Source organism: Williamsia herbipolensis (assembly GCF_000964005.1).
GTDB classification, from domain to species: Bacteria; Actinomycetota; Actinomycetes; order Mycobacteriales; family Mycobacteriaceae; genus Williamsia_A; species Williamsia_A herbipolensis.
Window position 1 is genome coordinate 288358 of sequence record NZ_JXYP01000021.1, and the last position, 57671, is coordinate 346028.

The 57671-nt window shown below is 69.1% G+C and carries 53 protein-coding genes and 2 tRNA genes (2 of these 55 only partly in view); 14 read left to right on the top strand and 41 right to left on the bottom strand.

All coding sequences use genetic code 11. From position 1 onward, the window contains the following. From TU34_RS12560 to TU34_RS12600, 9 genes are all read right to left on the bottom strand, one after another. Positions 1–859 carry the 5' portion of a glycosyltransferase gene (locus TU34_RS12560; RefSeq protein ID WP_045823158.1) on the bottom strand. It extends 248 nt beyond the left edge of the window, so the window shows 859 of its 1107 coding nt (coding positions 1–859); it begins with the start codon at positions 857–859; its stop codon lies beyond the left edge, outside the window. After that, entirely contained in the window at positions 856–2127 is a 1272-nt protein-coding gene (locus tag TU34_RS12565; RefSeq protein ID WP_065973589.1) for a lipopolysaccharide biosynthesis protein, read from the bottom strand. The genes TU34_RS12560 and TU34_RS12565 overlap by 4 nt, the downstream gene beginning before the upstream one ends. Further along, positions 2124–3254, bottom strand: a complete 1131-nt coding sequence (locus TU34_RS12570; protein ID WP_045823159.1) for a glycosyltransferase family protein — start codon at positions 3252–3254, stop codon at positions 2124–2126. Before TU34_RS12570 ends, TU34_RS12565 begins: the two co-directional genes overlap by 4 nt. Positions 3255–3274: 20 nt before the next feature. Then, positions 3275–3931 carry an acyltransferase gene (locus tag TU34_RS12575; protein WP_045823160.1) on the bottom strand — a complete coding sequence of 219 codons (657 nt, stop codon included), beginning with the start codon at positions 3929–3931 and terminating at the stop codon, positions 3275–3277. Between the two features lie 78 nt (positions 3932–4009). Beyond that, a complete protein-coding gene (locus TU34_RS12580; RefSeq protein WP_238981272.1) occupies positions 4010–5065 on the bottom strand; it encodes a GDP-mannose 4,6-dehydratase in 1056 nt (351 codons plus the stop codon). Then, complete coding sequence (locus tag TU34_RS12585) at positions 5004–6020, bottom strand: GDP-mannose 4,6-dehydratase (RefSeq protein ID WP_045823161.1); 1017 nt, start codon at positions 6018–6020, stop codon at positions 5004–5006. The genes TU34_RS12580 and TU34_RS12585 overlap by 62 nt, the downstream gene beginning before the upstream one ends. Further along, complete coding sequence (locus tag TU34_RS12590) at positions 6017–7225, bottom strand: glycosyltransferase (protein ID WP_238981273.1); 1209 nt, start codon at positions 7223–7225, stop codon at positions 6017–6019. Before TU34_RS12590 ends, TU34_RS12585 begins: the two co-directional genes overlap by 4 nt. A gap of 390 nt (positions 7226–7615) precedes the next feature. Beyond that, positions 7616–7689 (bottom strand) — tRNA-Ile (locus TU34_RS12595). 19 nt (positions 7690–7708) lie between these two features. Then, a tRNA-Asn gene (locus tag TU34_RS12600) sits at positions 7709–7781 on the bottom strand. A gap of 328 nt (positions 7782–8109) precedes the next feature. Here TU34_RS12600 and TU34_RS12605 point away from each other — a divergent pair. Next, complete coding sequence (locus tag TU34_RS12605; RefSeq protein WP_045823162.1) at positions 8110–8352, top strand: hypothetical protein; 243 nt, start codon at positions 8110–8112, stop codon at positions 8350–8352. 1 nt (position 8353) lies between these two features. Here the strand turns inward: TU34_RS12605 and dnaG are convergent, their stop codons facing one another. The 5 genes from dnaG to TU34_RS12630 all read right to left on the bottom strand — a co-directional run bounded on the left by dnaG (position 8354) and on the right by TU34_RS12630 (position 14887). Next, positions 8354–10270, bottom strand: coding sequence for a DNA primase (gene dnaG / locus TU34_RS12610; protein ID WP_045823337.1), 1917 nt, complete (start codon positions 10268–10270; stop codon positions 8354–8356). Continuing rightward, the gene (locus TU34_RS12615) at positions 10251–11594 is read right to left on the bottom strand and encodes an MFS transporter (RefSeq protein ID WP_052688898.1); all 1344 of its coding nucleotides are present in this window, start codon (positions 11592–11594) and stop codon (positions 10251–10253) included. The genes dnaG and TU34_RS12615 overlap by 20 nt, the downstream gene beginning before the upstream one ends. Further along, complete coding sequence (locus tag TU34_RS12620) at positions 11587–12864, bottom strand: deoxyguanosinetriphosphate triphosphohydrolase (RefSeq protein ID WP_045823163.1); 1278 nt, start codon at positions 12862–12864, stop codon at positions 11587–11589. Before TU34_RS12620 ends, TU34_RS12615 begins: the two co-directional genes overlap by 8 nt. A 3-nt stretch (positions 12865–12867) precedes the next feature. Continuing rightward, positions 12868–13359 carry a cold-shock protein gene (locus TU34_RS24090; RefSeq protein WP_238981274.1) on the bottom strand — a complete coding sequence of 164 codons (492 nt, stop codon included), beginning with the start codon at positions 13357–13359 and terminating at the stop codon, positions 12868–12870. Positions 13360–13501: 142 nt separating this feature from the next. Beyond that, positions 13502–14887 (bottom strand): glycine--tRNA ligase, encoded by a 1386-nt coding sequence (locus TU34_RS12630; protein WP_082080218.1) that lies wholly within the window; start codon positions 14885–14887, stop codon positions 13502–13504. A 159-nt stretch (positions 14888–15046) separates the two neighbouring features. Between TU34_RS12630 and TU34_RS12635 the strand changes: the two genes are divergently transcribed. Continuing rightward, positions 15047–15379, top strand: coding sequence for an ArsR/SmtB family transcription factor (locus tag TU34_RS12635; RefSeq protein ID WP_045823166.1), 333 nt, complete (start codon positions 15047–15049; stop codon positions 15377–15379). After that, the gene (locus TU34_RS12640) at positions 15376–15807 is read left to right on the top strand and encodes a Fur family transcriptional regulator (RefSeq protein ID WP_045823167.1); all 432 of its coding nucleotides are present in this window, start codon (positions 15376–15378) and stop codon (positions 15805–15807) included. The genes TU34_RS12635 and TU34_RS12640 overlap by 4 nt, the downstream gene beginning before the upstream one ends. 15 nt (positions 15808–15822) lie before the next feature. Here TU34_RS12640 and TU34_RS12645 read toward each other — a convergent pair whose 3' ends face one another. From TU34_RS12645 to hrcA, 12 genes are all read right to left on the bottom strand, one after another. Beyond that, on the bottom strand, positions 15823–16242 hold the full coding sequence (locus TU34_RS12645) for a hypothetical protein (RefSeq protein ID WP_238981275.1): 420 nt from the start codon (positions 16240–16242) through the stop codon (positions 15823–15825). Next, a complete protein-coding gene (locus TU34_RS12650; protein WP_045823168.1) occupies positions 16239–17066 on the bottom strand; it encodes an isoprenyl transferase in 828 nt (275 codons plus the stop codon). Before TU34_RS12650 ends, TU34_RS12645 begins: the two co-directional genes overlap by 4 nt. Next, the gene (gene recO, locus TU34_RS12655; protein WP_045823169.1) at positions 17032–17826 is read right to left on the bottom strand and encodes a DNA repair protein RecO; all 795 of its coding nucleotides are present in this window, start codon (positions 17824–17826) and stop codon (positions 17032–17034) included. Before recO ends, TU34_RS12650 begins: the two co-directional genes overlap by 35 nt. A 4-nt stretch (positions 17827–17830) precedes the next feature. Next, positions 17831–19294, bottom strand: a complete 1464-nt coding sequence (locus TU34_RS12660; RefSeq protein WP_065973591.1) for a YhgE/Pip domain-containing protein — start codon at positions 19292–19294, stop codon at positions 17831–17833. Positions 19295–19298: 4 nt separating this feature from the next. Further along, positions 19299–20225, bottom strand: a complete 927-nt coding sequence (gene era / locus TU34_RS12665) for a GTPase Era (RefSeq protein WP_045823341.1) — start codon at positions 20223–20225, stop codon at positions 19299–19301. 11 nt (positions 20226–20236) lie between these two features. Beyond that, positions 20237–21589, bottom strand: coding sequence for a hemolysin family protein (locus tag TU34_RS12670; protein ID WP_045823170.1), 1353 nt, complete (start codon positions 21587–21589; stop codon positions 20237–20239). Between the two features lie 5 nt (positions 21590–21594). After that, complete coding sequence (gene ybeY, locus TU34_RS12675) at positions 21595–22167, bottom strand: rRNA maturation RNase YbeY (protein ID WP_045823171.1); 573 nt, start codon at positions 22165–22167, stop codon at positions 21595–21597. A gap of 4 nt (positions 22168–22171) precedes the next feature. Beyond that, positions 22172–23167 carry a PhoH family protein gene (locus tag TU34_RS12680; RefSeq protein ID WP_082080220.1) on the bottom strand — a complete coding sequence of 332 codons (996 nt, stop codon included), beginning with the start codon at positions 23165–23167 and terminating at the stop codon, positions 22172–22174. A 224-nt stretch (positions 23168–23391) separates the two neighbouring features. Continuing rightward, positions 23392–24198 (bottom strand): alpha/beta hydrolase family protein, encoded by an 807-nt coding sequence (locus TU34_RS12685; protein WP_045823342.1) that lies wholly within the window; start codon positions 24196–24198, stop codon positions 23392–23394. Further along, entirely contained in the window at positions 24195–24950 is a 756-nt protein-coding gene (locus tag TU34_RS12690; protein WP_045823173.1) for a 16S rRNA (uracil(1498)-N(3))-methyltransferase, read from the bottom strand. Before TU34_RS12690 ends, TU34_RS12685 begins: the two co-directional genes overlap by 4 nt. A 27-nt stretch (positions 24951–24977) precedes the next feature. After that, entirely contained in the window at positions 24978–26129 is a 1152-nt protein-coding gene (gene dnaJ, locus TU34_RS12695) for a molecular chaperone DnaJ (RefSeq protein ID WP_045823174.1), read from the bottom strand. A 68-nt stretch (positions 26130–26197) separates the two neighbouring features. Further along, the gene (gene hrcA, locus TU34_RS12700; protein ID WP_045823343.1) at positions 26198–27232 is read right to left on the bottom strand and encodes a heat-inducible transcriptional repressor HrcA; all 1035 of its coding nucleotides are present in this window, start codon (positions 27230–27232) and stop codon (positions 26198–26200) included. Positions 27233–27390: 158 nt separating this feature from the next. On the opposite strand from hrcA, the gene TU34_RS12705 reads away from it, so the two are divergent. Continuing rightward, positions 27391–27930, top strand: a complete 540-nt coding sequence (locus TU34_RS12705; protein WP_045823175.1) for a type II toxin-antitoxin system VapB family antitoxin — start codon at positions 27391–27393, stop codon at positions 27928–27930. Here the strand turns inward: TU34_RS12705 and hemW are convergent. Beyond that, a complete protein-coding gene (hemW, locus tag TU34_RS12710) occupies positions 27824–29056 on the bottom strand; it encodes a radical SAM family heme chaperone HemW (RefSeq protein WP_045823344.1) in 1233 nt (410 codons plus the stop codon). The two genes, TU34_RS12705 and hemW, sit on opposite strands and share 107 nt — an antisense overlap. Before the next feature lie 401 nt (positions 29057–29457). Between hemW and TU34_RS12715 the strand changes: the two genes are divergently transcribed. The 6 genes from TU34_RS12715 to TU34_RS12740 are packed head-to-tail and all read left to right on the top strand — an operon-like array spanning position 29458 to position 36417. Then, a complete protein-coding gene (locus TU34_RS12715) occupies positions 29458–31164 on the top strand; it encodes a nitrite/sulfite reductase (RefSeq protein ID WP_082080222.1) in 1707 nt (568 codons plus the stop codon). Continuing rightward, positions 31161–31892: a phosphoadenylyl-sulfate reductase gene (locus tag TU34_RS12720; RefSeq protein WP_045823177.1), complete on the top strand. Its 732-nt coding sequence runs from the start codon at positions 31161–31163 to the stop codon at positions 31890–31892. The genes TU34_RS12715 and TU34_RS12720 overlap by 4 nt, the downstream gene beginning before the upstream one ends. Next, positions 31889–32857 (top strand): sulfate adenylyltransferase subunit CysD, encoded by a 969-nt coding sequence (gene cysD / locus TU34_RS12725; RefSeq protein ID WP_045823178.1) that lies wholly within the window; start codon positions 31889–31891, stop codon positions 32855–32857. The genes TU34_RS12720 and cysD overlap by 4 nt, the downstream gene beginning before the upstream one ends. Next, a complete protein-coding gene (locus TU34_RS12730; RefSeq protein ID WP_045823179.1) occupies positions 32857–34191 on the top strand; it encodes a sulfate adenylyltransferase subunit 1 in 1335 nt (444 codons plus the stop codon). The genes cysD and TU34_RS12730 overlap by 1 nt, the downstream gene beginning before the upstream one ends. Beyond that, the gene (locus TU34_RS12735) at positions 34188–34931 is read left to right on the top strand and encodes a sirohydrochlorin chelatase (protein WP_045823180.1); all 744 of its coding nucleotides are present in this window, start codon (positions 34188–34190) and stop codon (positions 34929–34931) included. The genes TU34_RS12730 and TU34_RS12735 overlap by 4 nt, the downstream gene beginning before the upstream one ends. A gap of 52 nt (positions 34932–34983) precedes the next feature. Further along, on the top strand, positions 34984–36417 hold the full coding sequence (locus tag TU34_RS12740; protein WP_052688899.1) for a S1C family serine protease: 1434 nt from the start codon (positions 34984–34986) through the stop codon (positions 36415–36417). A gap of 14 nt (positions 36418–36431) precedes the next feature. Here TU34_RS12740 and TU34_RS12745 read toward each other — a convergent pair whose 3' ends face one another. The 5 genes from TU34_RS12745 to TU34_RS12765 form a co-directional block, all read right to left on the bottom strand. After that, the gene (locus TU34_RS12745) at positions 36432–37427 is read right to left on the bottom strand and encodes a sulfate/molybdate ABC transporter ATP-binding protein (RefSeq protein ID WP_045823181.1); all 996 of its coding nucleotides are present in this window, start codon (positions 37425–37427) and stop codon (positions 36432–36434) included. Further along, positions 37424–38341: a sulfate ABC transporter permease subunit CysW gene (gene cysW / locus TU34_RS12750; protein WP_045823182.1), complete on the bottom strand. Its 918-nt coding sequence runs from the start codon at positions 38339–38341 to the stop codon at positions 37424–37426. The genes TU34_RS12745 and cysW overlap by 4 nt, the downstream gene beginning before the upstream one ends. Beyond that, a complete protein-coding gene (gene cysT / locus TU34_RS12755; RefSeq protein ID WP_045823183.1) occupies positions 38338–39195 on the bottom strand; it encodes a sulfate ABC transporter permease subunit CysT in 858 nt (285 codons plus the stop codon). Before cysT ends, cysW begins: the two co-directional genes overlap by 4 nt. Continuing rightward, positions 39192–40259, bottom strand: coding sequence for a sulfate ABC transporter substrate-binding protein (locus TU34_RS12760; protein ID WP_045823184.1), 1068 nt, complete (start codon positions 40257–40259; stop codon positions 39192–39194). The genes cysT and TU34_RS12760 overlap by 4 nt, the downstream gene beginning before the upstream one ends. A gap of 434 nt (positions 40260–40693) precedes the next feature. Continuing rightward, the gene (locus tag TU34_RS12765) at positions 40694–40894 is read right to left on the bottom strand and encodes a hypothetical protein (RefSeq protein WP_045823346.1); all 201 of its coding nucleotides are present in this window, start codon (positions 40892–40894) and stop codon (positions 40694–40696) included. 33 nt (positions 40895–40927) lie between these two features. Between TU34_RS12765 and TU34_RS12770 the strand changes: the two genes are divergently transcribed. Continuing rightward, positions 40928–43057: a glycoside hydrolase family 15 protein gene (locus tag TU34_RS12770; RefSeq protein ID WP_420835180.1), complete on the top strand. Its 2130-nt coding sequence runs from the start codon at positions 40928–40930 to the stop codon at positions 43055–43057. 22 nt (positions 43058–43079) lie between these two features. Here the strand turns inward: TU34_RS12770 and TU34_RS12775 are convergent, their stop codons facing one another. Genes TU34_RS12775 through lepA form a run of 3 tightly spaced genes read right to left on the bottom strand, consistent with a single transcriptional unit; the run spans position 43080 to position 47999 of the window. After that, positions 43080–43985, bottom strand: coding sequence for a cation diffusion facilitator family transporter (locus tag TU34_RS12775; protein WP_045823186.1), 906 nt, complete (start codon positions 43983–43985; stop codon positions 43080–43082). A gap of 57 nt (positions 43986–44042) precedes the next feature. After that, positions 44043–46088 (bottom strand): M3 family metallopeptidase, encoded by a 2046-nt coding sequence (locus TU34_RS12780; RefSeq protein ID WP_045823187.1) that lies wholly within the window; start codon positions 46086–46088, stop codon positions 44043–44045. Positions 46089–46133: 45 nt separating this feature from the next. Next, on the bottom strand, positions 46134–47999 hold the full coding sequence (gene lepA / locus TU34_RS12785; protein WP_235456763.1) for a translation elongation factor 4: 1866 nt from the start codon (positions 47997–47999) through the stop codon (positions 46134–46136). Between the two features lie 155 nt (positions 48000–48154). On the opposite strand from lepA, the gene TU34_RS12790 reads away from it, so the two are divergent. Continuing rightward, positions 48155–48805, top strand: a complete 651-nt coding sequence (locus TU34_RS12790; RefSeq protein WP_045823347.1) for an alpha/beta hydrolase family protein — start codon at positions 48155–48157, stop codon at positions 48803–48805. Positions 48806–48814: 9 nt separating this feature from the next. Then, positions 48815–49366 carry a type II toxin-antitoxin system PemK/MazF family toxin gene (locus TU34_RS12795; RefSeq protein WP_045823189.1) on the top strand — a complete coding sequence of 184 codons (552 nt, stop codon included), beginning with the start codon at positions 48815–48817 and terminating at the stop codon, positions 49364–49366. A 32-nt stretch (positions 49367–49398) separates the two neighbouring features. On the opposite strand, the gene TU34_RS12800 is transcribed toward TU34_RS12795, so the two are convergent. The 6 genes from TU34_RS12800 to TU34_RS12825 form a co-directional block, all read right to left on the bottom strand. Continuing rightward, entirely contained in the window at positions 49399–50463 is a 1065-nt protein-coding gene (locus TU34_RS12800) for a lipocalin-like domain-containing protein (protein ID WP_045823190.1), read from the bottom strand. A gap of 34 nt (positions 50464–50497) precedes the next feature. Next, positions 50498–51715, bottom strand: a complete 1218-nt coding sequence (locus tag TU34_RS12805; RefSeq protein WP_045823191.1) for a CaiB/BaiF CoA transferase family protein — start codon at positions 51713–51715, stop codon at positions 50498–50500. Continuing rightward, complete coding sequence (locus tag TU34_RS12810) at positions 51715–53196, bottom strand: aldehyde dehydrogenase family protein (protein WP_045823192.1); 1482 nt, start codon at positions 53194–53196, stop codon at positions 51715–51717. The genes TU34_RS12805 and TU34_RS12810 overlap by 1 nt, the downstream gene beginning before the upstream one ends. Continuing rightward, a complete protein-coding gene (hmgA, locus tag TU34_RS12815) occupies positions 53193–54575 on the bottom strand; it encodes a homogentisate 1,2-dioxygenase (RefSeq protein WP_238981276.1) in 1383 nt (460 codons plus the stop codon). The genes TU34_RS12810 and hmgA overlap by 4 nt, the downstream gene beginning before the upstream one ends. A 47-nt stretch (positions 54576–54622) precedes the next feature. Beyond that, entirely contained in the window at positions 54623–55822 is a 1200-nt protein-coding gene (locus tag TU34_RS12820) for an oxygenase MpaB family protein (RefSeq protein ID WP_045823349.1), read from the bottom strand. Positions 55823–55947: 125 nt separating this feature from the next. Further along, positions 55948–57081, bottom strand: a complete 1134-nt coding sequence (locus TU34_RS12825; protein ID WP_238981277.1) for an alpha/beta hydrolase — start codon at positions 57079–57081, stop codon at positions 55948–55950. 167 nt (positions 57082–57248) lie between these two features. On the opposite strand from TU34_RS12825, the gene TU34_RS12830 reads away from it, so the two are divergent. Then, positions 57249–57671, top strand: partial view of a hypothetical protein gene (locus TU34_RS12830; RefSeq protein ID WP_052688900.1) — the 5' portion only. It continues 183 nt past the right edge of the window; only the first 423 of its 606 coding nucleotides appear in the window; its start codon is at positions 57249–57251; the stop codon falls past the right edge of the window.

Consider the following 57671-nt stretch of genomic DNA (forward strand, 5'->3'; position numbering starts at 1 on the left):
CCCGCACCCCGCCGCCGGTCGCGACCGGCGCGATCAGTGCCCGGCAGGTGGAGAGGAACGACTGCAGGTCGTCGACGAATCCGAGGTCGAAGACCCCGTCGGGGTAGGTCACCTCCGGCGCGTTGGCCGCCTTCGCGCCGACGATGTACAGCTCGGCGCCCTCGATCCCCTCGGCGATCCGGGGCCACAGCCGCAGCGCGATCTCGAAGGCCTCCTGATTCGGCGGCCAGTCACGGGTGCCCATGAACACCAGCCGTGGCCCGGCGTCGGCGAGCGCGAGTCGCGTGGCCGGCGGCATCGTCAGGTCGATCCACCGCGCACCCGTCGCACCCTCGTCGCGGTACATCTGCGCCTCGTCGGCGTCGTAGGTGCCGACGGCGTCGGCCGCGCGGGCCACACGGACCTCGTCGCGCAGGATGAACGGGCTCTGGAGACGTCCGATGATGCCGCGCGTCGCCTTCCACACCTGTGACTCGGTGTTGACGGTGTTGATGACGAACCGCACGCCGGGCTCGCGGGCCCGGAGATAGCTCTCGGCCATGTAGCTGTGTTCGGCCACCCACACATCCGACCGGCCGTGGTGGGCGGCGATGGTGGCCCGCAGCTCGGGGTGGTCGTAGCGCTCGTGCACGATGCTGCGACGGTGCGCCAGGCTGCGCGGCACCAGACGCATCGACGGCGCGGGCTTGATGACGCGGGTCAACCCCGGCACCGACGGCGCGTCGCCGGCGGTCGACAGGCAGATGGTCTCCACGTCGGCGAACGTCTTCGTGATCTCGATCATCAAGCGCGACAACGCTATGTCGCCGCCGTGCTCGACGACCGGATCCTTCGACAGCAGGTAGGTGACGCGCGTCATCGCCTCGTGGGCCCCTTCTCGTCGTCTGACTGTGACACGGCGTCGTCTGTGCCGCCGCCTGCGATCGGGTCCGCCGTCGTGATCGGGTCGGCGACGGGCCTGCGGAGCGCGATGGTGAACACCGTCAACAGGATGATGTCGGCGATCACGGTCGCGATCGCCGCGCCCACCGCTCCGGCCCACACCAGGCCGGCGACCATGGCCAGCTTGATCACGACCACGATGGCGTAGGCGCTGCTGCGCACGATGTCGCGTCGCTGCATCGACAGGATCACGGTGTCGACGAAGATCACGACGCGCAGGCACACGAACAGCGACATGATCATCATCGCGGCGGCGATCTCGGTGGCCACCGGGAGGAACAGCGCCACGAAGCCGGCCACGAACAACACCGAACCGGCCGCGGCGGCCAGGATCACGGTGTGGCGCATCGGCGGACCCGAGCTCACCCGGCCGTCACCGTCGCGCAGTTTCTCGTGGTAGGTGCTGCCCAGGGCCGCACCCACCTGTGCCAGCGCCCATGCACAGACCACGGCGATCGAGTAGTAGCCGACGGTGGTGCTGTCGGTGAGGAATCCGAGCAGCAGGACGTCACCCTGCAGGTAGAGCGCCACGGCCAGGTTCTCCCCGAACAGCACCGCGGCGATCTTCGGCGGGCCGGGGAACTGGGGGCGGTCGCCGCGGATCGTCCAGACCGCCAGCACCGCCACCACGAGATACGGGATGACGAACAGGATGCTGGCGATGGTCAGGGAGGGATCGGGGGCGAGATAGAGGTACGCGCCGCCGAGGACCACGGCCGACACCTGACGGATGGTGTCCCAACGTTGGACCACGTCGGGATGACCATCGCGCAGCCGCCGACTCTTCAACGCGCTGAAGATCATCTCGCCACCGCTGGCGACCAGACCGAACCAGACGATGTACGAGAACGGCGTCAGCAACAACCCGGGGATGATCATCGCCAACGCGATGAGGACGCGCAGCGAACGCTCGCGGACGAACCGGTCCTCGCTCTCGCGGATCGCCCGGACCGCGAAGGGGTTGTCCAGGGGCGCGGAGAGGATCGCGCCCGCGGCGTACGCCATCGCGTACTGGCCGTAGGCGCCGACACCCACCTGCCCGATCAGCGAGGCGGTCCACAGCAGTCCGGTCCCGCGTCCCCCGTAGGTCCACAGGGCCGCGATGAGCGCCTTGGTGATGTGCTGACGACCGGACAGGACCGGCACCCCGGCGTCGGGTGCACCGGTGTCGGGTGCCGAACTCATCGCGACCAGACGTCGACGAACCGGTTGACCACGTTGCGCGGGCTGCGGTCGGTGCGCACCACGGTCAACTCGTCGACGAGGCGGCGCAGCCGCGCGTCGTCGTCGACGAGGGACTGTGCGGCCGCACTCAGTGCCGGGATGGGGTCGGCGTCGTCGGCGGGACCGCCGACGACCACCGCACCACCGTCGTCGGCCATCTCCGCCAGCGCGCCGTGGGCGGTGCTGACCAGCGGGGTCAGGTAGGCGATGGCATGGGCGGCGACCGAGGAGGCCGGGAACACCGGACCGTAGAGGGTGCGCTGGCCGTAGGGCACGAGCAGCGTCCGCACCGAACCGAAGAAGTCGTCGAGATCGGACCCGTCCAGACCACCGAGGATCTCGACGCCCTCGACCGGCGGCAACGCCTCGGTGCCCCGCCCGGCGACGCGGAGGGCGATCGACGGGTCCAGGGCGGCCCGGATACGCGAGATGTGCTCGAATCCCTTGCCGCGGTACACCAGTCCGAACATCCCGACCGCGCGCGGCCGCTCGTGGGCCGGGGCGATCTCGGGACGGTCGAGCACGAGGAGGGGCACGTGGTGCACCGTCGCCCGCGGGAAGGCCGTGCGCAGTGAGTCGGCTCCGGCGTGGGTGAGCGCGAACATCGAGCGGTCACCGATCACGCGACGCTCCACGGCCCGGGTGACCGGGCGCCCCGGATAGTGCAGGGCATGGCTCGCCACACGCGACTTCGACAGCAGGCGCGTCCGCCCGGGCAGCCACACGACACCGGGTGGATCGTGCACCGTCGCGGTGCTCACCACCGACGGCACCCTGCGCTCGACGAACGCGGTGGGCCAGAACGACTCGACCGACCCGCCGGACAGCTCGGCGTGCAGGGCGACCGGGCCCGGGACGTCCACCGCCTCGAGGATCGCGCGGTGTCGGCGGCGCAGCGTGGCGACCGTGTCGGTGCCGGGGCCGGGATGGCGGAACTCGATGACGTCGTCGATCTGGCGCCGGAGTTCCTCGACGAAGACGTCGCTGTAGTGCCCGACACCACCCGCGGTGGATTCCGGGGCGACGTAGACGACTCGGGACGGCCGACGGCGGGTGGACGCCGTCGGCTCCTGTGTGGGGTCGACCATGTTCGTGCGGCCGCGGCCCGTCAGAAGAACAGCGGTCGGTAGTACGGCGTGTACTGCAGGGCGTCGGGGTCTCGCATCGACTTCACCTTGGCGGGCACACCGGCGACCATCTCGAGGTCGTTGACCGGGCGCGTCACACAGGCGCAGGCACCGACGACCGCGCCGCGGCCGATGTGGGCACCGCCGAGCACGGTGGCACGGGTCGCGACCCAGGCGTAGTCGCCCACCTGCAACGGCGCGAACACCGGCGGGAAGTCCTTGTGGTTGGGGTCGTGGCCGCCGGCGATGAACTGCGTGTCGCTGGCGATGACGACGTTGTCGCCGATCGCGATACCACTGCGGGCGTCGAACAGCACCCGGAAACCGATCGAGCAGTTCTCACCGATGTTGAGCAGGTCGATGTCGAACACCTGCAGGCCGCGCAGGAAGGTGGTCCCCTCGCCGATCGTGGCGCCGAACAGCTTCAGGTAGTTGCGACGGATGAAGTGGAACGGGATGTGGGTGACGAACGAGTTGAACAGCAGGCCACCGATCCGGTTGCGGATCTTGTAGCCGACCGACAGTTCCTCGAAGCTCCAGCGGGTCTTCCACCCGGGCGGATCGGGAAGCGTGAGGGTCTTCGCGGGCTCGCCTGCCGCGCTCGACTTCTCGGCATCGGACTGCTTGCTGACGGTCACACCTTCTCCTTGTTCGTCACCGGGTGTCGTCCACCCGACGGGCTCGGCATGGTCACGCCGTACTCGGCGGACTCCAACTCATCGGGCGGCGACCGACTGCGCCATGTGCGATTCGACCATGTTCCGGACGATCTCGCCGAATTGCACGGTCGGCGCCCAGCCGAGGACCGCCCGGGCATGTCCCGCGTCACCCACGAAGTCCGACGGGTCCACCGGGCGGACATGCGCGGAGTCGATCTCGACGAGGTGCTCCCAGTCGTCGATCCCCACCGCGGCGAAACCGGCGGCCACGAAATCGCGCACCGAGTGCGAGGTGCCGGTGGCGATCACGAAATCGTCCCCGCGGGCATCCGAACGCACCGCCATCCGGTACATCGCGTCGGCGTAGTCCGGGGCCCACCCCCAGTCGCGGCGCGCGCTCATGTCACCCAGCGACAAGCGGTCGCGCTCACCCCGGGCGATGGCCGCGACGCCGTGCGCGATCTTCCCGGTCACGAATTCTGTTCCGCGACGCGGGGATTCGTGGTTGAACAGGATCGCATTGTTCACCGCGAGACCACGATCGCGGTAGACCGCGCCCAACAGGTGCGTGTAGGCCTTGGTGGCGCCGTAGGGCGACGAGGGTGCGATGGGCGTCGACTCGTCGAGGCGGCCGGCGTCGGTCGTCCCGAAGATCTCGGCACTCGAGGCGTTGACGAACACGACGCGGTCACCGGTCCGGTCGGCCACGCCCATCGCCGCGTCGAGCAGGGCGGTGGTGGCCACGGCGTTCACCCGGGCGGTCGCCACGGGCGCCTGCCAGGAACGTCCCACCGAGGAGGCACCCGCGAGGTGGAAGATCACGCCGGGCGTCACCTCGGCGACGAGATCCGCGGCCGCGGTGTCGTCGACGAGGTCGCATCCGTGCAGATGAGCGCCGGTCAGATCGGCCGGTGCGGTCTCCGACATGGACGTGCCGGGGCGGTAGGCGCCGTGCACCTCCCACCCGTCGGCGAGGAGACGTTCGGCGAGGTACGAACCGTCCTGCCCGTAGATCCCGGTGACGAGGGCTACGCGCGGGTCGGGGCGAGCGTCATCGAGCATGGACAGCCGGAGGCGCAGACTGTGCTCGGGTGCGCTCGGACTCGAGATCACCGGCCACCATCATCCGGACCAGCTCGGGGAACGAGACGCTCGGCGTCCAACCCAGCTTCTCGCGCGCCTTCGCGGAGTCCCCGATCAGCAGATCGACCTCGGCGGGCCGGAAGAACTGCGGATCGATCGTGACGTAGCGCTCCCAGTCGTCGATGCCGACCTCGGTGAACGCGATGTCGAGGAATTCGCGGATGGAGTGGGTCTCGCCGGTGGAGATGACGTAGTCGTCGGCCTCGTCCTGCTGCAGCATCAGGTACATCGCCTCGACGTAGTCGCCGGCGAAGCCCCAGTCGCGCTTGGCGTCGAGGTTGCCCAGGGAGATCGAGTCCTGCAGGCCCAGCGAGATGCGCGCGACCGCGTTGCTGATCTTGCGGGTCACGAACTCGATGCCGCGACGCGGCGACTCGTGGTTGAACAGCACACCCGAGCTGGCGTGCATGCCGTAGGACTCGCGGTAGTTGATGGTCATGTAGTGGCCGTAGACCTTGGCGACGCCGTAGGGCGACCGCGGCCAGAGCAGGGTGGTCTCCTTCTGCGGGACCTCCTGCACGCGGCCGAACATCTCCGAGCTCGACGCCTGGTAGAAGCGCACCTCGTGGTCGGAGATGTCCTGGTAGAGGCGCACGGCCTCGAGCATGTTCAGCACGCCACCACCGGTGACGTCGGTGGTCAGGCGCGCGTTCTCCCATGAGTACGCGACGAAGGAGATGGCACCGAGGTTGTAGACCTCGTCGGGCCGGGCGAGCGTCATCGACTTCATCAGGCTCGACAGGTCGAGCAGGTCACCGGTGACGATCTTGACGTCGGGGAACTCCTCGCGCAGCGCCCCCACCTTCGGGTTGTTCTGTCCGCGGACGAGGCCCCAGACCTCATAGCCCTTCGTCTGCAGCAGTTCGGCGAGATAGAGGCCGTCCTGTCCGGTGATACCGGTGATCAGGGCGCGTTTCTGGGTCACCAGATGTCCTTCGGGTCCGGCGCGAGACGGTCGACGATCTCGTGCAGTTGTGCGGCGAAGTGGTCGTCGGAGAAGCGCGTCACGTGGTCGGCGATCTTCTCCGAGTCCCAGTGACGCTGTTCGACGCGGGTCACCGCGGCACGGATGGCCTCGGGCTCGGGCTCGTCGAAGTACTCGGCGGTCACGTGCTCGACGGCGGTGTCGAGGAAGCCACCCCAGCGGAGCAGGGCGGCAGGCTTACCGTAGGCCGCACCCTCGATCGGGGTGAGACCGAAGTCCTCGTACGAGGCGGCGACGACGGCCGAGCAGTGGCGGTAGAGCCACGCCATCTGGCGGTCGCTGAGATCGGACACCATCGCGACGTTGTCGGGCTTCAGTGCGCGCAGACGCTCGGCCTCGGGGCCGCGTCCGACGACGACGAGGCGACGATCGGTGCCGCGGAAGGCCTCGATGACCTTGTCGACGTTCTTGTAGGCCAACAGGCGCGAGATGCAGAGGTGGAAGCCGTCGGTAGCCCAGTCGGCGACCTCGTCGACGACCTCGGGCTCGGGCTCCACGGTGATGGTGGCCGGCGCGGGCAACACCGTCGACGGCCGGTCGTAGGCGGCGGTGATCCGACCCTGCACGGCATGGCTGATGGCGAGGTATTCCTCGCACGAGGCCGCGGCCCGGCGATCCCAACGGCGCAGGAAGGGCGTGAGCACCGACAGCGCGAGGCGCTTCTTCCAGCCCGCCGACTCCCCCAGGTACGCCTCGGCCTGGTAGAGCCAGCGTGCCGGTGAGTAGCAGTAGACGAGCTTGGTGCCCGAAGTGCGGAAGCCGTGGGCCCACCCGCTGGAGCTGACCAGCACCAGGTCGGCGTCGATGTGCATCGACGACGCGGCGGCGGGGAGCAGCGGGAGGGCGGCGCGGTGGCTGCGACGCAGGAAGCCGACCTTGTTCAGCGGAGAGACCCGGATGTCCATGTCGGAGAACTCGGGATAGGTGTTCTCCGGGTCGAACAGTGTGGTGTAGATCACGGCGTCGGGGAAGGCCCGCGCCATCGACAGCACGACCTTCTCGGCGCCACCACGCTGCGTGAGGTAGTCGTGGGCGATGGCCACACGGGGACGGGACCGCTCATCGGAACCCGCGCGACGGCCGGCACCAGCGACATCGGCCCGCGTGTTCACGCCCTTCGTGTCCGCTCGGTCGATCACACTCACCGTGAGACTCCCATTCTGTGCGAAAGGCGTGGAACTTTCCGAGATTTCTCGTCGTGGAACTCGAGGCGAGCCTGTCGTCTGCTCACTCGACTGTCGTCAGCTTCGGGCGGATCGTTACGGGCTTGTCGGCGATCGGATCGGAGATGACCGCCCTGTGACTGCGGCTAAGGATAACCGCTGCCGCTCCGCGGAGTGCGATCAACGGCTTGTTGATTACCCCACGTCATTAGCTGCACACATGCACGAGGCACCGTGCCCGACCGCGTCCGGGGACGCTCGCCGAGGTCACGAGCGAGACCGACGTGGCGTGGCGACAGGCCCATACCGACAGTTCGTCGCCGACGGCGCAGCGGATGGGAGCAAGATCACCGGGGAGGAGAGAACGCGCGGTGGGGCGGGCGGGGCTCGAACCCGCGACCAAGGGATTATGAGTCCCCGGCTCTGACCAACTGAGCTACCGCCCCGGGTCGGCGCGACCACCGGCTCCCCCAACTGGACTCGAACCAGTAACCGTCCGATTAACAGTCGGAAGCTCTGCCAATTGAGCTATGGGGGAATGCTGTCGATCGACGACGGGGCGAACCCCGCGGCCGAACCGCTGGAGTGACTTTATCCCATGGGGTCGGCCCGGCACCAAATCGGCTGTGCCGAGACGCCGACCCGGCTGCGACACGATGCCTGAGCGGCTGCGACACGATGCTTCACCGGCTGCGGCGAGACGCCTCATCGGCGGCGCGGGGCCCGCCCGGAGGTGTGGACACCACCCGCATCGGGCAGGATGGACCCCGACATCAGGCCCGGCCGGTGCCCCTGCGCCGCCCCGCGGCGCGGCGTGCGCCACCGCTGTCCGGGACACGAGTGCTCGACACGGAAGGCTCAACCGCATGTTTCGACTGCTCGCCCTGCTCGGCGTCGGTTATGTGCTCGGCGCGAAGGCGGGACGGCGTCGCTACGACCAGATCAACGGCGCCTATCACGCGGTGACCGGGTCCCCGGCCACGCGGAAGGCGATCGAGATCGGCCGCCAGAAGCTGTCGGAGAAGATCAACCCCGAGCCCCCGCTGACCCGCGTCCACCAGATCGATGACTCCACCACCGTCTACGCGCCGCGCGACCCGCGCGACTGATTCACCCGACGGGCGCGTTGGGGTCCACGGCCTGTTCGAGAAGGCTCCGGCGATATGCCTCGAGCGCGACGAGATCGCCGAACACCGTGTTGTAGGCATCGGGATCGTCCCCGGGTGACATCCGCCGCAGCCGCGACTTGATGTCGGCGATCTGCTCTCCGACCCAGATCTCCTGCAGCCGCGCCAGCACACTGCCGATGTAACGCGGGATCGCGTTCTCGTCGGCCGGCATCGGCTCGACGGCGAGTTCGGTCAACAGCGACGCCAGAACCGGGTTGTCGAGTTCGCGCCCGACGGTCTCCACCCACTGCGCACCGCTCAAACCCGATGCGGTCCCCCCGACCGCGGCGATCGCGGCACGGATCAGGGCGTACGCCGGTTCGGGGAAGCACTCGACGGGCAGCGAGTCGAACACCGTGCCCGCGATCGCCGGGTGCTGCAGTCCCGCCTTGAGGGCCTCGCGTTGCGGCCACAGTCGGGGGTCGGTGGGCGACGGACGTGCCGCGCCGCCGGCGCCCGGTCCGGCGAGTTGGGCCCCGGCCCGGGTGCGGGCCTGCGATCGGGCGGCGGCACCGGTGCTGACCGCGGTCGACGTCGACTGTTCGCGGACCCGGCGCAACACCTGACCCACGTCCTCCCAGCCGACCCATCCCGCGAGCTGCCGGGCGTACTCGTCGCGCAGGGCCACGTCCTTGATGCGGGCGACGACGGGGACGGTGTCACGCAGCGCGTGCACACGCCCCTCCGCGGTGTCGAGATCGTGGCCGGCGAGCACGGCGCGAATGGCGAACTGGAACATGGGGATCCGCCGGGCGACGAGGTCGCGGACGGCGCCGTCGCCGCTGCGCTGCCGGAGTTCACAGGGATCCATGCCGTCGGGTGCGATGGCGACGAAGGTCTGCCCGGCGATGCTCTGCTCCCCCTCGAATGCCTTGAGCGCGGCGGCCTGTCCCGCCGCGTCGCCGTCGAAGGTGTAGATGACCTCGCCGCGGAAATAGGAGTCGTCCATGAGCAGCCGTCGCAGCAGGGCGAGATGGTCCTCGCCGAATGCGGTGCCGCACGACGCGACCGCGGTGGTGACGCCCGAGAGGTGCATGGCCATGACGTCGGTGTAGCCCTCGACGATCACCACCTGGTGCCCCTTGGCGATGTTCTTCTTCGCATGATCGAGTCCGAACAGCACCTGCGACTTCTTGTAGAGCATGGTCTCGGGCGTGTTCATGTACTTGCCCATGGTGTCGTCGTCGAACAGCTTGCGGGCGCCGAAGCCGATGATGTCGCCGGCGAGGTTGCGGATGGGCCACAGCAGTCGCCGCCGGAAGCGGTCCCGGGGACCACGCTGACCCTGTTGGGACAACCCGGCGGCCTCGAGCTCGGCGAACTCGAAACCCTGCGCGAGCAACGCCTTGGTCATCGAGTCCCACGACAGCGGCGCGAACCCGCAGCCGAACTGCACCGATGCCGCCTGATCGAAGTCGCGCTCGAGCAGATAGTCGCGCGCGGGCTTGGCGTCCGGGGTGAGGAGCTGCTCGGCATAGAACTTCTGGGCCGCGGCATTCGCGGCGACGAGACGGGCGCGTGTGCCGCGATCGCGGGCGACGCTCGTGCCGCCGCCCTCGTAGTTGATCTGGTAGCCGATCCGGTCGGCGAGCTGCTCGACCGCCTCGACGAAGGTGATGTGCTCCTGTTTCTGCAGGAAGGTGTAGACGTCACCGCCCTCGCCGCACCCGAAGCAGTGGAAGTGGCCGTGGTTCGGACGCACGTGGAACGACGGCGACTTCTCGTCGTGGAAGGGACACAGTCCCTTCAGACTGTCGGCGCCCGCGCGGCGCAACGCGACGTAGTCACCGACGATGTCCTCGATGTTCGTGCGTTCGCGAATCGCCGTGATGTCACGATCAGGGATTCGGCCGGGCACCATCCGAGTGTATCGGTGAGCGGGCCACCCCGGCCCCGCCCGTGTCGGACTGTGGATACGCGGGCACCGGCGCTGCGGCCGCGGACATGCCGCGATCGTGGGCTCCCGGGTGACCTGCGACGACGCCGCACACGGCGAGCGGCACCATCGTCGCCGCGAGGGCGATCAGCGGTACCGACCATCCGTCGGTGAGCGAGTGCAGCACGCCCATGGCGATCGGACCGGTGGCCGCGAGCAGGTAACCGACGGTCTGGGCGAAGGCCGACAGTGTGGTCGCCTCGGCGGCCGACGCGGTGCGCAGGTTCATCAGCACCAACGCGAGCGACAGGGCGCCGCCCTGTCCGAGTCCGATGAGCACCGCCGACGGCCACGCTCCCCAGGTGCCCGTGGTCAGCACCCCGAGGATGCCCGCGGTGGCCAGGACGACGACGGCGACGGCGAGAACCCGCTGCGAACGCATACGCGTCGCGAGGACCGGCACGCCCAGCGCCGTGACGATGCTGCTGACACTGAGAACCGCGAAGATCAGTCCCGCCTTGTCGGCGCTCACGCCGCGGTCGCGGTAGATCGTCGGGACCCACGCCACCGTGGCGTACGCGAGCAGCGACTGGATACCCATGAAACCGGTGATCGCCCAGCGCATCCGGGCGCGCAGGCCCACGGTCGGCGCGGGCGTGGGCACGACGGCTACCTCTGTCATCGCCCGGGCCTCACGACGGAGACCACGCGCACGGCCGACGGTGAGGACGGCCATGGCGGCCGCGGCGAGCACCGCGGGGATCGCCCACGCCCCCAATCCCGTGCGCCAGCTGTCACCGACGGCTCGCGTCAGGGGCGGGGTGATGCCGGAGGCGATGCCCGCGCTGACACAGATCAGTGCCGTGAGCAGTCCGGTCATGGCACCGATACGACGCGGGAACAGCAACCGGATCAGGACCGGACCCAGCACGTTCGCGACGGCGATGCCGAGGCCACCGAGGAGTGTGCCGACCAGCAGGATCGGCCACCCCGGCACCGCGCGCAGAGCCGTGCCGACCGCGAGCACGGCCATCGCGACCGTCGCCACCGACAGCACCGAGAACCGGCGCGCCAGCCGCGGTGCGACACTCGCGCCGAGGCCGAGGCACACCACCGGGCCGGTCGTGAGGAGCGCGACCTCGACCGCATCGAGGTGGTAGCCGTCGCGGATCTCGTCGATGAGCGACGACGCGCTGCCGAACATCAGGCGCAGGCTCACCCCGAACGTGATGATCGCGGCCACCGCGAACGCGCCCGCGCGCCAGACGGCGTCGGGGGCCGTCGGGCTCCCCGCCCCGTCAGCCAAGGTGCGCCTGCGCCCCGGAGTTCTGGCGATCGGTCCGTTCGAGCCGGCCCTCGGTCATCGACGCGATCTGGTCGACGACGACGCGCATCCGCGCGGCGTCGTCGGTGGCGGCGGTGAAGGCGGGGACGAGGATCGGGTCGAGGCCCCCGGGCGCCGCCCGCAGCAGCCATGCGGCGACGCGATGGATGCGATCGCGTTGGCGCTGCTGGTGGGCGCGGTGGCGGACGTCGGAGAAGATGAACCGCAGCGCCACGGTCTTGAGGACGGCCACCTCGGAGGCGACCAGTGCGGGCACCGACAGGTCGGTGTCGTAGCGGTGCAGCGGCCCGTCGCCGGACTCCGCGCGTGTACCGGCGATCGCGGCGGAGGCGAAGCGTCCCACCAGTTCACTGGTGAGCTGTTTGAGGATCACCGAACCGGTCAGCGTCCCGTCGTAACCGTGTGCCGCACGGACGATCTCGAGATCGGCCAGACGCGCGGCCGCCTCGATCAGCGCGTTGGCGTCGAGCCCGTCGAACTCGCGCACACCGATCTCGGCGAGGTCGCGCTGCTCGGTCGGGTCGGCGAGGCTGCGCAGATCGATGCGGCCGCCCATGATGCCGTCCTCGACGTCGTGGACCGAGTACGCCACGTCGTCCGACCAGTCCATCACCTGCGCCTCGAGGCACTGCCGGGTTCCCGCGACACCGTCGCGCACCCAGTCGAGCATCGGCGAATCATCGCCGTAGGCACCGAATTTCGCGCCGGGTTCGGGTCGCGTCCACGGGTACTTGAGGGTCGCGTCGAGCGAGGCGCGCGTCAGGTTGAGGCCCACGGAGTCACCGCGGGCGTCGAGCAGCTTGGGTTCGAGGCGGGTGAGGATGCGCAGGTTCTGCGCGTTGCCCTCGAACCCGCCGTGGTCCTCGGCGACCTCGTCGAGCGCACGTTCCCCGTTGTGCCCGTAAGGCGGATGCCCGATGTCGTGGGCGAGACCGGCCAGTTCGACGAGGTCGGGATCGCAGCCAAGACCGATGGCGATCCCGCGACCGATCTGGCCCACCTCCAGTGAGTGCGTGAGACGGGTGCGCGGGGTGTCACCCTCGCGAGGTCCGACGACCTGGGTCTTGTCGGCCAGGCGCCGCAGGGCCGCGCTGTGCAGGACACGGGCGCGATCGCGGGCGAACTCGCTGCGGTGGTCGGTGTGGGTGCCGGGCAGGATCGACGACTTCGGCGCCTCGACGACGATGCGCGCCGTCGCGTGGTCGTCGTAGTCGGCGATCGGTGCGAGCACGGCTCAGTCGACGACCCAGCCGCGTGCGACGGCGAAATCGGCGACGCGCCCGCGGATGGCGATGATCTGGGTCGCGGTGAGGTCACCCGAGGCGTCGAGCAGGATCTCGGTGAGTTCCTCGACGAACGTGGTGGCGTCGAGCACCGCGGCATCGGTCGGGCGCGGCGCACGGCGCGGGGCGCGCTCGCTGCGATCGTTCCGGTCGGTGCGCTCGCTGCGATGGTCGCGGGTGTCGCGCTCGCCGTGATCGCCGTGGTCGTCACGTCGACCGCCGCGGGGTGCGGTGTCGGCGGCCGCGCCGGTGACCGCGACGTTGACCGCCTTCGATCCCCGCTCGGTCGCCTCGACGTCGAAACTCACCTGGGCGCCGGGCTTGAGGGCGGCCTCGTCGATGTCGATGTCGTTGATGTGCAGGAACACATCTGCGCCACCGGCATCCGGCGCAAGGAACCCGAATCCACGGTTGGCGTCGTAGTGCACGACCTTGCCTGTCACCGAACCACTCACGACACACCCACTTCTCTCGTCTCGCCATCTCTCCCGCCGACCCCGTGCCGGCATGGCGACTCCTGACCCCGACTATGGCAGAGATCAGCGGCATCATCCATTCCCGGGACCGCCGCCTCGACCGACGCGGTCAGCAGCCGAGCAGTTCCCCGGCCAGATACGACGTCACCTGACCGATCGCGATCCGCTGCTGGCTCATGGTGTCGCGTTCACGGATGGTCACGGCGTCGTCGTCGAGCGAGTCGAAATCGACGGTCACACAGAACGGTGTCCCGATCTCGTCCTGGCGGCGGTACCGCTTGCCGATGCCCTGCGCGTCGTCGAACTCCACGTTCCAGTGCTGCCGCAGCTCGGCGGCGAGTGCCTTGGCCTTCGGTGAGAGCTGCTCGTTGCGCGAGAGCGGCAACACCGCGACCTTGATCGGCGCCAGACGTCGGTCGAGTTTGAGGACCGTACGGGTGTCGGTGCCGCCCTTGGCATTCGGCACCTCCTCGTCGACGAGCGCGTCACACAGGAACGCCATGAACGACCGCGTGAGTCCGGCTGCGGGCTCGATCACGTACGGCGTGTACCGCTCGCCCGACGCCTGGTCGAAGAACGACAGGTCCTCCCCCGAGTGCTTCGAGTGGGTGCTGAGGTCGAAGTCGGTGCGGTTGGCGACACCCTCGAGCTCACCCCACGGGCTGCCCGCGAAGCCGAACCGGTACTCGACGTCGACCGTGCGCTTGGCGTAGTGCGACAGCTTCTCGGCGGGGTGCTCGAACAGGCGCAGGTTGTCGGGGTCGATCCCGAGATCGACGTACCACTGGCGACGGGTGTCGATCCAGTACTGGTGCCACTGCTCGTCGTCACCGGGCTTGACGAAGAACTCCATCTCCATCTGCTCGAACTCGCGGGTGCGGAAGATGAAGTTGCCCGGGGTGATCTCGTTGCGGAAGCTCTTGCCGATCTGGCCGATGCCGAACGGCGGCTTCTTGCGAGCGGTGGTCATCACGTTCTTGAAGTTGACGAAGATGCCCTGCGCGGTCTCCGGACGCAGGTAATGCAGCCCCTCCTCGGACTCGACCGGTCCGAGGTAGGTCTTGAGCATCATGTTGAAGTCGCGCGGCTCGGTCCATCGTCCGCGGGTGCCGCAGTCGGGACACACGACCTCCGTCATGGGGACCGAATCGGGATCGTCGAGACCCTTCTTCTCCGCGTAGGCCTCCTGCAGATGGTCCTGGCGGTGTCGCTTGTGGCAGTTGAGGCACTCGACGAGCGGGTCGTTGAAGACGCTCACGTGGCCCGAGGCCTCCCACACCGCGCGCGGCAGGATGACCGACGAGTCGAGGCCGACGACGTCATCGCGCGAGGTGACCATCGACCGCCACCACTGCTTCTTGATGTTGTCCTTGAGCTCCACGCCGAGTGGGCCGTAGTCCCATGCCGATCTGGTGCCGCCGTAGATCTCACCGCACTGGTACACCAGCCCTCGCCGCTTGCACAGGTTGACGACGGCATCGACTGTTCCGGCCACGATGAACGCACACTCCAGCTTCGGTCTAGGGGAAGAAGTACCGACTCAGACTAGCCCCGGCGGTGCGGCCGCCTTGACATGGCCGACGGCGCATATGAAAATGATTGCAATTAAGCCCGCGGTGTCCCACGACGCCTGCGACCACGAGAGAGGTAGGCCATGGTGGAGAACTCCGGCGAGGTCGCGACCGGCGGGGTGCGGGCCGATCGCGCCGCGCTCGAGGCGGCCGGTGAGCTGTTGCGCGCGTTGGCCGCGCCGGTACGGATCGCCATCGTGTTGCAACTGCTCGAGCGCGAGCAATGCGTCCACGAACTCGTCGGCCATCTCGGTGTCACCCAGCCGCTCATCAGCCAGCACCTGCGGGTCCTGAAGGCCGCCGGCGTGGTCCACGGCGAACGCAACGGACGCGAGATCCTCTACCGCCTCGTCGACGACCACCTGTCGCACATCGTCACCGACGCGGTCGCACACGCCACCGAACACGGCGAATGAGCGCCCACGACACCGAGGCCGAGGCCGCACCGCCGGTGACCGGCGTCCGGTCCACCCGACAGCGCCATGCGATCGCGTCGTTACTCACCACCGTCGACGAGTTCCGGTCGGCGCAGGAGCTCCACGACAGCCTCAAGGCCGACGGTGAGTCCATCGGTCTGACCACCGTGTACCGCAACCTGCAGGCGTTGGCCGACGCGGGTGAGATCGACGTGCTGCGTACCGATTCCGGCGAGTCCCGCTACCGGCGCTGCTCGGCCGGCCACCATCACCACCTGGTGTGTCGGGTGTGTGGGACCACGATCGAGGTGCAGGCCGACCCGGTCGAGGAATGGGCCGCCACGATCGCGGCGAGTCACGGCTACACCGACGTCAGCCACACCGTCGAGATCTTCGGGCGCTGCCCGGACTGTCGCAGTACCCCCTGACCGCCCGATCGACGGTCAGGCGGTGAGGGCGGCCGAGAGTTCGGTTCCGGTGGAGAGCACGAGATGCACCATGGTCAGCAGCGCCGCGTCGGAGAGGGTGCCCGCGGGAAAGGTGTAGTGCGCCAACACATCGGTGGTCACATCGGTCGAGGCGCGTTTGATGGCGCCGAAACTCATCTGCGCCGAGAGTCGCTCGATGTCGTCGCGCAGGGCGTCGGTGTTCGGCAGATCCCATGCCAGCACCTGGGTCACCGACAGGACGTCGAGTCCCTCCGACAGCGTCATCGACTGCACCGCGGCGCGCGTGCCCTCGAACGCGACGGTCATCGACGTCTCCCCCGTCACGTGGTCGACCGCGCCGATCGCCGCGATGAGGACCGCGGCACGGTCCATCAGCGCGACGGCGGGTACGGGTGTCGACGCGGTGTCACTCACGCCGGGTCCCCGGCCTCGCGTACGCCGCCGAATCTGCGGTCGCGCGAGGCGTATTCGATGCAGGCGGCCCAGAGATCGCGGCGGTCGAAATCGGGGAACAGCTTGTCCTGGTACACCATCTCGGCGTACGCCGACTGCCACAGCAGGAAGTTCGAGATGCGTTGCTCCCCCGATGGCCGCAGGAACAGGTCGACGTCGGGCATGTCCGGCTCGTCGAGGTGACGGGCCACGGTCTTCTCGTCGATGCGCTCGGGGTCGAGTTGCCCTGCGGCCACCCGGCGCGCTATCTCGCGTGCGGCGTCGGCGATCTCGGCACGTCCTCCGTAGTTGACGCACATCGTCAGGTTCATGACGGTGTTGTCCTTCGTCATCTCCTCGGCGACCTCGAGTTCGCGGATCACGCTGGCCCACAGCCGAGGTCGACGACCGGCCCATCGGACCCGGACGCCCATCTCGTGCATCTCGTCGCGACGACGCCGGATCACGTCGCGGTTGAAGCCCATGAGGAAGCGCACCTCCTCGGGGCTGCGGGACCAGTTCTCGGTGGAGAAGGCGTACGCCGAGAGCCACGTGACGCCGAGTTCGATGCACCCGCACACCGAGTCCATCAGCACGGCCTCGCCGCGCTTGTGGCCCTCGGTCCTCGGCAGTCCGCGGTCGGTGGCCCACCGACCGTTGCCGTCCATCACCAGCGCGACATGGCGCGGGATGAGCTCGGTCTGCAGCAGCGGCGGTCGCGCTCCGGACGGATGCGGGTCGGGTGGACGGATCACCCGGTCGGCGACCGGTTCAGCGGACCGCTTCGCGGGGCGACGCAGAGCCATCACGGTTGTCCTCTCCCAGTCGGTGCGGCGCCTCGCGCTCGATCAACGGCAGCGTGCGCAGCTGACGCTCGAGATGCCACTGCAGGTGCGCCGCGGTCAGGCCACTGGCCTGTCGGCGCAGCGAGTCGTTGACGTCGACGGTGTGCTCCCAGCGTCCACGGTAGAGGTCGTCCATGAGGTCCATCACGCCCGGTGACGGCGTCGCCGACCCCGCGGGCCGGCAGTGCAGGCACACCGCCCCGCCCGCGGCGACATGGAACGCACGGTGCGGGCCCGGCGCACCACACCTCGCGCAGGTGTCGAGCGCGGGCATCCACCCCGCGAAATCCATGGCCCGCAACAGGAAGGCGTCGAGGACGAGGTCGCGCGGGCGGACGGCGTCGGCGATCGCACGCAACCCACCGACGGTGAGTTTGTGCAACCGGTCTGCGGGTGCGCGCTCCTCCCCGGCGAGGCGCTCGGCGGTCTCGAGCACCGCGCACGCGCTGGTGTAGCGCCCGTAGTCGGCGACGATGGACGACGCGAACGCGTCGATGCTCTCCACCTGCGTCACCACGTCGAGGTTGCGCCCGGGGTAGAGCAGCACGTCGACGTGGGCGAACGGTTCGAGCCGGGCCCCGAACTTCGACCGGGTGCGTCGGACACCCTTGGCGACCGCGCGGACGAGACCGTGCTGATGCGTCAGGAGCGTGACGATGCGATCGGCCTCGCCCAGCTTGTGCTGGCGCACGACCACCGCCTGATCCCGATACAGCCTCACCCGGTCATTCTCGCACCGTCGGCGACTCCCCCGCCGCCACCGACACTCCTCCGGCGGCAACGGAGGAGACGTCGTCGGCGCGCGGAGCGCGCTGCCACCCCTTCGCGTCGTAGACCCGCACGACCACCGATCCCAGGATGAGGCCGATCGCGAGCCCGACGAGGGTGGCGACCAGGGAGTGCCCGAGCCCGGCGGCGAAGTCGCCGTTGAAGTAGAGGATCGACCGGACCCCGAGATAGATCTGGCGCATCGGTTCGATCTCGGCGAGCCACGCGAAGATCCGCGGACTGGCCTCCAGCGGCACCGCGCCACCCGAGGAGGGCAAGCCGAGGATCACGAAGAAGACGAGGTTGACGATCATGCCGGGTGTGCCGAACAGCGCCATGACCGACGACGCGGTGACCCCGACCGCGGTGACGGCGAGCGTCGAGTACATCCACAGCGTGAACGGCGCGGGGTTGTCCATCCCGACCGCGGCACACACCGCGATGTAGAGCGCCGACTGCACCATCGCGATGAGAAACATGATCCACCACTTCACGACGAGCGTGCCGCGGCGCGAGATGGGCAGTCGCCTGCGCAGTCGGTACAGCGGCCCGATCTCGATGGGGATCGCCCCGAGCATCCCGTCGACGAGCGAATGCACGATGAGCGCGCCGGTGAACCCGGCGAGCACCAGCAGGATGGTGAAGTAGAACGCCGACAACCCGTTCGCCGCGCCGCCCGGGAGCGGTTGTGCATCCGACACCGAGAACACCACCGGCGCGGAGAACGCGTACGACGCCAACCCCACGAACGGGACGTCGTTCTGCGCCAACCGGTCTCGGACCGTCTTGGTGAGCTGAGCGCCGAACTGTTGGTTCACCGACGTCTTGATGCGGTCGACCGCGGTGGTGAGGATCGACGAGGCGAACGTCCCCGACCGCCGGTTGGTGAGCACCTCGATGGTGGGCGGCGACGGCGTGTCGCGGCCCACGACCGACCCCGCGAGATCGATGGCCGACTGGGAGAAGTCGGCGGGGATGACGATCACGCCGTAGGTCTGCGCCGAGGCCAACCGGTCGAGCGCGGTCCCGCGGTCGGTGGTGCGCAACGACAGGCCGGTGCCCTTCGTGCCGTCGACGATGCCCTCGGCGACCTGGCTGCCGAACTGTGCACGCGGCGCGTCGGGGCCCTGGGAGGCGCCGGTGTCCTCCACGACGAGGTCGACGGAGAACTCGTGAAGATTTTTCTCCGGGTTGACGATGGCGCCCATGTACATCGCGGCGAGCAGACACATGATGCCCACGACGGCGGCGATCGGTGCGACCCAGAACCGCGGGGTGGCCAGCAGCGCGCGCACCGCGTGCGTCGACCCGCCGTCGGGCGCCGCCGTCTCGGGCGCGGTAGCGGCGACGTCGGGCTCGGTGCGATCGGACCCGGTGGGGTCGGGCTGGGTGGGTTCGGGCTTCTCGTGCGCGCCGGACACCGGTCTAGAAGCCCATCTTGCGGAGCTGTCGGGGGTCGCGCTGCCAGTCCTTGGCGACCTTCACGTGGATGTCGAGGTAGACGCGGGTACCGAGCAGCCGTTCGATCTGTCCCCGGGCGGTGGTGCCGACGTCTTTCAGACGAGAACCCTTGTGACCGATGACGATCCCCTTCTGGCTGTCCCGCTCGACGAACAGCGTCGCGTGGACGTCGACCATCGGGGGGCGGTCGTCGCGGGTCGGCTCGCGCTCGATGACCTCCTCGATGACGACGGCGAGCGAGTGTGGCAGCTCGTCGCGCACACCCTCCAACGCCGCCTCGCGAATGAACTCGGCCATCAGGACCAGCTCGGGTTCGTCGGTCAGTTCCCCGTCGGGATAGAACGCCGGACCGGGTTCCATCATGGAGACGATCACGTCGGTGAGGATGTCGAGTTGCTGCCCCGACTTCGCCGACACCGGCACGACCTCGCCCTCGGGCCCGAGCAGCTTCGACAGCGCCAGCAGTTGCATGCCGACCCGGTCGGGGGTGACGCGATCGATCTTGGTCACGACACCCAGCAGCGGCGTCTTCGGTGCGACCTGGCGGATCTGCTCGACGATCCAGCGGTCACCCGGACCGATGGTCTCGTCGGCCGGGATGCACAGGCCGATGACGTCGACCTCGGAGTAGGTGTCGCGCACCAGGTCGTTGAGACGCTGCCCCAGCAGCGTGCGGGGTCGGTGCAGTCCGGGGGTGTCAACCAGGATCAGCTGCGCGTCGGGACGATTGACGATCCCGCGGATGGTGTGGCGGGTCGTCTGTGGGCGATTGGACGTGATGGCGATCTTCTCGCCGACGAGGGCATTGGTGAGCGTCGATTTCCCGGTGTTGGGGCGTCCGACGAAACACAGGAAACCCGAACGGAAATCGGCGTCGTCACGCGTCCCCATCGACGATGTGGTCACGACACCCCTTCCGACGAGCGCGAGCGTCCGCCCGTCGCCTCGACATCGTCCCCGGTCGACTCGACGGCGTCGTCGTCGGGTCGGTGTTCGCGTTCGACGACCACCGAGGTGATGCGCAGCCGGCCCTGCCGGTTGGGTCCACCCTCGGCGAGCAGGATCAGACCGTGCGAGGTGACCCGTGCCCCCGGCAGAGGGACGCGACCGAGCGCGAGACCGACCAGGCCGCTGACGGTGTCGACGTCGTCGGCGTCGATCTCGATGTCGAACAGTTCACCGAGATCCTCCACCGGCAGCCGCGACGACACCCGGTACCGGCCGTCACCCAGGTCGTCGATCGGCGACAGCTCGTCGGTGTCGTACTCGTCGTTGATCTCCCCCACGATCTCCTCGAGGACGTCCTCGATGGTGACCAGTCCGGCGATGCCGCCGTATTCGTCGACGAGCAGCGCCATGTGGTTGCGGATGCGCTGCATGTCGGCGAGAACGCGGTCGAGCGGCTTGGAATCGGGGATGAACTCCGCGGGGCGCATCGCCTCGGCCACCGCCACCGGCGGGTCGGACCGGTCGGCCCGGATGGAGCGCTCGACCAGATCCTTCAGATAGACGACGCCGAGGATGTCGTCGGGGTTCTCGCCGATCACCGGGATGCGCGAGTGACCGGAACGGGTCGCGAGGCTCATCGCCTGCGCCACCGTCTTGTCCGACTCGATCCAGATCATCTCCGGCCGGGGCACCATCACCTCCCGCGCGCAGGTGTCACCGAGATCGAAGACCGACTGAATCATCCGTCGTTCGCCGGCGTCGACGACGCCACGCGCCTCGGCCATGTCGACGAGTTCGCGGAGTTCGACCTCGGTGGCGAACGGCCCGTTGCGGAATCCCTTACCGGGGGTGATCGCGTTGCCGAGCAGGATCAGCAACCGTGTGACCGGCCGGAGCAGGAACCCGATGGCCTGCAGGACCACCGCCGACGGCAGGGCGATCGAGTAGGCGTTCTGGCGGCCGAGGGTCCGAGGTCCGACACCGACCATCACGTAGCTGACGACCGACATCGCCAGCACGACGGTGACGATGGCCCACACGCGACTGAGCTGTTCGGCGGCGAGCACCGCCACGAGCGTGGTCGCGGCGATCTCGCAGACGATGCGCATCAGGGTGGTCAGACCCACGTAGGTGGCGCGGTCGACGAGGACGGCGCGCAGTCGGGTCGAGCCGCCGCGGCCCTCGCGGATCATGTCGTCGACCCGGGCCACCGAGACGGTCAGCAGGGCGGCGTCGATCGCCGCGAACAGACCGCCGAGCGGGATCAGGGCCAGGGCGAGCAGCAGGAGCCACACGTCGGTGGGCACGGCCCTCAGAGCTCCTTGCGGTCGGTGGACTCGCGCTCGGGAGTGTGAGCAGAGGTGAAACCTATGCGGTTGAGCAGGGTGGCGTCCTTGGCCGCCTGCGCCCGCGCGCGATCGGCGGCGCGCCGATCGGCGTACCACTCGTCGATGATGCGGCCCTGGATGCCGAACATCTCCTTCTCCTCGTCGGGTTCGGCGTGGTCGTACCCGAGGAGATGCAGCACGCCGTGGACGGTGAGGACCGCCAGCTCGTGTTCGACGGGGTGGCGCGCGGTGGCCGCCTGCACCGCCGCGAACTCCGGGCACAGCACGATGTCGCCGAGCATGGCCGGTCCGGGATCGGGGGTGTCGGGACGACCGCCGGGGGTCAGCTCGTCCATCGGGAAACTCATCACGTCGGTCGGGCCGGGCAGGTCCATCCACCGCAGGTGCAGTTCTGCCATCGTCTCGTTGTCGACGAGCACCATCGACAGCTCGGCGCCGGGATGCACATCCATCTGGCCGAGCGCGTACTCGGCGACGTCGACGAGCATCCGCTCGGGGACCTCGACGCCCGACTCGTTGGAGACCTCGATGCTCATCGGGTCACGACCGCCGACCGTTGCCCGCGGCGCGACGCCCCGCGCGGTTGGCGCCGGGTGCGATGTCCTGGTTCGCCTCGAAACGACCGTAGGCGTCGACGATGTCGGCGACGAGGCGGTGTCGGACGACGTCGGCGCTGGTCAGCGTCGCGAAGTGGATGTCGTCGATGTCGGTGAGGATGCGACTGGCGGCGCGCAGCCCGCTCTCGGCGCCGCCGGGCAGGTCGACCTGGGTGACGTCTCCGGTCACCACGACCTTCGACCCGAAGCCGAGGCGGGTGAGGAACATCTTCATCTGCTCGCCGGTCGTGTTCTGGGCCTCGTCGAGGATGATGAACGCGTCGTTGAGGGTGCGGCCGCGCATGTAGGCCAGCGGCGCGACCTCGATGACCCCGGCCGCCATGAGCTTGGGGATCGCGTCGGGATCCATCATGTCGTGCAACGCATCGTGCAGGGGTCGCAGATACGGGTCGATCTTGTCGTGCAGCGTGCCGGGCAGAAAGCCGAGGCGTTCGCCCGCCTCCACCGCGGGACGGGTCAGGATGATCCGGCTGACCGACTTCGTCTGCAGGGCCTGCACGGCCTTCGCCATCGCGAGGTAGGTCTTGCCGGTACCGGCGGGACCCATGCCGAAGACGATCGTGTTGACGTCGATGGCGTCGACGTAGCGCTTCTGGTTCACCGTCTTCGGGCGGATCGACTTACCGCGCCGGGAGATGATGTCGAGGCTCAGGACCTCCGCCGGCGACTCCCCCGAACCGTCGGTGAGCATCGACACGCTCTGTCGGACCAGGTCCGGGCTCAGCGCCGTACCGCGGCGCACCACCGACACCAGTTCGGCGATGACACGTTCGGCGGTCGCGACGTCGGCCGGGGCACCGTGCAGGGTGATCCGGTTGCCGCGGACGTGGACGTCGGCCGCGAGGAGCTTCTCCAGCTCCCGCAGATTACGGTCACCGGTACCGAGCAGCCCCATGACGACGTCCGGTGCCACCTCCATACTGGATTCCGCCGACGGTCCGGCGGCTGCGCGGGGACCATTCCCGGCTGTGTGGGCATCGGTCACGTAGTGGAACTCTCATCTCGTCGGCGAACCGCGGGTACGGCTCGGTCGGGGTGCGGCATGCGCTGCTTCACTCTATCGCTGATGAACGTGGGATCTCGCGTCGATATTTCGTCCGCGCATCTCGCGTGCACCGATCCCCGTCGCCGGGAAGGGGCACGTCAGATGCCCAGGCGTCGCAGCGTCTCGCGGTGGCAGCGGCTCGCCGGATCCATGAAGGAGTCGTGCCCCTCACCGCCGACGGTGACCAGTTCGACCGACTGACCCGCCCGTCGCGCCCCGTCCACGTAGGCCATCGACATCTCCAGGGGCACCGAGGTGTCGAGTTCTCCCTGCACCACCGCGACGTGGGCGGGGAACGGCGACAGGTGCGCCGGTGAGGCGTCGCGATACCGGTGAGGGGTGGCGGCGTACTCGGCACCGATGAACGCCGCGAGCGCGGCGTGCCCGTCGGTGCCGGCACGCACGAGGTCGGAGGCGGGCGCCTGCACGACGACGGTGCTGATGGTCGATCGATCGGTGCGGGCCTGCAGCCGGGCCGCCGCCCAGAGCGCGAGCTGGCCACCCGCGGAATGACCGATCACCGAGACCCGCCCGAAATCGGCCCGGGTCGCGAGGTCGGCGGGCAGGGCTGCGCGCACCGGCCCGTCGAGCGCACGGATGGCGTTGACGACGTCGTAACCCGTTCGCGGCCAACCGCCGTCGGGTTCGCCGACCCGCCGGTACTCGATGTTCCACACGATCGCACCGCGGGCGGCGAGATCGCGCGCGACGGGCGTCTGGACCACGAGTTCGAAATCGGTCGACCAGTAGCCGCCGTGCACCATCACCACGACCGGGACCCGGGGCGGGTCCTCGCCGGCGGCGACCGGCGCGACCGTCGGGAGGTGCAGGTGTCCGAACTGCGAGTTGCGATCGCCGTAGGCGATCTTGACGCGCTCGGCAGCGGTGGACCGTACGCCGTTCACGACCGCTCCCACCGGCTCGACATCGCACCGATCGCACCCAGGGCGACGGTGCCCGCAGTCGAGGTGCGCAGCACCTCGGGTCCCATCCGCACCGACCGAGCACCGAGCGCGGTGAAATCGTCGAGCTCAGATGGGTCGATCCCGCCCTCGGGCCCCACGATCACGATCACCTCGCTCGCGTCGGCGACACCGACGGCGGTCAACGACTCGACAGCACCCTCGTGCAGGACCACAGCGACTCCTCCGGATTCGATGGACCCACTGATGATCGCGCGGATGTCGACGGTGTGCGCGACACCGGTGATCTCGGGGATGTGCGCACGCCGACTCTGCTTGGCCGCGGTCGCGGCCGCCGAGCGCCATTTCCGCAGGCCCTTCTCCTCCCGGGGCCCCACCCAACGGCTCACGCAGCGCGCGCTCTGCCACGCCACCACCCGGTCGACGCCCGCCTCGGTGGCCAGTTCGACCGCGAGCTCGGAGCGATCCGACTTCGGCAGCGCCTGCACCAGGGTCACCAGCGGCGACGGCCGCGGCACCTCTCGGCGGTCGAGCGCGGTGAGGCGCAGGCGATCCTTGGCGAGGGTGGCGACCACCTCGCAGTCGGCGACCGTACCGGCGCCGTCACCGACGGTGATGCGGTCGCCGGCGACGATCCGGGTGACGGTCACCGCATGGTGACCCTCGGTCCCGGTGAGGTCGGCGAGTGCGCCGACGGCCGGGACCTCGTCGATCCAGAACAGCGGCGGCGTCATCGTCGGCGCGGTGTCATCGGCGGCGGGTCAGCGACCCGCGAAGGCGTTGCGGAGGCGGGAGAACAGGCCCCCGTTGGTGGCTGACTGCGAGTCGACGAGTTCGAGATGCTCGTGCGTCGCGACCTCTCTGTACTGCTTGAGCTTCTGGGTCTGCTTGTGGTCGAGACGGGTCGGGACCACCACGTCGAGGTGGACGTGCACCGAGCCCCGCACCCCGGTGTGCAGGTGCGGCATGCCCTGGCCCTTGATGCGCGTGACCTGTCCGGGCTGGGTGCCCGGCTCGACCGTGACCGTCGCCGTCCCGCCCAGGACGGTGTCGATGTCGAGGCTGGCGCCGAGTGCGGCGTCGACCATGGGGACCTTGACGGTGCAGTGGAGGTCATCACCGTCACGGACGAAGACGTCGTGGGGCTTCTGGACGACCTCGACGTAGAGGTCACCGGCGGGGCCGCCGCCGGGGCCGACCTCGCCCTGACCCTGCAGACGCACCCGCATCCCCTCGCCGACGCCGGCGGGGATCTTCACCGTCATGGTCCGACGCGAGCGGACACGCCCGTCGCCCGCGCACTTGCGGCACGGGTCGGGGATGGTCTGGCCGGTGCCGCCACAGGTGGGACACGGCCGCGAGGTCATGACCTGGCCGAGGAACGACCGCTGCACCGACTGGATCTCGCCGGCGCCCTTGCAGGTGTCGCAGTTCACCGGCTTGCTGCCGTCGTGGCCACCGGAGCCCTTGCACACGTCGCACAGCACGGCGGTGTCGACGGTGACCTCTTTGCTCACACCGGCGGCACACTCGTCGAGATCGAGCTGCATCCGCAGCAGTGCGTCCGAGCCGGGCTGCACCCGACCGCGGGGGCCGCGACCACCGCCACCGGCGCCGGCGCCGAAGAACGCCTCGAACACGTCGCCGAGGCCACCGCCCCCGAAGCCCCCACCGAACCCACCGCCGGAACCGGCGGTGGCGAGCGGGTCCCCGCCGGCGTCGACGATGCGACGCTTCTCCGGATCCGACAAGACCTCGTACGCGGTCGACACCTCGGCGAACCGCTGCTGGGCGGCCTCGTCGGGGTTGACGTCGGGGTGCAGTTCGCGCGCCAACTTCCGGTAGGCGCGCTTGATCTCGGAATCACTGGAACCCGGGGCGACGCCCAGGGTCCCGTAGTAGTCACGTGCCACGCGCAGCGGTGTCCTTCACTCGTTCGAATCGTTCTTCGGGTGGTCTCGCGGTCCCGTCGCCGAGCGAGTCAGCGCTCGGCGAGGACCTCACCGACATATCTGGCAACGGCGGCGACCGACGCAATGGTTCCCGGGTAGTCCATGCGTGTGGGGCCCAGAACCCCCAGACCACCGAAAACGGTGCCCGAGGCACCGTACCCCGTGGACACGACGGCGGCGCCACGCAGGTTGGCGGTGTTCGTCTCCTCGCCGATCTGCACGGTGACCGTGCCGGGCAGCTGGGTCGCCGCGAGCAGTTTGAGGACGACCACCTGTTCCTCGAGCGCCTCGAGGACCGAGTCCATCGACCCCTGGACCGGGGTGAAGTCGGCCGCCGAGCGGGCCAGGTTCGAGGTCCCGCCGAGCACGAGGCGGTCGTCGGAACGTTCGACGAGGGTCTCCACGAGCACCGAGGCCATCCGGATCACGGCCTGACGCAGATCGTCGGGCGCAGAGTTCGCCAGTTCGGCGACCGCGTGGGACGCGACCTCGAGTCGTTGACCGTGCAACGCCGCGGAGAACATGTCGCGCAGGCGCACGATCTCCTCGTCACCGATGTCCTCGGGGACGTCGACCATCCGTTGCTCGACGCGACCGGTGTCGGTGATCACCACCAGCAGCAGACGCGACGGGGTCAAGGCGACCACCTCGAGGTGACGGACCGTCGCCGTGGACAGCACCGGGTACTGGATCACCGCGACCTGTCGAGTGAGCTGGGCCAGCAACCGCACCGACCGTCGCAGCACGTCGTCGAGGTCGACGCCGGTGTCGAGGAAGCTCAGGATGGCGCGTCGCTCCACGCTCGAGAGCGGTTTGACCTCCGAGATCCGGTCGACGAAGAGGCGATAGCCCTTGTCCGTCGGCACCCGACCGGAGCTGGTGTGCGGTTGGGCGATGTACCCCTCGGCCTCGAGCACGGCCATGTCGTTGCGGATCGTCGCGCTCGACACCCCGAGGTGGTGTCGCTCCACGAGGGCCTTCGAGCCGATCGGCTCCTGGGTCGCCACGTAGTCGGTGACGATCGCGCGCAGGACCTCGAAACGGCGTTCGTCGGTGCTGGACAAGGTGATCACCTCCATGACTCGTGCAGACCCGTGGTCTGCGGTGGTGGGTCGCGGTCGTGTCCGTCGACCACGGTGTGGCCGGGAGTCCAGTTTACGGAGGAAACAGCTCCCGGTGACCGACCCGCCCGAACGGTCCTCGCGACGCCTACGGTGGTGGCGTGATCTTCAAGGGCGTACGCAACGGCAAGCCGTATCCCGACCACGGGCTGTCGATGCGTGACTGGGCACAGATCCCGCCGAGACAGTTCCGCCTCGACCAGCTCACGACGGTCACCACGGCCCTCGCGCTGGACAAGTTGTTGTCGGAGGACAGCACGTTCTATGGCGACCTGTTCGCCCACGCCGTGCGGTGGCAGGGCGAGATGTACCTCGAGGACGGGCTGCACCGCGCGGTGCGCTCGGCGTTGCGCAACCGCCACGTCATCCACGCCCGGCTGCTCGATCTCGACGCCCTCAGGATGGACGCGGTGACCGAGACCGCACCACCCGCGCGCACCGCCGACGGCGAACCCGTGGACGCCACCGCGACCACGGCGCCCATCCTCGCCGCGCCGGCCGACACCGGGTCCGTCGACGCCCCCACCGACCCGGCTATGGGTCCGTCAGCACCTGACGGACCACCCCGTCCGCGAGCAGACGCCCACGGTTGGACAGCACCACCCGATCGCCCCCGAGCCGATCGCTCACGAGCACGGTGAGTCCCGCCTCGACGGTCTCGAGGACCCGTGCCCGCTCGGCGGCGTCGAGTTCGGACAGGGGCAATCCTGAGTCGCGACGGATCGCGAGCATCACGCGCTCGGTGTGCTTCTCGGTCTCGTCGAGCACCTCGACCGCGGCCACCGGCAGCCGACCGGCCGCCAGCGTCGACGCGTGGCGCCCCGGATGTCTCACCGTCGACCACCGCACCCCGCCGACGTGCGAGTGTGCGCCGGGACCGATGCCCCACCAGTCGGCGCTGTCCCAGTAGCCGATGTTGTGGCGACACCGCGCCTGCGGATCGCCGGCCCGCGCCCAGTTCGACACCTCGTACCACTCCATTCCGGCGGCGTGGAGTCGGGCGTCGATGGCCTCGTAGCGGTCGGCGAGCACGTCGTCGTCTGGTGCGGGCAGCTCGCCGCGCCGGACGCGTCGGGCCATCGCCGTGCCGTCCTCGACGATCAGGGCGTAGGCCGACACGTGATCGACCCCGGCGGCGAGCACCGCGTCGAGGGTCGCGTCGAGATCGGCGTCGGACTCCCCCGGCGTGCCGTAGATCACATCGAGATTGACATGGGCGAAGCCCGCCGCGGCCGCCTCGCGCGCTGCGTCGACTGCACGGCCCGGTGTGTGCACCCGATCCAACGTGGCCAGCACATGCGGTGCGGCCGACTGCATCCCGAGGGACACCCGGGTGAACCCGGCGGTGAGCAACCCGTCGAAGAACCGCGGCGACGTCGACTCGGGGTTGGACTCCGTGGTGACCTCCGCGCCGGGTGAGAGGTCGAAGTGATCGCGGACGGCGTCGAGCACCGACGCCAGTCCGGCTGCGCCCAGCAGCGACGGCGTCCCGCCGCCGACGAACACCGTCGAGACCGGTCGGGCGGGGGTCATCGCGGCCGCAGCGAGCGCGAGCTCGGTCGCGATGGCGGCATGCCAGGTGTCCGGCGAGGAGTCCGATCCCAGTTCACCGGCGGTGTAGGTGTTGAAATCGCAGTACCCGCAGCGTGTCGCACAGAACGGGACGTGGATGTAGAGACCCAGCGGCGTCGCCGGATCGCAGGCGGGGACGACCAGGTCGTGCGCCCCCGACTCGCCTCTCGTCGCGCCCGTCTCGTCCCTCGTCATCACGGCCACGTCCCCATCATCCCTCTCCGGCGGGGAATGACCGGCATCACGCATGGCGTTGGCACAGAGGACACCGCTGTGCCGATCGGTCGAGCATCTCGAGTTGCGCTCACCGTGAATCCAAATAGTCCCAAGTAGACGCCGTGAGGAGGGCCGTGGCACTATGGCGACCGTGATCTTCCCCGGGGTGTGGCTGGCCGAGCGGCGCCACATCGATCTCAAGCGCGTGTGCAGCGCTTTCTGTCTCCCCTGACGCGTCACGCCCGCAGTCTGTCCGCGATCTCACCCGATCGCCTCCTGCGCCGAGCCACGCGAAACGTCGATGGGTCCTCCGTGACCCGCCACCCCGTGGGTGCTCGCATGTCGAGCGGAGCACCGCGACCATTTCCAGGAGCCACTCGATGACCCCGACACCCCCCGCCACCGGACCCGACGCGCCCGCGCGGCGTGCCCGTCCCGTCAAACGTCGCGCCGAGGGCCAGTGGAAGCTCGGGTACCGCGAGCCGCTGAACGCCAACGAGCAGTCCAAGAAGGACGACAACCCGCTCAACGTCCGCGCCCGCATCGAGAACATCTACGCGCTGCGCGGGTTCGAGTCGATCGACAAGAGCGACCTGCGCGGGCGTTTCCGCTGGTGGGGTCTCTACACGCAACGCGCGCAGGGCTACGACGGCACGTGGACCGGCGACGAGAACCTCGACCTGCTCGAGGACAGCCATTTCATGATGCGGGTGCGCTGCGACAAGGGCGCCCTGTCCGCCGAGCAGCTGCGCACCATCGGTGAGATCTCCACCGAGTTCGCCCGCGACACCGCCGACCTCTCCGACCGCGAGAACGTCCAGTACCACTGGATCCGCATCGAGGACGTCCCCACCATCTGGAACCGCCTCGAGGCCGTCGGCCTGCAGACCACCGAGGCCTGCGGAGACTGCCCGCGTGTCGTGCTCGGGTCCCCGCTCGCCGGTGAGGCGATCGACGAGGTGCTCGACCCCACCGAGGCGATCGACGAGATCGTCCGGCGCTACATCGGCGACCCCGCCTACTCGAACCTCCCGCGCAAGTTCAAGACCGCCATCTCGGGCCTGCAGGACGTCGCCCACGAGATCAACGACATCGCGTTCATCGGGGTCGAGCACCCCGAGCACGGTCCTGGTCTCGACCTCTGGGTCGGTGGCGGACTGTCGACGAATCCGATGCTGGCCCAACGGGTCGGTGCCTGGATCCCGCTCGACGAGGTGCCCGACGTGTGGCAGGGCGTCGTCTCGCTGTTCCGCGACTACGGGTACCGGCGTCTGCGCGCCAAGGCACGCCTGAAGTTCCTGCTCAAGGACTGGGGCATGGAGAAGTTCCGCCAGGTCCTCGAGGACGAGTACCTCGGCCGGAAGCTGATCGACGGACCCGCCCCCGCGCCGCTGACCGCCCCGCGCGACCACGTCGGCGTGCAGCGACTCAAGAACGGGCTCAACGCCGTCGGGTTCGCGGCCATCGCCGGACGCGTCTCGGGCTCGACGCTGACCGCGGTCGCCGACGCCGCGGCCCGGATCGGTTCCGACCGTATCCGTTTCACCCCGTACCAGAAGCTCGTCGTCCTCGACGTCGCCGACGAGCACGTCGACGGGCTCATCGAGGAGCTGGCCGCCCATGGCCTCGACGGACGGCCGTCGCGCTGGCGCCGCAACCTCATCGCCTGCTCGGGCATCGAGTTCTGCAAGCTGTCGTTCACCGAGACCCGCAAGCGTTCCCAGAAACTCGTGCCGGAGCTCGAGGAGCGGCTCGCCGACATCGACGCCCAGCTCGATGTCCCCATCACGATCAACATCAACGGCTGCCCCAACTCGTGCGCGCGTGCCCAGATCGCCGACATCGGCTTCAAGGGCATGTTGATCGAGGACGACAAGGGCGACCACGTCGAGGGTTTCCAGGTCCACCTGGGCGGAAGTCTCGGCCAGGACGCGGGTTTCGGCCGCAAGGTCCGTCAGCACAAGGTCCCCACCGGTGAGCTCGGTGACTACGTCGACCGTGTGGTGCGCAATTTCGTCAAACACCGCTCGGAGGGGGAACGCTTCGCGGAGTGGACCCTTCGGGCCCAGGAGGAGGATCTGCGATGAGTACTGCCGTACGCATCGAGGCGCATCTGCGCGAACTCGCCGAGTCCGGCGCCCGTGACCTCGGGCCCGACGCGACCCCCGAGGAGCTGTTGCGCTGGACCGCCGAGACCTTCGGCACCGATTTCGTGGTCGCGTCGAACATGCAGGACGCCGCGCTGGTCGACCTCGCCGTCGACGCGATCGATCCCGCCTCGCTCGATCACGAGAAGCTCAAGGTGCTCTTCCTCGACACCGGCTACCACTTCGCCGAGACCCTCGGCACCCGTGACGCCGTCGAGCAGGTCTACGGCGTCGAGATCGTCAACGTCACCCCCGAGCAGACCGTCGCCGAGCAGGACGAGCTGTTGGGGCGCAACCTGTTCGCCTCCGATCCGGGAGAATGCTGCCGGTTGCGCAAGGTGGTCCCGCTGCAGCGTCAGCTGTCAAACTACAGCGCCTGGGTGACCGGTATCCGACGGGTGGAGTCACCCACCCGCGCGAACGCGCCGCTGATCTCGTTCGACGAGGGCTTCGGTCTGGTGAAGATCAACCCGATCGCGGCGTGGACCGACGAGCAGATGCAGGACTACATCGACCGGCGCGGCGTGCTGGTGAACCCCCTCGTCGACGAGGGGTACCCGTCGATCGGGTGCGCGCCGTGCACGGCGAAACCCGCGCCCGGTTCCGATCCCCGCAGCGGCCGCTGGGCCGGCCGCTCCAAGACCGAATGTGGGTTGCACGCCTCATGACCATCGAGCAGAGCACACCGACGACACCGTCGCTGGGCGGCACTCCGACGACACCGTCGCTCCACGACGGGGAGCAGTTCAGCACCCTCGACGCACTGGAGTCCGAGGCGATCCACATTTTCCGTGAGGTCGCCGGCGAGTTCGAGCGTCCGGTGATCCTGTTCTCCGGCGGCAAGGACTCGACGGTCCTGCTGCACGTGGCGATCAAGGCGTTCTGGCCGGCCCCGGTCCCGTTCTCGCTGCTGCACGTCGACACCGGGCACAACCTTCCCGAGGTCCTCGCGTTCCGCGACGAGGTGGTCGCGCGCCACAACCTGCGCCTGCACGTGGCGAGCGTCGAGGACTACCTCGCCGACGGCCGCCTGACCGAGCGGGCCGACGGCGTCCGCAACCCCCTGCAGACCGTCCCCCTGCTCGACGCCATCAACGACCACCGCTTCGACGCGGTGTTCGGCGGCGGGCGTCGCGACGAGGAACGGTCGCGGGCCAAGGAGCGGATCTTCTCGCTGCGCAACGCCTTCGGGCAGTGGGACCCCAAGCGCCAGCGACCGGAGCTATGGAACCTCTACAACGGCAAGCACGCCCCCGGCGAGCACGTCCGTGTGTTCCCGCTGTCGAACTGGACAGAGCTCGACGTGTGGCGCTACATCGCCCGCGAGCAGGTGCTGCTCCCCGGCATCTACTACGCGCACGAGCGTGACGTCTTCGAGCGTGACGGCATGTGGATGACCCCCGGGCCGTGGGGCGGTCCCCGCGACGGCGAAGAGCTGCAACGACTCTCGGTGCGGTACCGCACCGTCGGCGACGGCTCCACGACCGGCGCGGTGCTCTCCGACGCCGCCGACAACGACGCCGTCCTCGCCGAGGTCGCGGCCTCCCGGCTCACCGAGCGCGGCGCCACCCGTGGCGACGACCGCGTCTCCGAGGCGGCCATGGAAGACCGAAAGCGTGAGGGCTACTTCTGATGACCACCACCGCCTCCCCCGCCGACACCACCGGTGGGCGCGTCGAGAACTCCGATCTGCTGCGCATCGCGACCGCGGGCAGCGTCGACGACGGCAAGTCGACCCTCGTCGGCCGCCTGCTGTTCGACACCAAATCGGTTCTGGCCGATCAGATCGACGCGGTCACCCGCGCCTCGGTGGACAAGGGACTCGACACCCCCGACCTGTCGCTGCTGGTCGACGGCCTCCGCGCCGAACGCGAGCAGGGCATCACCATCGACGTGGCCTACCGCTACTTCGCCACGCCGCGACGGTCGTTCGTGCTCGCCGACACCCCTGGTCACGTGCAGTACACCCGCAACACCGTGTCGGGCGCGTCGACCGCACAGCTGGTGATCCTGCTGGTCGACGCGCGCACCGGGGTCGTCGCCCAGACGCGACGCCACGCCGCCGTCATGGCGCTGCTCGGCGTGCCGCGGCTCGTGCTCGCGGTCAACAAGATCGACCTCGTCGACGACGCGGCCACGGTGTTCGCCGAGATCAGCGCCGAGTTCGCCCGACTCACCGGCACCCTCGGATGGGACGAGGCGGACGTGCAGGCCATCCCGGTCTCGGCCCTGCGTGGCGACAACGTCGCCCACCGGTCGGCGCTGACCGACTTCTACAGCGGCCCGACCCTCATCGAGCACCTCGAGTCGGTACCGAACGTGGCCGACCGTGCGCCGGTGGGCTTCCGGTTCCCCGTGCAGTACGTCATCCGTCCCCGCACCGCCGAATACCTCGACTACCGGGGATACGCCGGTCAGGTCGCCGCGGGTCGCGTGGCCGTCGGCGACGAGGTCGTCGTGCTGCCGTCGGGCATCCGCACCACGGTGTCGGGAATCGACACCGCCGACGGATCGCTCGAGTCGGCCCACACCGGTCGCAGCATCACGGTGCTGCTCGCCGACGACATCGACATCTCGCGCGGTGACATCATCGCCGCGGTCGCCGATGCGCCGGAACCGATCTCGTCGTTCACCGCGACGGTGTGCTGGCTCGGTGACAAGCCGCTGGCGCCGGGCGCTCGTCTGCTGCTCAAGCACGGGACACTGTCGACGCCGGCGATCGTCGGGTCCCTCGACGCGCTGTTCGACGAGCAGGATCTGTCGGTGCACGACAGCCCGGAACGCCTCGAGCTCAACCAGATCGGGCGGATCACCGTGCAGACGGCCGCTCCGGTCGCGGCCGACGACTATCTCGTCAACCGCGAGACCGGCAGCTTCCTGCTGATCGATCCGCAGGGCGGCAACACCCTCGCCGCCGGCCTCGTGGGCGACGCACTGGCACCGTTGCACCTGTCCGCCCTGGCGTGACCGACGCGCTCGTCCTCGCCGCGCACGGCAGTCGAGACCCCCGTTTCGCCGTCACCGCGCGCGAGGTCACCGACGCCGTCGGCGCGGCGCTGCCCGGGACCGACGTCCACCTGGGGTTCCTCGATCTCGACGAGCCATCGGTGGCCGAGGTGCTCGCGGAGGTGGCCGGGCCGCACGTGGTGGTCGTCCCGTTGTTGTTCTCGGCCGCGTTCCACACAACCGTCGATCTGCCCGCCGCGCTCGATGCCGAGCGCGGTCGGCGTCCGGAGGTGAGGTTCACCCAGGCACCGCCGCTGGGGTCCGACCCCCGACTTCTCACCGCGCTCGCCGACCGACTGCACGCGGCGGGTCTGGCACCTGACGACGGTGTCGTGCTGTGCGCCGTGGGGAGCCGCGATCGCGATGCCGACGCCCAGTTCCACGCGGTCGCGGCAGATCTCGCCGAGCGTGTCGCATGCCGCGGTGTCGAACCACTGTTCGCCACGCGTCTGGGTCCCGAGGCCCGGTACCTCCGCGAAGCCGTCGATCGCCTCGAGGCGACGGGTGCCCGCCGGATCGTGGTGGGCCCGTACTTCCTGTCTGCGGGAACACTCACCGATCGGGTCGAGAAGGCCCTGGCCGACCTGACGGTCGGTGTCGCGATCGCCGAACCGATCGGCGCGCATCCGGGACTGATCGACACCATCTGCGACCGCTACCGCACCGCGGCCACCGGGAATCCTGGGCAAAGCCTCAGCTGATTCCGGTCGGAACACTCGGGCTGCGCTCAGGTTCGGCGCGGACGGTGGTGTCATGCACGAGAACCCCGACGACCACCAGAACCCGCACGACCACAATCCCGCCCACGCCGACGGCGACCCGTACCGGTCGAACCCGGCCTACGCGGCACCCCCGGTATACGGGAGTTTCCCGACATACGGTGCGCCGCAGCCCGACCCGGGGGCGACCGCGCCCTTCGGGACCACGCCGGCGGCCACCGCCGCCACCCCGCCGGCACCCACACCCCGGCATCGCTCCGGCACGCCGGTTCTCGTCGCCGTCCTCGCGGCCGGATTGATCGGCGGCGGTCTCGGCGCCGGCGGTGTCGCACTGCTCGACCACCGCGACTCCACCCCGGCCGCCCTGACCTCGGTCCCGTCGTCGCCGGGCACGGTGAACGCCAGCCCCGGCTCGGTCACCTACGCGGCCAAGGTCGCCTCGAAATCCACCGCCGACATCGCCGTCTCCGGGGCCCAGGGCACCGCGGTCGGCAGCGGGATCATCCTCACCGCAGACGGATACACACTCACCAACAACCACGTGGTGTCCGGCGTCGGCGACGGCGGCCGGATCCAGGTCACCCTCCCCGACGGCAGCACCCACGCCGCAACCGTCACCGGTGTCGCACCGTCCTACGACCTCGCCGTCATCAAGGTCTCCGGCGTCAGCAACCTCACCCCGGCCACCCTCGGACAGTCGAACGGACTGCAGGTCGGCCAGCAGGTCGTCGCCGTGGGCAGCCCCGAGAATCTGTCCAACACCGTCACCTCCGGCATCATCAGCGCCCTGAGCCGCACCGTGACCGCCGGCGACGAATCCGGTTCACAGGTCGCGGTCTACAACGGACTGCAGACCGACACACCGATCAACCCCGGCAATTCCGGTGGGCCACTGGTCAATCTGCAGGGTCAGGTGGTCGGCGTGAACTCCGCCGTCGACACCGGGCAGGCCTCCAGCGGCGGCGTGCAGGCCTTCGGCCTGGGGTTCTCGATCCCCGTCGACACCGCCAAGCGTGTCGCCGAACAGCTCATGCAGGACGGCACGGCCACCAAACCCGTTCTGGGCGTCTCCGGTTCCCTGTCGCAGGCCACCAACGCCTCGCAGACGAGCGTCAACGGAGCCCGCGTGGGATCGGTGTCGGCCGACGGTGCCGCCGCCCGCGCCGGCTTGCGCGCCGGCGACGTCATCACCGCCATCGACGGCAGCCCGATCAGCAACTACGCCGACCTGATGGCGCAGGTCCTGCGCCATCAGCCCGGTCAGCAGATCCCGATCACCGTCACCGACACGAGCGGGAAGTCGGAGAAACTGACCGTGACGCTGGGCAGCGCCAAGGACGACGCCACCACGACGGTGTCGACACAGTCGGCTCCGTCGCAGCAGGGTTCGCCGGATCAGGGTTCACCCGACCAGGGTTCACCCGACCAGGGGTCGCCGTTCGGGGAACTGGATCCGTTCGGGCAGTGACGCGGTGCGCCCGCTCAGCCGGCGATCGTCGGGACGCGTGTGGCGCGGACGTAGACCTCGTCTCCGTCCGACAGCGACAGCGCCTCGGCGTCGCCGCGGGTGATCTGGGCGTGGAAGTCGTCGCCGGTGGCGGCGTTGACGAGCTCCACCCGCACCTCGAAGCCCAGGTGCACGACGCGCGCCACAGTGGCCTTGAGGACGCCGGTCGCAGCGGCGGCCGAATCTGCGCCCGCCAGGGCCAGATCGGGTGAGCGCCCTACACGGATGTCGTGGGGCCGCACCAGAGAACCGTTGAGCCGGGCGACCGAACCCAGGAAGCCCATGACGAACTCGTTGGCCGGGCGGTCGTAGAGGTCGTCGGGGCTCCCGACCTGCTCGATCCGACCGCGGTTGAGGACCGCGATGCGATCGGCAACGTCGAGCGCCTCCTGCTGGTCGTGGGTGACCAGCACCGTCGTCACGTGGACGTCGTCGTGCAGTCGTCGCAGCCACTTGCGAAGATCCTCACGGACCTTAGCGTCGAGCGCGCCGAACGGCTCGTCGAGGAGCAGCACCTGCGGGTCGACGGCCAGCGCCCGCGCCAGCGCCATGCGCTGACGCTGACCGCCGGAGAGCTGTGCGGGATACCGGGTCTGGAACCCCGCCAGGCCCACCACCTCGAGCAGTTCGTCGACCTTGCGGGTCACCTCGGCCTTCGGCCGCTTGCGGATCTTCAGACCGAACGCGACGTTCTCGCGGACCGTCATGTGCTTGAACGCCGCGTAGTGCTGGAACACGAACCCGATGTCGCGGTTCTGCGGCGAGACCCGGGTGACGTCCTCGCCGTTGATGCTCACCACACCCGAGTCGAGGGAGTCCAGGCCCGCGATGGACCGCAACAGGGTGGACTTGCCCGAACCCGACGGGCCGAGCAGCGCGGTGAGCGACCCCGCCGGGATGTCCAGCGACACGTCGTCGAGGGCGGCGAAATCGCCATAGCGCTTGTTCGCGCGGGAGACCGAGATCGTCATCGTGCGTACTCCTTGTCGGCGGTGGTCGTGTCCGGCACCTGTTCGGCGGCGGGGTCGATCGTGGGAACGGGGTCGTCGGTGCTGCCGCGCCGGGCACCCTTGGCCAGTCGGCCGGCGAGTCCGCGGCGTTCGATGAGCGTCATCGCCACCAGCACCAGCAATGCGATGAGCATGAGCAGGGTCGCCGCGGCGTAGGCGCCGTACTCGTTGTAGTCGTCGGTGTAGCGCGAGGAGACCAGCAGCGTCAGGGTCTGGGAGATCCCCGGGAACCCCGACGACACGATGATCACCGCGCCGTACTCGCCGAGGCTGCGGGCGACGGTGAGGACGACCCCGTAGGTGAGTCCCCACCGGATGGCGGGCAGGGTGATCCGGCGGAAGGTCTGCCACCCGTTGGCACCGAGGGTGGCCGCGGCCTCCTCCTGCTCGGTCCCGATCTCACGGAGCACCGGCTCGACCTCGCGCACCACGAACGGGAGCGTCACGAAGATGGTGGCGAGCACCATGCCGGGCAGGCCGAAGATCACGCGGAAGCCGAGACTCTCGACACCGCCGAACCAGCCGCCGTAACCCCACAGGAGCACCAGCGAGACACCCACGACGACGGGCGAGACGGCGAACGGCAGGTCGATGATCGCCTGCACGATTCCGCGGCCGCGAAAACGACCGCGCACCAACGCGATCGCGGTGGCGATGCCGAACACGACGTTGAGCGGCACCACGATCACGACGATCAGCAGACTCAGCTGCAGCGCCGATATGGCCGCCGGCGTGGTGATCCAGTCCCAGAACTGGCCGAGGCCGTGTTCGAAGGATCGCCAGAAGATCAGCGCGACAGGGACCACAAGGAGGACGAACAGGTAGATCAGCGCGAGGGCGCGCAGACCGTAGCGCGAGGTGGGTGACAGTTTCATCGGTCGGCCCCCTCACGCTTGGCCGAGCGACGACCGACGATCCGCAGCACGAAGAGCACCACGAACGCGATCAGCAGGAGCACCACCGACACCGCCGAGGCGTCGACCGGTGCGTCGACCTCGAGTTGCTGCTGGATGTACTGCGAGGCGACCTGGGTGTCGCCGGGGATGTTGCCGCCGATGAGGACGACCGACCCGAACTCGCCGATGGCGCGGGTGAAGGCCAGACCGGCGCCGGTGAGGATGGCCGGGGCCAGCGACGGCACCACGATCTTCGTCCAGATGGTCCAGTTCGAGGCGCCGAGCGACGCGGCGGCCTCCTCGACCTCGCGGTCGACCTCGATGAGGACAGGCTGCACCTGGCGCACCACGAAGGGCAGGGTCACGAACGCCAGCGCGATCACCAGGGCGGGTTGGGTGGCGTTGAGCTGGATGTCGATGGGGCTGTTGGGTCCGTAGAGCGACAGCAGCACCAGGCTCGCGACGATGGTGGGCAACGCGAACGGCAGGTCGATCAGCGCGTTCACGATCCCCTTGCCGGGGAACTCGTCACGGACGAGCACCCAGGCGATCACCGTGCCCATCACGACGTTGATCAGAGCGACCACGATCGACACCAGCACGGTCACCCGGATCGATGCGACCGCGTTGTCGGCGGTGACCGCCGTCCAGAAGCCACTCCATCCGTCGTCGAACGACTTCGTCGTGATCGCCGCGAGCGGCAGCAGCACGATGACGGTGAGCCAGAGCCCGGCGACGCCGATACCCAGGGGGCCGGCGCCGGTGATGCGTCGGCCGCCGGCGAGTGTCGGCGCGGGCGGGGTGTCGGGCGGTTCGACCTGCACCGTGGTCATGCCTTGCCTCCTGCGTCGTAGATCCTGCTGATGGCGCCCTTGGTGCCGAACAACTCCGCGTCGACGGCCTTCCACCCGGTCAGGTCTTTCCCCTTGTTCTCGGCGGCGGTGCCCTTCCCGAGCACCTTGCCCAGGGCGGAGATGGTCCACAGCTTGTCGATGGTGCCGGGGAACAGCGAGCGGGTCGCGGCGATCACCGACGGGGTGACCGGTCGGAAGCCCTGCTGGGCCCAGATGCGTTGTCCCTCATCGGTGAAGAGGAACTCGACGAACTTCTCGGCCGACGCCTTGTCGTCGCTGGTGTTCACCACCGCGACCGGGTTCTCGATCTTGAACGTCTGCGGCGGGATCACGTAGTCGACGCGTTGGGACGCCGGGGCCGTGCCGTTCTTGCGCTGCAGCATGATCGCCTCGTTCTCGTAGCTGATGAGGACGTCGCCCTGACCCTGCTCGAACGTGGTGGTGGCCTCGCGACCCGACTTCGGGTTGACGCGGATGTGGTCGCGCACGAGGTCGCTCACGTAGGCCAGGCCGGCCTTCTCGTCGACGCCGCCGTCGCTCTTGGCCGCGAACGGCGCCAACAGGTTCCACTTGGCCGAACCGGAGCTTCCCGGGTTCGGGGTGATGACCTCGACGCCGGGCTTGAGCAGGTCGTCCCAGTCGCGGATGTTCTTGGGGTTGCCCTGGCGGACCACGAGCGCCACCACCGACCCGAACGGGGTGCTGTTGTTGGGGTGCTGGGTCTTCCAGTCCTCGTCGACCACGCCTGCCTTCACCAGTCGCGTGATGTCGGGCTCGACGGAGAAGTTGACGACGTCGGCGGGCACCCGTCGGGCGACCTTGCGCGACTGGTCACCCGACGCACCGTAGGACTGGGAGAACCCGATGTCGGACCCGGCGTCGGTGTCGCGGAACGCGGGGATGATCTTGTCGAAACCGGGTTTCGGGGTCGCGTAGGCGATGAGGTTCACGTGGTGGGAGCCGCTGGAGATGTCACGGCCGCCGGGGGTGTCGGTGGAGCCACCACCGCAGGCGGTCAGCGTCGCCACGAGGCCGACGGCCACGAGGCAGGCACCATAGGCGCGTCGGTGAGCACGCCATCGGTGGCGGCGCGGGGGACGGAGTTCGGGCACGGACACACCCTTCACGAGTGGGACGGGATTCGGCGGGGCCGGATGTCGGCGGGAGGCGGCCACGTTCGAGAGGCGACGGGCGCCGAGGGCAGCATGCGCGGGGCGCGGGGAGGACCGGGTGTCAGCGACAGTGAATGTCTGCGACACAGCGGTATTCCACTGCGAAGAGGGCCATCCGGAGGTGTGTCCGGTAGCGCGGCGATGCGATCACAGCCGGAAGATTATCAGCAGAGCAGTACGGTGCCCCGCGCTGCGAAGGCGGCGACGGTCGAGCTTCTGAGCAGGACTAACGGGTGGCGAGCCAGGCGACGAGCACCAGCACGAGGAGTGCGATCAGCGCAAGGGTGACGCGGGAACGCGGCACCTCAGGGCTCTGTCCGGGTGGTGCGCCAGGGCGCGAACCGGTCGACGAGATGCAGCACGCCGTTGACCAGTGCGTTGAGCACGATGGCGGCGAGGATCGCCAGCGGGATGAGCACCGCCAGGCTGACCAGCAGCTGCGGCACGAACGACAAACCGGTCAACCACGCCTCGACGCCGTCCCACCACGTCCGGATCCCGTTCACCGCCACAGCGTAGCGCGAACGATTTAACTCACCGTGGTTCTAAAGCGGACGGCGCCCACACCCGGCCGACCCGACGAGGTCACGCGACCCGACGCCTTGCTGTGGCGCACGGCGTGTCCCCTCACCCATGATGGACCGATGACAACCCCTGCCCACGAGGGCGCGGCCACTGCGGTCCCCGGTGCCACCGACTCGGGCCGTCCCGTACCCGGCACCCCGGGACTCGCCCACGCCTCCGACATCAGCGGCTTCACGCCGGCGACGGCGACGCACAACGCGTTCCCGCCGATCGACGACTACGCGTTCCTCTCCGACTGCGAGACGAACTGTCTGATCGCCCGCAACGGCGCGGTCGAGTGGATGTGCGTACCCCGACCGGACTCCCCGAGCGTCTTCGGCGCGATCCTCGACCGTTCGGCCGGGCATTTCAAGGTCGCACCGTACGGCGTCAACGTGCCGGTCGATCGCCGCTACCTGCCCGGCAGCCTGATGGTCGAGACCACATGGCAGACCGACACCGGCTGGATGATCGTGCGCGACGCACTGGTCATGGGCCCCTGGCACGACAACGACACCCGCTCGCGCACGCATCGGCGGACGCCGACCGACTGGGATGCCGAGCACATCCTGCTGCGCACGGTGCGCTGTGTCAGCGGCACGGTCGAGGTGGCGGTCAGCTGCGAACCGGCCTTCGACTACCACCGCGGCACCACCACGTGGGAGTACTCCGGCCCGGCCTACGGCGAGGCGATCGCCACCGCGTCCGACACCACCCACCCGTCGCCGACGTTGAAGCTGACCACGAACTTCAAGCTCGGACTCGAGGGCCGCGAGGCCCGGGCCCGGTCGCGACTGAACGAGGGCGACAACCGGTTCATCGCGCTGAGCTGGTCGTCGCAGCCCGCGCCGCAGAACTGGGAGGAGGCGGCGCAGAAGATGTGGGCGACCTCGGAGTCGTGGCGCCAGTGGATCAACATCGGCTCGTTCCCCGACCATCCGTGGCGGGGACACCTGCAGCGCAGTGCGTTGACACTCAAGGGGCTCACCTACTCGCCCACCGGCGCACTGCTCGCCGCGGCCACCACGTCGCTGCCGGAAACGCCCGGCGGCGAACGCAACTGGGATTACCGCTACGCCTGGGTACGCGATTCGACCTTCGCCCTGTGGGGGCTCTACACCCTCGGGCTCGACCGCGAGGCCGACGACTTCTTCTCCTTCATCGCCGACGTGTCCGGAGCGACCAACGGCGAACACCATCCCCTGCAGGTGATGTACGGCGTCGGGGGCGAGCGCACCCTCGACGAGGAGGAGCTGCACCACCTCTCGGGATACGACGGCGCCCGACCGGTCCGCATCGGCAACGGCGCGTACAACCAGTCGCAGCACGACATCTGGGGCACCATGCTCGATTCGGTGTATCTCAACATGAAGTCGAACGAGACGATCTCGGAGACCCTGTGGCCGGTCCTCAAGGCGCAGGTCGAGGAGGCGGTGAAGCACTGGCGCAAACCCGATCGCGGTATCTGGGAGGTGCGCGGCGAACCGCAGCACTTCACCTCGTCGAAGGTGATGTGCTGGATCGCGCTGGACCGCGGGGCACGGCTGGCCACCATGCACGGCGAGAAGTCGTATGCGCAGACGTGGGCGCAGATCGCCGACGAGATCAAGGCCGACATCCTCGAACACGGCGTCAACGACAAGGGCGTGTTCACCCAGCGCTACGGCAGCGACGCCCTCGACGCGTCGCTGCTACTGGTGCCGCTGCTGCGATTCATGCCGTCCGACGACGAGCGGGTCCGCAACACCGTCCTCGCCATCGCCGACGAACTCACCGAGAACGGCCTGGTGCTGCGCTACCGCGTCGAGGAGACCGACGACGGACTCTCCGGCGAGGAGGGCACGTTCACCATCTGCTCGTTCTGGCTGGTGTCGGCACTGGTGGAGATCGGCGAGCTGACCCGGGCCAAGCACCTGTGCGAGCGGTTGCTGAGCTACTCGAGTCCGTTGAAGCTCTACGCCGAGGAGATCGACTCCAACACCGGACGCCACCTCGGCAACTTCCCGCAGGCGTTCACCCACCTGGCGCTCATCAACGCGGTCATGCACGTCATCCGCGCCGAGGAGGCCGGCTCGCACGGCACGTTCGTGCCCGCCAACGCCTGAGACCGCCTCGAGCGCGCCGCCGTCAGTCCAGACGCCACGGTTCGTAGGCGCGGGGGTCGCCGATCGGCTCGAGGTGGATCGCGACGTGCAGGTGCTCGAGGGCGTCGACGAGGTCGGTCTCGACCCGTTCGACGAGGTCGTGGCCGCGTTGCACACTCCACTCGCCGGGCACGAGCATGTGCAACTGCAGGAATCGCTCGTGACCGGCCTCGCGGGTGCGGACGTCGTGGAAGTCGATCTCGTCGCTGCGGTGGCCGTCGAGGACGGCATCGAGCTTCGCGCGTTCGTCGTCGGGGAGCGCGGTGTCCATCAGCCCGGCGCCGGACTGCCAGACCAGTCGCCCTCCGACGACGAGGATGTTCACCGCGACCGCGATCGCGATGAGCGGATCGAGCGGCAGCCACCCGGTGAGCGCGACCAGCAGGACACCGATCACGACCCCCGCAGTCGTCCACACATCGGTGAGCAGGTGCTTGCCGTCGGCCTCCAGCGACAGCGAACGATGCCGGCGGCCGATGCGGATGAGGTAGAGGCCCACCACGCCGTTGATGACCGTCGCGACCACCGAGATCACCAGACCCAGTCCGACGGACTCGAGTTCGGCCGGCGACAGGAGTCGGTCGACCGCGGCGACGATGATGATCCCGGCCGCGACGACGATCATCACGCCCTCGAACACCGCGGAGAAGTACTCGGCCTTGGTGTGGCCGAAGTTGTGGTCGTCGTCGGCGGGTTTGACGGCGACCTTCAGGGCCACGAACGCCGCGATGGCCGCGACGACGTTGACCAACGACTCGGCGGCGTCGGAGAGCAGGCCCACCGAACCCGACACCTGCCAGGCGATCACCTTGAGGGTGATGACGACGAGCGACGCCGCGAGACTGAGCAGGGCGAATCGCGACAGGTCGGCGCGGGCTTCGGAGGTCACCGGACCATTCTGTGCCCGGCCCGATCCGTGAGCGTCACCGCATCGCCGATCGGTGTGTCAGACGCGCACGAGACCCTTGCGGGAGAGCAGCGGGGCGATCTCGGCCGGACGGCCCAGCAGCGCCTCGTGTGAGGCGATGGGGTCGACGCTGTCACCGCGCGAGAGCGTCGCCTCGGCGAACCGACGGCCGTTGGCGCGCGTGAGACCGCCGTGCGCGAGGAACCACTGTTCGGTCTCGGCGTCGAGCACCTCCGACCAGATGTAGGAGTAGTACCCGGCCGCGTAACCCCCGCCGAAGATGTGGTTGAAGTAGGCACTGCGGTAGCGCGGCGGTATCAGTTCGCTCGCGACACCGGCGCGGCTCAGCGCGTGGGCCTCGAACGCCTCGACGCCGACCTCCAATGCGCCCGCGGCGATCTCGTCGTGGGTGATGCGGTGCCAGGCGAGGTCGAGGGCGGCGGCCGCGAGGTACTCGATGGTGCTGTGCGCCGATTCGACCGATGTCGCGGCGCGTGCGGCCTCGGCGAGTTCGGCGGGGATCGGTTCACCGGTCTGGTGGTGCCGTGCGTAGTTGGCGAGGACATCGGGGTGCAGCGACCACATCTCGTTGACCTGTGACGGGAACTCGACGAAGTCGCGCGGCACCGAGGTACCCGACTGCGCCGGGAAACGCACCGCCGACAGCAGCCCGTGCAGGGCGTGACCGAACTCGTGGAACAGCGTGGTGAGCTGATCGAAGCTGAGCAGGCACCGTTCGTTCGCCTGCGGACGGGTGAAGTTGCAGACGTTGACCACGATCGGCTGCTCGCCGAGAAGCGTGGACTGGTCGACGATGTTGTTCATCCACGCGCCGCCACGCTTGCTGGATCGGGCGAAGTAGTCGCCGAGGTAGAGACCGATCGACACGCCCTCGGCGTCGAACACCTCCCACGTGCGCACGTCGGGGTGGTAGGTCGGCAGATCGCCACGTTCGACGAACTGCAGGCCGTAGAGCGATCGGGCGGCGAAGAAGACGCCGTCGGTGAGCACGCGGTCGAGATCGCAGTAGTCGGCGAAATTGTCGAGCGAGACCGCCGCACCGCGCCGTTGCTCGACACCGAGCCAGTAGGTGATGTCCGACGGTGCGATGTGCTCGCCGGCCAACTCGCGCAACCGCGTCAGCTCACGCCCGCCGGCGCGCATGGCCGACGAGATCAGGTCGCCCAGCATCGTCTCGACGGCCTCGGCGTCGGGCGCGGTCTGCTCGGCGATCACGAACTCGGCGTGATCGCGGTATCCGAGAAGCGCGGCGCGACGGGCCCGCAGCGTGACGATCTCGATGATGGTCGCGCGGGTGTCGTGGTCGTTGCCGCGCAGGCCACGGGAGATCGAGGCCTCGAACACCCGAGCACGCGTCGCGGGATCGGTCAGGGAGGCCACGGCGGACTGACTGCTGGGCAACTCCAGCGCCAGCAGATGACCGCTGTCGTGACCGGCGGCGCGCGCGGCGTCGGCGGCCGCGGCGATCGACGACGCCGACAGGCCGTCGAGTTCAGCGGCGGTCTCGACGAGGACCGCGGCGTCATTGCTCTCGTCGAGCACGGCCTGGGTGAACGTGGTCGTCAGCACCGACAGCCGCGAGGAGATCTCCCGCATCTGCTGCTGCTCGTCGGGGTCGAGTCCGGCACCGGCGCGGATGGCCTCGCGATATCGCTTGTCCAGCAGTCGGATCGACGGCTCGTCGAGACCGAGATCGGCGCGACGGGCGTGCAGCGATGCGATGCGGGCGAACAGCTTCGGATGCAGCGCGATGGTGTTCTGGTGATCGGTCAGCGCAGGCGCGAGTTCCTGCGCGATCGCGTTGCGCTGCGGGTTGGTGTCGGGGCCGACCAGGTTGAAGAACGTGCCGACCGCGCGCCCGAGGAGCCGACCGGACCGTTCGAGCGCCTCCACGGTGTTGGCGAACGTCGGGTCCTGGGTGTCGGTCGCGATGGCCTCGATCTCGACGAGGTGTTCGGCCATCGCGATGGTGAACGCGGGCAGGAAGTCGTCGTCGGAGATCGACCCGAAATCGGGCAGCCCGTGGACATGTCGGCTGGGCGCGAGGACCGGGTTCGTTGCCATGACCTCGAGCCTAGTGCGCGGCCCCACCGGTGTACCGGTGGCGAGTCACTTGCCCTTCGGCTTGTCCCCGCCCGCCTCCGACGACAGCGCCGCCACGAAGGCCTCCTGCGGGACCTCCACACGACCGATGGTCTTCATCCGCTTCTTGCCTTCCTTCTGCTTCTCGAGGAGTTTGCGCTTACGGCTGATGTCACCGCCGTAGCACTTGGCCAGGACGTCCTTGCGGATCGCCCGGATGTTCTCGCGCGCAATGATCTTCGACCCCACTGCGGCCTGGATCGGTACCTCGAACTGCTGGCGCGGGATGAGCTCCTTGAGTTTCAGGGTCATCTTGTTGCCGTAGGCGAAGGCGCCGTCCTTGTGCACGATCGCGCTGAACGCGTCGACGGCCTCACCCTGCAGCAGGATGTCGACCTTCACCAGCGCCGACTCCTGCTCGCCCGCCTCCTCGTAGTCGAGGCTCGCGTAGCCGCGTGTCCGTGACTTGAGGGCGTCGAAGAAGTCGAAGATGATCTCGGCCATCGGCATCGTGTACCGCAGTTCGACGCGCGTCTCCGACAGGTAGTCCATGCCGCCGAGTTCGCCGCGGCGGGACTGACAGAGCTCCATGATGGTGCCGACGAACTCGCTCGGGGCGATCACGGTCGTCTTCACGATGGGCTCGAAGATGGCCTTGGCCTTGCCATCCGGCCAGTCCGACGGGTTGGTCACCACCATCTCGGTGCCGTCCTCGCCGACGAGTCGGTAGATGACGTTGGGTGCGGTGGAGATCAGATCGAGGTTGAACTCCCGCTCGAGGCGTTCGCGGGTGATCTCCATGTGCAACAGACCCAGGAACCCACAGCGGAACCCGAAACCGAGTGCCACCGACGTCTCCGGCTCCCACGTGAGCGCGGCGTCGTTGAGCTGGAGCTTCTCCAGGGCATCGCGCAGGTCCGGGTAGTCCGACCCGTCGACCGGGTACAAGCCCGAGTACACCATCGGGCGCGGCTCGCGATAGCCCGTCAGCGCCTCGGTCGCACCGTTGCGCGCGGTGGTGACGGTGTCGCCGACCTTGGACTGCCGCACGTCCTTCACACCGGTGATGAGGTAGCCGACCTCGCCGACGCCGAGGCCCTTGGTGGGTTTCGGTTCCGGGGAGACGATGCCGACCTCGAGGCATTCGTGCACGCTGCCGGTCGACATCATCTCGATCTTCGCCTTGGGCTCGAGCCGCCCGTCGACGACGCGCACGTAGGTGACCACGCCGCGGTAGGTGTCGTAGACCGAGTCGAAGATCATCGCCCGCGCGGGGGCCGCGTCGTCGCCGACCGGCGCCGGGATCAGCCGGACGACCTCGTCGAGCAGTTCACGGACACCCACGCCGGTCTTGCCCGACACGCGCAGGATGTCGTCGGGGTCACAGCCCACGATGTGAGCGATCTCCGCGGCGTAGCGGTCGGGATCGGCGGCGGGCAGATCGATCTTGTTCAGGACCGGGATGATCGTCAGGTCCTTGTCCATGGCGAGATAGAGATTCGCCAGCGTCTGGGCCTCGATGCCCTGCGCGGCGTCGACGAGCAACACCGCTCCCTCGCACGCCTCCAGGGCGCGCGACACCTCGTAGGTGAAGTCGACGTGTCCGGGGGTGTCGATGAGGTGCATCACGTACTCGGTGGTCACACCGTTGTCGGTGACCTCCCATGGCAGCCGCACGTTCTGCGCCTTGATGGTGATGCCGCGCTCGCGCTCGATGTCCATCCGGTCGAGGTACTGCGCGCGCATGGCCCGCTCCTCCACCACACCGGTGAGCTGCAGCATCCGGTCGGCCAGGGTCGATTTGCCGTGGTCGATGTGGGCGATGATGCAGAAGTTCCGGATCCGGGCGGGATCGGTGAAGGTCGTGTCGGCGAAGCTGGGAATCGAACTCACTCCTCGTGGGGCGATGACGCGTACCTGCAAGTTTCGCACGTCCGCGCCGGCAGCCCTTCCTCGCGAGTCGTCGCACCCGCCGTGGGACTAGCGTGAGGCTCGTGGCCGACCGTGTCCCCGCAGGATCCCCGGGTGCTCTCCCCGCCCCGGAGGATCTGCGTGGCGACGGTGTCGTCGGTGTGCTGCACCGTCCGGTCGGCACGCCGATCGCGGCGGCCGTGATCACCCACGGGGCGGGCAGCGACCACGACGCGCTGGTGCTGCGACTGCTCGCGGCCGAGCTCGCCGATCGCGGACTCCTCGTCGCCCGCATCGACCTGCCCTACCGTCAGAAACGGCCCAAGGGTCCGCCGAGTCCGTCGGGAGCGGCCGCCGATCGGGCCGGGATCGCCGCGGCCGCGCAGGTGGTGCGCGGCCTGGGCGTCGACGCCGGCTGCACCGGCCCGCTCATCGTGGGCGGGCACTCCTACGGCGGACGGCAGGCGTCGACGGCCGTCGCCGAGGATCCGTCGGTGGCCGACGCGCTGCTGCTCACGTCGTACCCGCTGCACCCTCCGGGCAAACCCGAACGCGCACGGACCGAACATCTCCCAACGATCAGCTGCCCGACCGTGGTCGTGCACGGACCGTCGGACCCGTTCGCCACCACCGACGAGATCACGGCGGCGCTCGACCTGATCCCCGGCGCGACCACGCTGGTGGAGATCCCCGGCACCGGTCACGATCTGCGTCCCGACCGCAAGCCGACGGCGGCGATGACGGCCGACGCCGTGCTGGCCCACCTGCTCCACACGGTGACTGACTAGATTCGTCGTATGGCTCCCTGGACCACCACCGCCCTGCGCCTCGCCCGTCAGTACGGCCCGCGTCTGTACCGCGAACTGCAGAAGTCGGGTGCGATCGACAAGGGCCGAGAGGCGATCACGGCACGGATGAACGGTGGCGCGAACACCGGTGCCGGTCGGCCGATCACCGACACCGACCGCCCCACCGCCGACCGGGCGCGCCGGATCGAGTACTCCCCCGCGCTCGACGGCGCGGCCGACCCCGGCGAGATCGTGTGGACATGGGTGGCGTTCGAGGAGGACGCGTCACAGGGCAAGGACCGTCCGGTGCTGGTGGTCGGCCGCGACGGGGAACACCTGCTGGGGCTGATGCTGTCGAGTCAGGGGCACCGCGCCGACGACGCCAACTGGATGGAGATCGGCACCGGCGGCTGGGACGGCGGCCACAAGACCAGCTACCTGCGCCTCGACCGTGTCCTCGACGTGCCCGAGCAGGGCATCCGTCGCGAGGGTGCCGTCCTCGACCGTGACCGTTTCGACCGCGTCGCCGCCGCCCTGCGCTCCACCTACGGCTGGTCCTGACCCGACCCCTCACCGGGCAGACACCTCCGCCGTCAGCGGAGGGCGACCAACTCGTGCAGCGTGGTGCCCGTCCGGACGTCCACGCGCCCGTCGTCGCGGGTGACCGACAGTCGGAAGTCGGACTCGAACCGGAAGTACCCGGGATGCCCGACGAGGCGGCTCACCAGCGGCCGCAGCACCTTGCTGCCGACGACGGGGATGTCGCCGAGCAGGTCGTGACCGTGCAGGACCGTGCGCACGTCGAGTCGCAGTTCGAGTCGTCCCGGGATGGTCAGCGAGATCCACGACGGGTAGTCGCGGCCGGCGTCGGCGTCGGGCAGCAGGGGCCCCTCCTCGAGGACGGCCTCACCGCTGCTGAGGATCACCTCGGCGCCGTCGGCCACCATCACCGGGGCGATCTGATGGGATCCGTACCCCTCCTGGGTCAACACCACCGCGTAGAGGAGCGAGTAGTCCTCGACGTAGAGGCGGCCCCAGTGCCAGCGGTCGATGACCTTGCGCATGTCCCCGACGCCCCAGTTGTGATCGGCGTACCCGGTGCCGGTCACCTCCCACCGCTTCGCACCGATCGACAGGCGACCGGTGACCTTCGCCCGCGGTCCCCCGACACACCAGCCGAACACCTCGCCGTTGCCGAAATGCGTCTCGCCCTGCCCCGGCATCCAGGGCGCGATCTCGTTCGCGAACTCGAGATCGATCACCACGTCGTCCTCGGCGAAATGTACGGTGTAGGTGGGCAGCTCGTCGTGGAACGTCACGTAGGCGAAGTTCTCCCCAACCGCGACGTCGCACTTCTCGACCGAGAAGTGGCATGCACGCGCCGGGTAGCGCTGCGCGATCTGTCGGCGGCTGCCGTCGGGCCCGTAGAGGATGATCTCCACCCACGGGCGGCTGCGCGGCAGGTCTTCGGGGCGACGCTTGGTGAGGAAGCCGACCACGGTGTAGCCGTTGTCGAGGGCGGCGTCGAAATACCAGTGCTCGAACGCCGTCAGCTTCGTCGACGCGTGCAGCGCATTGTGTTCCGGGCGTACGTCGGTCAACGACCCGTCGGCTCGTCCGGGGCCGTTCCAGGCCTCGACCAGGTCGGTTCTGCTCACGATGGGCTCCGTTCGTGGTGGTGTACTGGTGTGGTCATACGATCCCCTCGCGGACGAGGGCGCCGAGGTCGGCGTCGGTGAGTCCGAGCAGCTCGGTGTAGATCTCACGGTTGTGCTGGCCCGGTCGCGCCGAACCCGCCGAGCGCACCGATCCCGGCGTTCCGGTCAGGCGCGGTATCACGCCGGGGCCCAGCACTTCTCGCCCCAGCCGCTCGTCATCGTGCGCGACGAGCATGTCGCGAGCCCGCAATTGCGGGTCCTCCACGAGTTCGGCGACGGTGTTGACGCGCCGTGCGGGTACGCCTGCGGCGGAGAGCATCTCGACGATGTCCTCGGCGTCGCGGGTGGCGACGCGTTCGGCGATCATCTCGTCGAGCAGATCCTGGTGACGCCCGCGCGCCAGGTGGTCGACGAACCGGGGGTCGGTCGCCCATCCCGGCACACCGAGAGCCGTGCTCAGACGGCCGAAGACCGAATCCTGATTCGCCGCGATCACCAGCCAGACACCGTTTCTCGTGCGGTAGAGGTTCGAGGGTGCGATGCCGTCGAGTCGTGTGCCCGACGGCTGCCGGATCACACCGGCGACGTCGTAGTCGGGGATCGTCGACTCGACGACGGCCAGACATGCCTCGGTCAGGGCGACGTCGACCACCTGGCCCACACCGGTCCGGGTGCGGGCGTGCAGCGCCGCGAGGACGCCGTTGGCGGCGAAGACGCCGGCGAGGGTGTCGCCGAGCGACAACGACAGCCTCGGCGGCGGACCACCCGGGAACCCGTTGAGGTGACGGAGGCCGCTGACCGCCTCGGCCACCGACGCGTACCCCGCACGCTGCGCATGCGGGCCGGTCTGTCCGTACCCCGACACCCGCGCGACGATGATGCGCGGGTTGCGTTCGGACAGGACGTCGTAACCCAGCCCCCACCGCTCGAGTGTGCCGGGGCGGAAGTTCTCCACGATCACGTCGGCGTGCTCGGCGAGGTCGAGGAACAACCGTCGCCCGGCGTCGGTCCGCAGGTCGAGGGTGGCGGCGCGCTTGTTGCGCGCGTGGACCGTCCAGAAGACGTGCTCGCCGTCGACCTCCGCCTGTCCCCAGGTACGGAGCGGATCGGGTTGGCCGGGGGCCTCGATCTTGATCACGTCTGCGCCCATGTCGCCGAGGAGGCGGGCCGCGAACGGCCCTGCGATCAGCGAACCGAGCTCGAGAACGCGGACACCGGCGAGTGCGCCGGTGTCGTCGGTGGTGGTCGTCATCAGAAGGCGAGGTGGACGGTTTTCTCCTCGGTGTGTGCCGTGACCCCCGACAGACCGAGTTCGCGACCGAAACCGCTGGCTTCCCGTCCACCCCAGGGCAGATGCGGTTCGGGGACACCCCATCCGTTGACCCACACCGTCCCCACCCGTAGCCGCGGGATGACCGAGTGCGCGGTGGAGAGATCCGAGGTGTAGATCATCGCGTTGAGTCCGAAGCGGGTGTCGTTGGCGATCCGGATCGCCTCGTCGGTGTCGCGGAAGGTGATGACGGTGGCGACGGGCCCGAAGATCTCCTCACGCGCGATGGTGAGATCGTTGGTGCCGCGGAAGACGGTGGGTTCGACGAAGAATCCCGGTCGGTCCACGCGCGCGCCGCCGGTGATGAGCTGCGCACCTTCGGATTTCCCGGTCTCGATGTAGCCGAGGATGCCGTCGAGCTGCTTGGCGTTGACGATGGTGCCCATCGTCGAGGCGGGGTCGCGCGGATCGCCGATCACCGAGCTCTCCGCGATGGCGACCAGGCGCGCCACGACGTCGTCGGCGATGGACTCGTGCACGAGGACGCGGGTGCCGGCGGCACACACCTGCCCCTGGTGATAGAAGTTGCCCATCGCGATCCAGGGCATGGCGGCGTCGAGATCGGCGTCGGGCAAGACGATCTGGGGCGATTTCCCGCCGAGCTCCAGGGTCATCTTGCGGAACTTGTCGCCCGCGAGCGGGGTGATGCCGCGCCCGACGCGCGGGCTGCCGGTGAAGGTGATCTTGTCGAGGCCCGCGTGTCCGGCGAGCGCGGCGCCGGCGACCGGCCCGAGGCCGGTGACCACGTTCACCACACCGTCGGGCAGGCCGGCCTCGGTGAGCAGCTCAGCGAGGCGGATGGTCGACAGCGCCGCGTCCTCGGCCGGTTTCACCACCACGGTGCAACCGGCGGCGAGCGCGGGGGCGAGCTTCCATCCGGCGATGACCGCCGGGTTGTTCCACGGCGTGATGGCGCCGACGACACCGACCGGTTGGCGCATCGTGAAACCGAACCGGTGCTGGCCGGCAAAGTCGGGAAGTGCGGTGGTCTGGCCGGTGATCTTGTCCGCCCACCCGGCGAAGTGTCGGAACGTCCCCGCCGTGACGGGCATGTCACCGGCGACGCTGTGCTGGTACAGCTTTCCCATCTCGACGGCCTCGAGCGCGGCCAGGTTCTCGGCGTCGGCCTCGATGAGGTCGGCGGCGCGCGCGAGGATCCGGCCGCGCTCCGATCCCGGGAGTTCCGACCAGACACCGCTGTCGAACACCGCACGCGACGCCGCGACGGCCCGGTCGACGTCGTCGGTCGTCGCCGCTGCGATCTCGACGACCAGCGACTCGTCGGCCGGGTTGATCGAGGTGTAGGTGCCTCCGTCGGAGGCCGCGACAGCGACACCGCCGATGCGCAGTGTCGGGTCCGATAGTACCGGATCGACGACGGGGGCGAGAGCGGGTGCGGTCATCGTGTCCTCGGATCTGTCTCGGTGGCGACTGTGGTGCCGGTGGCCTGGGCGTCGAAATGCGGTGTGAGGCCCGACCAGACGGCGTCGTAGTCGGGTTGGCGGTGAGCGGCCGACATGGCCGTCGGGGTGGTGACGAGCGGGAAGCGCGTCTCGAACATGATCGCCATGGTGTTGGCGAGGTACTGCGGTTCGAGGTCGGCGTCCGTACCCATCTCGAAGGTGGCGAGATCGGGGCCGTGCGCGGCGAACATGTTGTGCAGGCTGGCCCCACCGGGCAGGAAGCCCTCCGCCTTGGAGTCGTGGACGCCGTAGATCAGACCCATGAACTCGGTCATCACGTTCCGATGGAAGTGCGGCGGACGGAAGGTCCGTTCGGCCACCATCCAGCGGGGCGGGAAGGCGACGAAATCGACGTTGGCCTGCCCGGGATGCCCCGACGGTGAGGTGAGCACGGTGAACACCGAGGGATCGGGGTGGTCGACGTTGGCGTTGGTGATGGAGCTGAACGACTCGAGATCGTAGACGTGGCAACCGTGGTTGCCGTGCCAGGCCACCACGTCGAGCGGAGAGTGGTCGAGTTCGGTCGCCCACAGGTGACCGCCGAACTTCACGACGAGCTCGACCGAGCGGGTCCCCTCCTCGAATGCCGCGACCGGGTGCCGGAAGTCGCGCGCGTGCGCCAGTCCGTTGGCGCCGATGGGGCCGAGATCGGGCAGAACGAACGGAGCACCGTAGTTCTCGCACACGTACCCGCGGATCGGTCCGTCGAGGACGTCGACCGCGAACTTGATGGCGCGCGAGATCAGCACGACCTCACCGGGACGGGCCTCGATGACACCGAGTTCGGTCCGCACCCGGATGCTGCCGGTCTCGGGCACGATGAGCAGCTCGCCGTCGTCGTCGGCGAGGTAGCGGTCGGTCATGGAGCGCGCCGCGGTGTACTGGTGGACGCCGATACCGGTGCGCGCCAGCACATCACCGTTCGCGCCGATCGTGTACAGACCGTCGAGGAAGTCTCCGGTCGAGGTCTCCTGCGGCAGCGGGTTCCACCGGAGTCGGTTCGGGTCGGCGTCGCCGGCGATCGGCGCGGTGGCCAGGTGGCGGTCGTCGATCCGGTGGTACGCGCCGTGCGCGGCGGTGGGCATGATCCGGTACATCCAGGTGCGGCGGTTGATCCCGCGCGGCTCGGTGAACGCGGTACCGGAGATCTGTTCGGCGTAGAGACCCATGGGGGCTCGCTGCGGCGAGTTCTGCCCCCACACCAGCGCGCCGGGCACGGCCTCGGAGTGGTGCTCGTTGCCGAAGCCGTGGAGATAGTCGAGCGACGTGCGCATCCGCGCCGGGGCTTGGGTCGCAGGGCGGTCGGTGATCTGGGTCATCGTGTCGGTTCCTTCACGGGGTGGTGACGGGTACGGGTCGGGTGCCGTCAGCGACGGAGTGCGCCCGATGCGTCGAATTCGGCTTCACGGCCGTCCATCTGGGCTCGGTACCAGCTCTCGCGGTGCCACCGCATCCACTTCTCGTGCACGCGACCGATCGGGGGCACGCGCCGCGCGAGTTCGACACCGGCGATGAGCGGTACGCGTCCGAGGACCCACAACAGCCACGGGAAGGCCGAGGGCATCTCGTATCGGCGATAGGTCTGCGGGAACATGAACAGTCGCGCGTAGGCGGCGTAGACGCCGCCGTTGTAGACCTCCCGCAACCGCCGCACACCGGTGTGGCCGTCACGGGCCGCGAACGCCTTCGGGAACGAGGTGATCAGTTCGGCGCCGTGATCCCCGGCGTCGTGGCTGCGCGCGACCGACACCAGCGCCAGCAGTCGCAACGAGTCGGGGATGGTCTGGGGATACCAGCGGCTGCGCACGCCCACCACGTGGCCGAGGTAGCGCTGGAAGGCAATGAGGTCGTAGATCTCCGAGCGGGTCGTCTGGATACCCGTGGTCCAGAGCGCGAGCGCGGGTGCCACGCTGCCGCCGAGAAGCGTCATCATCATGTACGACTGGCTGATCGGGATACCCCACTTCGAGGTGTCCCACTCGGGGTGTTCGGCGACGCGACGCCGGACCGAGACGTGCATGACGCGCACCATCATGGCGGTCGCCCGTCCGGTCGATCCCGGTGTGAACAGTGCACCCGGCTCGGACACGTCGATCCAGAACCGAGCGGTCTCGAGGAATCGGCGCAACGCGTTGTCGCCCGCGTACCCACCCGCCAGCGACAGCGGTGTCGCGACAGCTGCCTCGGTGTACATCTCGAGGGTGATGCCGCCCGCGACGCTGAACAGCATCGTCCCCCACCGCCGCCAGATGCGGGCACCGGCCTCGACCACCTCGGGGTCCACCCAGTCGGGTACCGACTCGAACTCCTCGAACAACGCGACCATCGACGGCGGGGGGTTGTCGATCGACGACAATCCCTCGGCGAGTGCCTTCTTCAACATCGCGCGACCCTCGACTGGGCCGATGTCGCCGTAGAAGACCTCGTCGACGAACCGCTCGGCGACCGGGTCGGCGGTGAACATGTCCGCACAGAACGCGTCGATCTGGTCCTGGGTCGGGAAGATGTCCTTGCCGGTGAGCCGACGCGCGAGCGTGCGTGCGCGACGCATCCCGGGGGTGTTCATGCCCTCGCGATACGGGAATGCCGTTGCGACGTCGGGGTGTACGAGGTCGTCGAAACCCGAACGTTCGGCCGGGGCCCCCGTCGGGGCAACAGCCGGGGCAACGGTCGGGTCGTCTGCGTGGGTGGTCATGCGATCTCCGCTGCGTGGTGGTCTGGGCGGTGGTTGACGTACTCGCCGACGCCGAATCCCCGCGTGGGGAGCCAGTCACCGATGGTCTCGGCGATACGGGTCACGCCGTCGGGCTGGTCGACGAGGTAGTGGTTGAGGTCGTCGAGTTCGACATGTGACACGTCCGGGTCGCCCGATGCCCGGGCCATGTCGTCGGAGTCGCTGACGAAGGCCGCCTGATCGGCGCGCAGGCACACGATCTGGGTCGGGGTGGTGACCGTGGTGAGGTTGCGCAGGGCATCGGCGTGGGTGTGGTCGAAACTCCAGGTGCTCAACCAACTCCGCGCCGTCGCGAAGCGGGCGAGCCCACCGGCGGCGGAGTTGGCGGCCTGCGGGTCGCCGTACATGCTGCCGACCAGGCGGTCGCTCGGATCGAGGGTCACGTCGACGAAGCGGGGATCGCCCACGGTGTAGTGGACCACGAACGCTCGATCGGACGCTCCCGTCTTCTCGAGACGTTCGATCTGTTCGAGCGCCCACGCGTCGATTCGACGGACACGGGCGAGCTGCGCGTCGCGGTAGGCCGACACCCACTCACGGTCGAGCGGGACCGTGCGATCCGGCGCGTACAGGTCGAGGTCGGGGTCGGTCGCGTACGGATCGGCCTCGTCGGTCACCGCGGCGTCGATCCAGTGCCGGAGTACGCGCGCACGACCGGGGTGCGCACCGACCAGGACCAGTCCGTCGGCCGGTTCGCACTCACCGAGGTCCAACGGATCGCCTGCCGGCGTCCGGGCGACCGTCGGCGAGAGTGCCTGCGACTGATAGAACGACGCGAGCGATCCGCCCCCGGAGAACCCGAGCAGGATCACCTTCTCGAATCCCAGCTCCTCGCGCATCCACCGCACGCCCTGACCGAGGTCGTCGGCGGCGCGTTCCATGATCAACGCCGGCTCGTTAGTGGTGTAGCGGGTGTTCACCGCCATCATCGGCAGACCGCGCTCGGCGAGCCCGCGGAGCAGGAAGTGGGTGATGAAACTCGATGCCGGATGCGCCATGAGGATGCCGACCTCGCGCGAATATGTCTCGCCGGCAACGAAGTTCGCCGCCAGGGTCGGATAGTGGCGGGTGAGGCCCGAATGACTCTCCACGCGACCGTCGTTCGCCGGACGAAACGGTATGCGCTGGAACCGATCGACGAGAACTGCGATCACCGGCGACGTACCTCCCTCTCGATGGGGGTCGCGTTCTGCGACCTGAATCACAGGCATACTGTACCATACCGGATGGTATGTGATTCGACTTCGAGGAGACAGCCATGACCAGAACAGGCGCCGCCGAGGCACCCGGCGACGAGACCACCGACGACGAGGCGACCGCCACTGTCGACGGCAGCGCCGACACACTCGACGAGCCCACGCCCGAGCGGGGTTCCGCTCACCGACTCCGTCGTGCGGTGGTGCCGCTGGCGGCCGCGCTGCTCGTCGCCGGCGCCGGTGCGACGACGTGGTGGACGCACGCCGAGACCGTGGCCGACACCGAGCGGGTGGCACTCGACGGGCGCTATCTCTCGGCGGCACGTCAGATGGTGCTGAACCTGATCACGGTCGACCCCGCGGACGCCTCGGCGGTCACCGACCGCATCCTCGACGGCGGGACGGGTGAGTTCCGGTCGGAGTTCGCCTCCCGCGCGGACAGTTTCGTGTCCGTGGTGCGTCAGGCCGCGGTGAGCACCAAGGGC

Coding starts and splice junctions, on each gene's coding strand:
- TU34_RS12635 (WP_045823166.1), top strand. CDS start 15,047: ATGGTGGAGAACTCCGGCGAGGTCGCGACCGGCGGGGTGCGGGCCGAT.
- TU34_RS12690 (WP_045823173.1), bottom strand. CDS start 24,950: ATGACGCCGCCGCTGTTCTGGATCGACGAGGTCCCGGCCGTCGGCGCA.
- TU34_RS12780 (WP_045823187.1), bottom strand. CDS start 46,088: ATGGCAACGAACCCGGTCCTCGCGCCCAGCCGACATGTCCACGGGCTG.
- TU34_RS12805 (WP_045823191.1), bottom strand. CDS start 51,715: ATGACGACCACCACCGACGACACCGGCGCACTCGCCGGTGTCCGCGTT.
- TU34_RS12605 (WP_045823162.1), top strand. CDS start 8,110: ATGTTTCGACTGCTCGCCCTGCTCGGCGTCGGTTATGTGCTCGGCGCG.
- TU34_RS12740 (WP_052688899.1), top strand. CDS start 34,984: ATGCACGAGAACCCCGACGACCACCAGAACCCGCACGACCACAATCCC.
- TU34_RS12565 (WP_065973589.1), bottom strand. CDS start 2,127: ATGAGTTCGGCACCCGACACCGGTGCACCCGACGCCGGGGTGCCGGTC.
- ybeY (WP_045823171.1), bottom strand. CDS start 22,167: ATGAGCATCGAGGTCTCCAACGAGTCGGGCGTCGAGGTCCCCGAGCGG.
- TU34_RS12570 (WP_045823159.1), bottom strand. CDS start 3,254: ATGGTCGACCCCACACAGGAGCCGACGGCGTCCACCCGCCGTCGGCCG.
- cysW (WP_045823182.1), bottom strand. CDS start 38,341: ATGAAACTGTCACCCACCTCGCGCTACGGTCTGCGCGCCCTCGCGCTG.
- cysT (WP_045823183.1), bottom strand. CDS start 39,195: ATGACCACGGTGCAGGTCGAACCGCCCGACACCCCGCCCGCGCCGACA.
- TU34_RS12650 (WP_045823168.1), bottom strand. CDS start 17,066: ATGGCTCTGCGTCGCCCCGCGAAGCGGTCCGCTGAACCGGTCGCCGAC.
- cysD (WP_045823178.1), top strand. CDS start 31,889: ATGACCATCGAGCAGAGCACACCGACGACACCGTCGCTGGGCGGCACT.
- TU34_RS12745 (WP_045823181.1), bottom strand. CDS start 37,427: ATGACGATCTCGGTCTCCCGCGCGAACAAGCGCTATGGCGATTTCGCC.
- TU34_RS12640 (WP_045823167.1), top strand. CDS start 15,376: ATGAGCGCCCACGACACCGAGGCCGAGGCCGCACCGCCGGTGACCGGC.
- TU34_RS12720 (WP_045823177.1), top strand. CDS start 31,161: ATGAGTACTGCCGTACGCATCGAGGCGCATCTGCGCGAACTCGCCGAG.
- TU34_RS12820 (WP_045823349.1), bottom strand. CDS start 55,822: ATGAACACCCCCGGGATGCGTCGCGCACGCACGCTCGCGCGTCGGCTC.
- TU34_RS12795 (WP_045823189.1), top strand. CDS start 48,815: ATGGCTCCCTGGACCACCACCGCCCTGCGCCTCGCCCGTCAGTACGGC.
- TU34_RS12680 (WP_082080220.1), bottom strand. CDS start 23,167: ATGGAGGTGGCACCGGACGTCGTCATGGGGCTGCTCGGTACCGGTGAC.
- TU34_RS12810 (WP_045823192.1), bottom strand. CDS start 53,196: ATGACCGCACCCGCTCTCGCCCCCGTCGTCGATCCGGTACTATCGGAC.
- hemW (WP_045823344.1), bottom strand. CDS start 29,056: ATGACGAGGGACGAGACGGGCGCGACGAGAGGCGAGTCGGGGGCGCAC.
- era (WP_045823341.1), bottom strand. CDS start 20,225: ATGGGGACGCGTGACGACGCCGATTTCCGTTCGGGTTTCCTGTGTTTC.
- hmgA (WP_238981276.1), bottom strand. CDS start 54,575: ATGACCCAGATCACCGACCGCCCTGCGACCCAAGCCCCGGCGCGGATG.
- TU34_RS12730 (WP_045823179.1), top strand. CDS start 32,857: ATGACCACCACCGCCTCCCCCGCCGACACCACCGGTGGGCGCGTCGAG.
- TU34_RS12715 (WP_082080222.1), top strand. CDS start 29,458: ATGACCCCGACACCCCCCGCCACCGGACCCGACGCGCCCGCGCGGCGT.